54 protein-coding genes (2 of these 54 cut by a window edge) are annotated in these 55820 nt (G+C 63.3%); 33 read left to right on the forward strand and 21 right to left on the reverse strand.

Annotation, left to right across the window (positions count from 1 at the left end; genetic code table 11):
• The 3 genes in view from ACT6VE_RS11395 to ACT6VE_RS11405 are tightly spaced (each overlapping or abutting the next) and all read left to right on the forward strand, a layout consistent with a single transcriptional unit that may run on beyond the window.
• Nucleotides 1-961: the 3' portion of a Ppx/GppA phosphatase family protein gene (locus tag ACT6VE_RS11395; protein ID WP_444798723.1), read on the forward strand. It extends 557 nt beyond the left edge of the window; the window shows 961 of its 1518 coding nt (coding positions 558-1518); the start codon falls outside the window, past its left edge; it ends in the stop codon at nucleotides 959-961.
• Entirely contained in the window at nucleotides 958-1689 is a 732-nt protein-coding gene (locus ACT6VE_RS11400) for an RlmE family RNA methyltransferase (protein ID WP_444798724.1), read from the forward strand. Before ACT6VE_RS11395 ends, ACT6VE_RS11400 begins: the two co-directional genes overlap by 4 nt.
• Nucleotides 1689-2072 (forward strand): VOC family protein, encoded by a 384-nt coding sequence (locus ACT6VE_RS11405; protein WP_444798725.1) that lies wholly within the window; start codon nucleotides 1689-1691, stop codon nucleotides 2070-2072. Before ACT6VE_RS11400 ends, ACT6VE_RS11405 begins: the two co-directional genes overlap by 1 nt.
• Nucleotides 2073-2679: 607 nt before the next feature.
• Here ACT6VE_RS11405 and ACT6VE_RS11410 read toward each other — a convergent pair.
• A complete protein-coding gene (locus ACT6VE_RS11410) occupies nucleotides 2680-4089 on the reverse strand; it encodes a DHA2 family efflux MFS transporter permease subunit (RefSeq protein ID WP_444798726.1) in 1410 nt (469 codons plus the stop codon).
• A gap of 216 nt (nucleotides 4090-4305) precedes the next feature.
• Here ACT6VE_RS11410 and ACT6VE_RS11415 point away from each other — a divergent pair, with 216 nt between their 5' ends.
• The 6 genes from ACT6VE_RS11415 to ACT6VE_RS11440 all read left to right on the forward strand — a co-directional run bounded on the left by ACT6VE_RS11415 (nucleotide 4306) and on the right by ACT6VE_RS11440 (nucleotide 9492).
• The gene (locus ACT6VE_RS11415) at nucleotides 4306-5301 is read left to right on the forward strand and encodes an MBL fold metallo-hydrolase (RefSeq protein WP_444798727.1); all 996 of its coding nucleotides are present in this window, start codon (nucleotides 4306-4308) and stop codon (nucleotides 5299-5301) included.
• A 181-nt stretch (nucleotides 5302-5482) separates the two neighbouring features.
• On the forward strand, nucleotides 5483-6979 hold the full coding sequence (guaB, locus tag ACT6VE_RS11420) for an IMP dehydrogenase (protein ID WP_444798728.1): 1497 nt from the start codon (nucleotides 5483-5485) through the stop codon (nucleotides 6977-6979).
• 146 nt (nucleotides 6980-7125) lie between these two features.
• Nucleotides 7126-7485, forward strand: coding sequence for a hypothetical protein (locus ACT6VE_RS11425; protein WP_444798729.1), 360 nt, complete (start codon nucleotides 7126-7128; stop codon nucleotides 7483-7485).
• Nucleotides 7486-7580: 95 nt separating this feature from the next.
• Nucleotides 7581-8000, forward strand: coding sequence for an MAPEG family protein (locus ACT6VE_RS11430; RefSeq protein WP_069059720.1), 420 nt, complete (start codon nucleotides 7581-7583; stop codon nucleotides 7998-8000).
• Between the two features lie 82 nt (nucleotides 8001-8082).
• A complete protein-coding gene (locus tag ACT6VE_RS11435; protein ID WP_444798730.1) occupies nucleotides 8083-8958 on the forward strand; it encodes a dienelactone hydrolase family protein in 876 nt (291 codons plus the stop codon).
• Nucleotides 8959-9135: 177 nt separating this feature from the next.
• Complete coding sequence (locus ACT6VE_RS11440) at nucleotides 9136-9492, forward strand: hypothetical protein (protein WP_444798731.1); 357 nt, start codon at nucleotides 9136-9138, stop codon at nucleotides 9490-9492.
• A 60-nt stretch (nucleotides 9493-9552) separates the two neighbouring features.
• Here ACT6VE_RS11440 and ACT6VE_RS11445 read toward each other — a convergent pair whose 3' ends face one another.
• Together ACT6VE_RS11445 and ACT6VE_RS11450 are read right to left on the reverse strand one after the other, a co-directional pair.
• Nucleotides 9553-10125 carry a GNAT family N-acetyltransferase gene (locus ACT6VE_RS11445; protein WP_444798732.1) on the reverse strand — a complete coding sequence of 191 codons (573 nt, stop codon included), beginning with the start codon at nucleotides 10123-10125 and terminating at the stop codon, nucleotides 9553-9555.
• A complete protein-coding gene (locus ACT6VE_RS11450; RefSeq protein ID WP_444798733.1) occupies nucleotides 10119-11072 on the reverse strand; it encodes a LysR substrate-binding domain-containing protein in 954 nt (317 codons plus the stop codon). The genes ACT6VE_RS11445 and ACT6VE_RS11450 overlap by 7 nt, the downstream gene beginning before the upstream one ends.
• Before the next feature lie 274 nt (nucleotides 11073-11346).
• Between ACT6VE_RS11450 and ACT6VE_RS11455 the strand changes: the two genes are divergently transcribed.
• Both ACT6VE_RS11455 and ACT6VE_RS11460 read left to right on the forward strand, forming a co-directional pair.
• Entirely contained in the window at nucleotides 11347-11643 is a 297-nt protein-coding gene (locus ACT6VE_RS11455; protein ID WP_444798734.1) for a DUF1127 domain-containing protein, read from the forward strand.
• Nucleotides 11644-11963: 320 nt separating this feature from the next.
• Nucleotides 11964-14213, forward strand: coding sequence for a methyl-accepting chemotaxis protein (locus tag ACT6VE_RS11460; RefSeq protein WP_444798735.1), 2250 nt, complete (start codon nucleotides 11964-11966; stop codon nucleotides 14211-14213).
• 3 nt (nucleotides 14214-14216) lie between these two features.
• On the opposite strand, the gene ACT6VE_RS11465 is transcribed toward ACT6VE_RS11460, so the two are convergent.
• The 7 genes from ACT6VE_RS11465 to ACT6VE_RS11495 form a co-directional block, all read right to left on the reverse strand.
• Nucleotides 14217-14876 carry a hypothetical protein gene (locus ACT6VE_RS11465; protein WP_444798736.1) on the reverse strand — a complete coding sequence of 220 codons (660 nt, stop codon included), beginning with the start codon at nucleotides 14874-14876 and terminating at the stop codon, nucleotides 14217-14219.
• Between the two features lie 46 nt (nucleotides 14877-14922).
• Complete coding sequence (locus tag ACT6VE_RS11470; RefSeq protein ID WP_444798737.1) at nucleotides 14923-15765, reverse strand: DUF937 domain-containing protein; 843 nt, start codon at nucleotides 15763-15765, stop codon at nucleotides 14923-14925.
• Between the two features lie 87 nt (nucleotides 15766-15852).
• Nucleotides 15853-17226, reverse strand: a complete 1374-nt coding sequence (locus ACT6VE_RS11475) for a glutamate--cysteine ligase (RefSeq protein WP_444798738.1) — start codon at nucleotides 17224-17226, stop codon at nucleotides 15853-15855.
• Nucleotides 17227-17413: 187 nt separating this feature from the next.
• Nucleotides 17414-18151 carry a 16S rRNA (uracil(1498)-N(3))-methyltransferase gene (locus tag ACT6VE_RS11480; RefSeq protein ID WP_444798739.1) on the reverse strand — a complete coding sequence of 246 codons (738 nt, stop codon included), beginning with the start codon at nucleotides 18149-18151 and terminating at the stop codon, nucleotides 17414-17416.
• Between the two features lie 10 nt (nucleotides 18152-18161).
• Complete coding sequence (locus ACT6VE_RS11485; RefSeq protein WP_444798740.1) at nucleotides 18162-19664, reverse strand: inorganic phosphate transporter; 1503 nt, start codon at nucleotides 19662-19664, stop codon at nucleotides 18162-18164.
• Nucleotides 19665-19840: 176 nt separating this feature from the next.
• Nucleotides 19841-20353, reverse strand: coding sequence for an NUDIX hydrolase (locus ACT6VE_RS11490; protein ID WP_444798986.1), 513 nt, complete (start codon nucleotides 20351-20353; stop codon nucleotides 19841-19843).
• Nucleotides 20354-20434: 81 nt separating this feature from the next.
• A complete protein-coding gene (locus ACT6VE_RS11495; protein WP_444798741.1) occupies nucleotides 20435-21229 on the reverse strand; it encodes a FadR/GntR family transcriptional regulator in 795 nt (264 codons plus the stop codon).
• A gap of 142 nt (nucleotides 21230-21371) precedes the next feature.
• Between ACT6VE_RS11495 and ACT6VE_RS11500 the strand changes: the two genes are divergently transcribed.
• Nucleotides 21372-22649: a DUF3422 family protein gene (locus ACT6VE_RS11500; protein WP_444798742.1), complete on the forward strand. Its 1278-nt coding sequence runs from the start codon at nucleotides 21372-21374 to the stop codon at nucleotides 22647-22649.
• Nucleotides 22650-22683: 34 nt separating this feature from the next.
• On the opposite strand, the gene ACT6VE_RS11505 is transcribed toward ACT6VE_RS11500, so the two are convergent.
• Nucleotides 22684-23196 carry a hypothetical protein gene (locus ACT6VE_RS11505; protein ID WP_444798743.1) on the reverse strand — a complete coding sequence of 171 codons (513 nt, stop codon included), beginning with the start codon at nucleotides 23194-23196 and terminating at the stop codon, nucleotides 22684-22686.
• Between the two features lie 60 nt (nucleotides 23197-23256).
• Nucleotides 23257-24153, reverse strand: coding sequence for a LysR family transcriptional regulator (locus ACT6VE_RS11510; RefSeq protein WP_444798744.1), 897 nt, complete (start codon nucleotides 24151-24153; stop codon nucleotides 23257-23259).
• A gap of 149 nt (nucleotides 24154-24302) precedes the next feature.
• Between ACT6VE_RS11510 and ACT6VE_RS11515 the strand changes: the two genes are divergently transcribed.
• From ACT6VE_RS11515 to ACT6VE_RS11530, 4 genes are all read left to right on the forward strand, one after another.
• The gene (locus tag ACT6VE_RS11515; protein WP_444798745.1) at nucleotides 24303-25739 is read left to right on the forward strand and encodes an FAD-linked oxidase C-terminal domain-containing protein; all 1437 of its coding nucleotides are present in this window, start codon (nucleotides 24303-24305) and stop codon (nucleotides 25737-25739) included.
• Nucleotides 25736-26935 (forward strand): FAD-binding protein, encoded by a 1200-nt coding sequence (locus ACT6VE_RS11520; protein ID WP_444798746.1) that lies wholly within the window; start codon nucleotides 25736-25738, stop codon nucleotides 26933-26935. Before ACT6VE_RS11515 ends, ACT6VE_RS11520 begins: the two co-directional genes overlap by 4 nt.
• 15 nt (nucleotides 26936-26950) lie before the next feature.
• Nucleotides 26951-28249 carry a glycolate oxidase subunit GlcF gene (gene glcF, locus ACT6VE_RS11525; protein WP_444798747.1) on the forward strand — a complete coding sequence of 433 codons (1299 nt, stop codon included), beginning with the start codon at nucleotides 26951-26953 and terminating at the stop codon, nucleotides 28247-28249.
• Nucleotides 28250-28325: 76 nt separating this feature from the next.
• On the forward strand, nucleotides 28326-28766 hold the full coding sequence (locus ACT6VE_RS11530) for a hypothetical protein (RefSeq protein ID WP_444798748.1): 441 nt from the start codon (nucleotides 28326-28328) through the stop codon (nucleotides 28764-28766).
• A gap of 53 nt (nucleotides 28767-28819) precedes the next feature.
• Here ACT6VE_RS11530 and ACT6VE_RS11535 read toward each other — a convergent pair whose 3' ends face one another.
• Both ACT6VE_RS11535 and ACT6VE_RS11540 read right to left on the reverse strand, forming a co-directional pair.
• Complete coding sequence (locus tag ACT6VE_RS11535; protein ID WP_444798749.1) at nucleotides 28820-29530, reverse strand: L,D-transpeptidase; 711 nt, start codon at nucleotides 29528-29530, stop codon at nucleotides 28820-28822.
• Nucleotides 29531-29728: 198 nt separating this feature from the next.
• Entirely contained in the window at nucleotides 29729-30469 is a 741-nt protein-coding gene (locus tag ACT6VE_RS11540) for a L,D-transpeptidase (protein ID WP_444798750.1), read from the reverse strand.
• Nucleotides 30470-30686: 217 nt separating this feature from the next.
• Between ACT6VE_RS11540 and ACT6VE_RS11545 the strand changes: the two genes are divergently transcribed.
• Together ACT6VE_RS11545 and ACT6VE_RS11550 are read left to right on the forward strand one after the other, a co-directional pair.
• Nucleotides 30687-31313 carry a DNA-3-methyladenine glycosylase I gene (locus ACT6VE_RS11545; RefSeq protein WP_444798751.1) on the forward strand — a complete coding sequence of 209 codons (627 nt, stop codon included), beginning with the start codon at nucleotides 30687-30689 and terminating at the stop codon, nucleotides 31311-31313.
• Between the two features lie 157 nt (nucleotides 31314-31470).
• On the forward strand, nucleotides 31471-31686 hold the full coding sequence (locus ACT6VE_RS11550) for a hypothetical protein (protein WP_444798752.1): 216 nt from the start codon (nucleotides 31471-31473) through the stop codon (nucleotides 31684-31686).
• 104 nt (nucleotides 31687-31790) lie between these two features.
• Here ACT6VE_RS11550 and copM read toward each other — a convergent pair whose 3' ends face one another.
• The 3 genes from copM to ACT6VE_RS11565 form a co-directional block, all read right to left on the reverse strand.
• The gene (gene copM / locus ACT6VE_RS11555; RefSeq protein ID WP_444798753.1) at nucleotides 31791-32171 is read right to left on the reverse strand and encodes a CopM family metallochaperone; all 381 of its coding nucleotides are present in this window, start codon (nucleotides 32169-32171) and stop codon (nucleotides 31791-31793) included.
• 68 nt (nucleotides 32172-32239) lie between these two features.
• Entirely contained in the window at nucleotides 32240-32563 is a 324-nt protein-coding gene (locus ACT6VE_RS11560) for a hypothetical protein (protein WP_444798754.1), read from the reverse strand.
• A 39-nt stretch (nucleotides 32564-32602) separates the two neighbouring features.
• Nucleotides 32603-33043, reverse strand: coding sequence for a hypothetical protein (locus ACT6VE_RS11565; RefSeq protein ID WP_444798755.1), 441 nt, complete (start codon nucleotides 33041-33043; stop codon nucleotides 32603-32605).
• Between the two features lie 258 nt (nucleotides 33044-33301).
• Between ACT6VE_RS11565 and ACT6VE_RS11570 the strand changes: the two genes are divergently transcribed.
• The 7 genes from ACT6VE_RS11570 (at nucleotide 33302) to ACT6VE_RS11600 (ending at nucleotide 42615) form a co-directional block, all read left to right on the forward strand.
• Nucleotides 33302-33937, forward strand: a complete 636-nt coding sequence (locus tag ACT6VE_RS11570) for a helix-turn-helix domain-containing protein (RefSeq protein WP_444798756.1) — start codon at nucleotides 33302-33304, stop codon at nucleotides 33935-33937.
• An 82-nt stretch (nucleotides 33938-34019) separates the two neighbouring features.
• The gene (gene hisS, locus ACT6VE_RS11575; protein WP_444798757.1) at nucleotides 34020-35534 is read left to right on the forward strand and encodes a histidine--tRNA ligase; all 1515 of its coding nucleotides are present in this window, start codon (nucleotides 34020-34022) and stop codon (nucleotides 35532-35534) included.
• Between the two features lies 1 nt (nucleotide 35535).
• A complete protein-coding gene (locus ACT6VE_RS11580) occupies nucleotides 35536-36663 on the forward strand; it encodes an ATP phosphoribosyltransferase regulatory subunit (RefSeq protein WP_444798758.1) in 1128 nt (375 codons plus the stop codon).
• Nucleotides 36660-37355 (forward strand): ATP phosphoribosyltransferase, encoded by a 696-nt coding sequence (gene hisG / locus ACT6VE_RS11585; RefSeq protein WP_444798759.1) that lies wholly within the window; start codon nucleotides 36660-36662, stop codon nucleotides 37353-37355. Before ACT6VE_RS11580 ends, hisG begins: the two co-directional genes overlap by 4 nt.
• Before the next feature lie 252 nt (nucleotides 37356-37607).
• Nucleotides 37608-38315 (forward strand): glutathione binding-like protein, encoded by a 708-nt coding sequence (locus ACT6VE_RS11590; protein ID WP_444798760.1) that lies wholly within the window; start codon nucleotides 37608-37610, stop codon nucleotides 38313-38315.
• Nucleotides 38316-38409: 94 nt separating this feature from the next.
• The gene (locus ACT6VE_RS11595; protein ID WP_444798761.1) at nucleotides 38410-39627 is read left to right on the forward strand and encodes an NAD(P)/FAD-dependent oxidoreductase; all 1218 of its coding nucleotides are present in this window, start codon (nucleotides 38410-38412) and stop codon (nucleotides 39625-39627) included.
• Nucleotides 39628-39813: 186 nt separating this feature from the next.
• Entirely contained in the window at nucleotides 39814-42615 is a 2802-nt protein-coding gene (locus ACT6VE_RS11600; RefSeq protein ID WP_444798762.1) for a bifunctional diguanylate cyclase/phosphodiesterase, read from the forward strand.
• Nucleotides 42616-42621: 6 nt separating this feature from the next.
• Here ACT6VE_RS11600 and ACT6VE_RS11605 read toward each other — a convergent pair whose 3' ends face one another.
• The 3 genes from ACT6VE_RS11605 to groES form a co-directional block, all read right to left on the reverse strand.
• The gene (locus ACT6VE_RS11605; RefSeq protein ID WP_444798763.1) at nucleotides 42622-43068 is read right to left on the reverse strand and encodes a hypothetical protein; all 447 of its coding nucleotides are present in this window, start codon (nucleotides 43066-43068) and stop codon (nucleotides 42622-42624) included.
• Between the two features lie 487 nt (nucleotides 43069-43555).
• On the reverse strand, nucleotides 43556-45196 hold the full coding sequence (gene groL, locus ACT6VE_RS11610) for a chaperonin GroEL (protein ID WP_444798764.1): 1641 nt from the start codon (nucleotides 45194-45196) through the stop codon (nucleotides 43556-43558).
• A gap of 56 nt (nucleotides 45197-45252) precedes the next feature.
• A complete protein-coding gene (gene groES / locus ACT6VE_RS11615; RefSeq protein ID WP_069059687.1) occupies nucleotides 45253-45549 on the reverse strand; it encodes a co-chaperone GroES in 297 nt (98 codons plus the stop codon).
• Between the two features lie 319 nt (nucleotides 45550-45868).
• On the opposite strand from groES, the gene ACT6VE_RS11620 reads away from it, so the two are divergent.
• From ACT6VE_RS11620 to ACT6VE_RS11640, 5 genes are all read left to right on the forward strand, one after another.
• Nucleotides 45869-46717, forward strand: a complete 849-nt coding sequence (locus ACT6VE_RS11620) for a TIGR01459 family HAD-type hydrolase (protein WP_444798765.1) — start codon at nucleotides 45869-45871, stop codon at nucleotides 46715-46717.
• A gap of 19 nt (nucleotides 46718-46736) precedes the next feature.
• The gene (locus tag ACT6VE_RS11625) at nucleotides 46737-47717 is read left to right on the forward strand and encodes a bifunctional riboflavin kinase/FAD synthetase (protein ID WP_444798766.1); all 981 of its coding nucleotides are present in this window, start codon (nucleotides 46737-46739) and stop codon (nucleotides 47715-47717) included.
• A gap of 253 nt (nucleotides 47718-47970) precedes the next feature.
• Nucleotides 47971-50859, forward strand: a complete 2889-nt coding sequence (ileS, locus tag ACT6VE_RS11630) for an isoleucine--tRNA ligase (RefSeq protein ID WP_444798767.1) — start codon at nucleotides 47971-47973, stop codon at nucleotides 50857-50859.
• Nucleotides 50860-51032: 173 nt separating this feature from the next.
• Entirely contained in the window at nucleotides 51033-51647 is a 615-nt protein-coding gene (locus tag ACT6VE_RS11635; RefSeq protein ID WP_444798768.1) for a hypothetical protein, read from the forward strand.
• Nucleotides 51648-51651: 4 nt separating this feature from the next.
• Nucleotides 51652-52137, forward strand: a complete 486-nt coding sequence (locus tag ACT6VE_RS11640; protein ID WP_444798769.1) for a GNAT family N-acetyltransferase — start codon at nucleotides 51652-51654, stop codon at nucleotides 52135-52137.
• A 15-nt stretch (nucleotides 52138-52152) separates the two neighbouring features.
• Here ACT6VE_RS11640 and ACT6VE_RS11645 read toward each other — a convergent pair whose 3' ends face one another.
• Complete coding sequence (locus ACT6VE_RS11645; RefSeq protein WP_444798770.1) at nucleotides 52153-52596, reverse strand: nucleoside deaminase; 444 nt, start codon at nucleotides 52594-52596, stop codon at nucleotides 52153-52155.
• 69 nt (nucleotides 52597-52665) lie between these two features.
• On the opposite strand from ACT6VE_RS11645, the gene ACT6VE_RS11650 reads away from it, so the two are divergent.
• The 3 genes in view from ACT6VE_RS11650 to ACT6VE_RS11660 are tightly spaced (at most 27 nt apart) and all read left to right on the forward strand, a layout consistent with a single transcriptional unit that may run on beyond the window.
• A complete protein-coding gene (locus ACT6VE_RS11650) occupies nucleotides 52666-54738 on the forward strand; it encodes a pseudouridine synthase (RefSeq protein ID WP_444798771.1) in 2073 nt (690 codons plus the stop codon).
• Nucleotides 54739-54744: 6 nt separating this feature from the next.
• A complete protein-coding gene (gene rsmD / locus ACT6VE_RS11655) occupies nucleotides 54745-55305 on the forward strand; it encodes a 16S rRNA (guanine(966)-N(2))-methyltransferase RsmD (protein WP_444798772.1) in 561 nt (186 codons plus the stop codon).
• A gap of 27 nt (nucleotides 55306-55332) precedes the next feature.
• On the forward strand, nucleotides 55333-55820 hold the 5' portion of the coding sequence (locus ACT6VE_RS11660) for a patatin-like phospholipase family protein (protein ID WP_444798773.1). The gene runs 382 nt beyond the window's last position; only the first 488 of its 870 coding nucleotides appear in the window; its start codon is at nucleotides 55333-55335; its stop codon lies off the right edge, out of view.

The following is a 55820-nucleotide window of genomic DNA, read 5'->3' on the forward strand; positions in this document are numbered from 1 at the left end:
TCGCGTCGTCGATGCCTTTTCGCGCATCGTGCGCTTGGGCGAGGGGCTCGCAGCCAGTGGGCGGCTGTCCGAAGAGGCGATGGATCGCTCCGTCGAAGCGCTGAAGATCTGCGCTGCCAAACTCAGGAACCGCAACATCCGCCGCGCGCGCCTCATCGCCACGGAAGCCTGCCGAGCAGCGACGAACGGCGAAGCCTTCCTTGAGCGTGTGCAGGAAGAGACGGGGCTCGACCTCGAAATCATCAACCGCGAGACCGAGGCGCGCCTCGCCGTTTCCGGTTGCTCCTCGCTCGTCGGGCGGGAGGCCAGGTCGGTCGTGCTGTTCGATATCGGCGGCGGTTCTTCGGAAATCGCGGTCATCCGCATCGGCGACAACCGCTCCAGCCGGCTTGCCAACCACATCACGCACTGGACGTCGCTGCCGGTCGGCGTCGTTACGCTGTCCGAACGCCATGGCGGGCGCGATGTGACGCCGGAAGGCTTTTCCAACATGGTCTCCGAAGTCGAAGGCATGCTGGCGGGCTTCGATTGCCCGGGCGAGGGAATCCACGCACCGGAGGATTTCCACCTCATCGGCACCTCCGGCACCGTCACGACGCTTGCCGGCGTGCATCTCGACCTGCCGCGCTACGATCGCCGCCGGGTGGATGGCGTCTGGCTGTCGGACGACGAGGTTTCGGCCATGCAGGCGCGGCTTCTCTCCTGGGATTTTTCCGCCCGTGCGGCCAATCCCTGCATCGGGCCGGACCGCGCGGATCTCGTATTGGCCGGTTGCGCCATTCTGGAGGCGATCCGCAAACGCTGGCCGTCGCGCCGCATGCGCGTCGCCGACCGCGGCTTGCGCGAAGGCCTGCTCACCGACATGATGGCTGATGACGGCGTCTGGCGCCGCGGCCGCCACCGTCGCAACCACCGCGGTGGCCCCCGCAATCCGGCAAAGCCCGAAGGACAGGCATCATGAGCAAGCCCCCCGTCGCCGGCAACCGCACTGGCCGCAAACTCGGCCAGAAGGTCAAGAAGGGCAAGCTGAAGGCGTCCTCACGCCGCTGGCTCGAGCGCCACATCAACGATCCCTACGTGCAGCGCGCCAAGCTCGAGGGCTATCGCGCACGCGCGGCCTTCAAGCTGCTGGAGATCGACGAGAAGCATAACATTCTCGCCGGTGCGCGCCGCATCATCGACCTGGGTGCTGCCCCCGGAAGCTGGTCGCAGATCGCCGCCAAGGTGACCGATTCGACCGATGCCGACCCGCGCGTTGCGGCCATCGACTTCCTGGAGATGGACCCCCTGGCGGGTGTGCGCGTCCTCCAGATGGACTTTCTGGATGACGATGCCCCGGCAAAACTCATCGAAGCTGTCGGCGGCACGCCTGATCTCGTAATGTCCGACATGGCTGCGCCGACCACCGGTCACCGCCAGACGGACCACATACGCACCATGCATCTGTGCGAGGTTGCCGCGCATTTCGCCGTGGAGGTGCTGGCCGAGGGCGGGCATTTCCTGGCAAAGACCTTCCAGGGCGGCACGGAGCGCGAGCTTCTCAACATGCTCAAGCAGAATTTCAAGCAGGTCATCCACGTGAAGCCCGGTGCCTCGCGCGCCGAATCGGTGGAAATGTTCCTGCTTGCCAAGGGTTTTAAAGGCCGCAAGGCGAGGGACGAGGCGGCGGATACTGAAGAGGACGCCTGATGCTTCTCTACACCACCGTAGGAACCAACGACCTCGCCCGCGCCGGCCGCTTCTACGATGCCGTCCTGCCATTCCTCGGCTATATCAGGCAGAAGGAAGCGCCGGGCGAGATCGGCTATGGTGCGGATGACGATATGCGCTGCCGCTTCTGGGTGGTCGAGCCGTTCAACCGCGAGCCCGCGACCTTCGGTAATGGCGTGACGATCGCCCTCGTTGCCCCGACCCGCGCCGCCGTCGACGCCTTCCATGCCGCAGCCCTTGCTGCCGGTGGCACGGACGAAGGCGCGCCGGGCCTGCGCCCGTTTCACGCCAGTTTCTATGCAGCGTTCATTCGTGACCACGACGGCAACAAGCTGGCGGCGGTGTGCGAGAAGGCGGAGTAGGGCAGGGCGCTAGAAGCCCGGCACTTCACAGGAGGATACGGCGCTTCACTTCGTTGCCGAGGCAGGTACGCCGAGGTTCAAGCCCCTATCTCTGCTAAATCCCCCATAGTTGATAACCGGGCGGCAATGCCGCCCGGATCGATGTTGTCGAGGTTTTAATCCGCCCCCGCGAAGGAGGCGACATTGATCTTCACGCGGCATCTTGCCCGTTAGGATGTTTCAATCCATGCCTCCGCGAAGGAGGCGACCCCTGGGCTGGCAGGTGCCTGTGCGGATTATGGGGTTTCAATCCACGCCTCCGCGAAGGAGGCGACTCGGCGTATTCCAGAGGGGTTTCGGCCAACTGGCGTTTCAATCCACGCCTCCGCGAAGGAGGCGACAGGGGTAGGTCTAACGGATTGGTTGGGCCGGTGAAAGATGCTGACTGGTGCGATCTTGATCGAAAAATGGCTTCAGCATGACGAAGGGAGTGGTCCCTCAGGATGATTCTTGTGCGGCTTCAATCAGTTGTCCTGGGTGCGAACCTGCCGGGGAATTGCGGCACGCTGTAGGTTCGCGCCGGTTTGCTCCAAGCCTATAGAGGCATGTCGGCGACGGTGGCGCGGGGCTATTTCACCGCGGCCGTTTCCTCTTCCGGTGCCGCCAAGCGGTGGCCGGAGACGGCGGCGCCGGCGTTCTTTGCCATGGTGATGAACGGAATGACGGCGGTGATGGTGATGGCCGAAATCACCATGAAGGCGATCTGGAAATCGCGCAGTTCGAGCGGCGATCCGCTGAGTGACGTCTCGATTTCGAGGATCATGCCGGCAACAGCCACCCCCATGGCGAGGCTCATCTGCTGAAGCACGGCGGTCATCGAGGTCGCCTTGCTGGCGTCCTCGTCGGAAATGTCGGCGAAGGAAAGCGCGTTCACGCTGGTGAAGAAGAACGACCGTGCAAAGCCCGCGATGAGCAGCACGACCGCCATGAACCAGAAGGGGGTGGCCGGCGTGAAGAAGCCGTTCACGAAGGTCAGCACGGTGCCGCAGATGGCGGCGACGATCAGCGTCGTGCGGAAGCCGGCGAAGGTGAGCACGCGCTTGGCGATGAATTTTGTGGTGATGGCGCCGATGGCGCCGGTGAAGGTGACGAGGCCGGACTGGAAGGGCGACAGGCCGAAGCCGACCTGCAGCATCAGCGGCATCAGAAAGGGCACCGCGCCCACCGAGATGCGAAACAGCGTGCCGCCGATGGAAGCGGCGCGGAAGGCGCTGTCACGGAAGAGTTTCAGGTCGAGCAGCGGCGTCGGGTGGCGGCGCGCATGGCGCACATAGAGCACGCCGCAGGTCAGCCCGATGACGGTCGCGGCGATGCCGATGATCGGCGGCAGGGCGGGAAGGCTGATCACCGACAGGCCGAACATCGTGCCGGAGGCGGCGACAGCGCTCAGGAAGAAGCCGGTCCAGTCGAGCGGCGGTGGCGCGGCGGCGCGGATTTCCGGCAGGTAGATGCCGGACAGGATGTAGCCGATGATGCCGACGGGCACGTTGATCAGAAAGATCCAGTGCCAGGAGAAATAGGTGGTGATGAAGCCGCCGAGCGGCGGGCCGGCAAGCGGGCCGACGAGCGCCGGGATGGTCAGCAGCGCCATGGCGGAGACGAGTTCGGAGCGCGACGTGCTGCGCACCAGCACAAGGCGGGCGACGGGCGTCATCATCGCCCCGCCCATGCCCTGCAGGAAGCGTGAGACGACGAAGGCGACGAGGCTGTCGGCCACGGCACAGAGGATGGAGCCGCCGACGAAGACGAGGATGGCGAGGCGGAAGATGCGTTTTGCCCCGAAGCGGTCCGCCATCCAGCCGCTGAGCGGAATGAAGGTTGCGAGCGACACCATGTAGGAGGTGAGCGCCAGCTTCAGCGTGATCGGCCCGACGCCGAGATCGGCGGCGATCGCCGGCAGCGACGTGGAGATGACGGTTGAATCCATCTGCTCCATGAAGAGCGCGACGGCGAGGATGAGGGGAACGATACGGTTCATCAGGCAATCGGGGTCGGAGGCCCTCGCGCGGGCCCGCCCGTCTTCTGCGCCCCTCGTTGCGATCTGTCAAATCGTGAGGATTTGCCTCAAGCATCACAAGCCCGTGATGCGACGTGCCCGGATCGTGACAGCGCCCTAGATGGGACGCGTGTCATCTTCATGCCGACGCCGGCCTCTAGAACGGCGGTGCAGCTTTTCACGAAAAGGGATAGATCCATGGGAGACCATTCGACAATCTCGCGCAGATCCTTGTTTCTGGCCGCGGGTGTGAGCACATTGGCCGCGCCGCTGGTTTTGAACCGCGCGGCCGTTTTCGCCCAATCCGAGAGTGACGCCACCGACATGCGCGTAAGCCCCCTCGATACCCGCAGCTTCAAGCTCGGCAGTTTTCGCATCCTGACGGTGCGCGACGGCATGCGCCCTTCCGGCGCTCCGAACGAGACCTATGGCCTCAATCAATCGGCCGACGCGGTTGGCGCGCTGCTTACCGAGAATTTTCTGCCTGCCGATACCTTGGTCAACAGCTTCACGCCGACGCTGGTCGATACGGGCTCTGAGGTCGTGCTGTTCGATACGGGGATGGGCGAGGGCGGTCGCGATGCGGGCATGGGGCGTCTCGTCGAAGGGCTGAAATATGCCGGCTACACCCCAGACCAGATTTCCGTCGTCGTCCTTACCCACATGCACGGCGACCATATCGGCGGGCTGATGGAGGGCGGCAAGCCGGCCTTCCCCAATGCGCGCTACGTCACCGGCCGCACGGAATATGATTTCTGGGTCAATCCCGAGCGCATGGGCACGCCGGCCGAGCAGGGCCATCAGGGCGTGCTGGCCAAGGTGCAGCCGCTCGCCGAAAAGCTGACCTTCATCGAGAACGAAGGTCAGGTCGTGCCCGGCATCACCGGCCTCGATGCCTTCGGCCATTCGCCCGGCCACATGATCTTCCGCGTCGAATCGGAAGGCAAGGCGATCATCCTTACGGCGGATACGGCAAACCACTATGTGCTGTCGCTCCAGCGGCCGGACTGGGAGGTGCGTTTCGACATGGACAAGGCGCAGGCGGCGGTCACGCGCAAGAAGGTCTTCGACATGATCGCGACCGACAGGCTCGCCTTCATCGGCTACCACATGCCGTTCCCCGCCGCCGGTTTCGTCGAAAAAGGCGGCGAGGGCTACCGCTTCGTGCCGGTGAGCTACCAGTTCGATATTTGACGCACCGGCCCGTGCGTGAGCAAAGCCCGGAACCGCTTCCGGGCTTTTTGCTATTTCCAATCCGTCATGAACGTGTTACCAGCCCTCGCCAACTTCCAAGAATTTCTTGCAAGCGACCGAGGTGGACATCTCCCAATGTTCCCCTTGGTGCGTAAGCTTTACCTTAAAAGGAACTTGGCCTATGGCGCGCATCATTCAAACCGCAACCGGTCTCGAAGCCCTGACTTTCGACGACGTTCTCCTGCAGCCCGGTCACTCCGAGGTCATGCCGGGCCAGACGAACATCGCGACCCGCATCGCACACGATTTCGAACTCAATCTGCCGATCATTTCCTCCGCCATGGATACCGTGACGGAAAGCCGTCTCGCCATCGCCATGGCGCAAGCCGGCGGCCTCGGCGTCATCCACCGCAACCTGACGCCGGCCGAACAGGCTGAAGAAGTCCGCCAGGTGAAGAAATTCGAAAGCGGTATGGTCGTCAATCCGGTGACGATCAGCCCGGACGCCACGCTTGCCGACGCACTGTCGCTGATGAAGATGCACGGTATTTCCGGCATTCCGGTCGTGGAAAACGGCGGCAACGCCAAGGCTGGCCGTCTCGTCGGCATCCTGACGAACCGCGACGTGCGCTTCGCTTCCGATCCGACGCAGAAGATCTACGAACTGATGACCCGTGAGAACCTGATCACGGTGAAGGAAAGCGTCGATCAGCAGGAAGCCAAGCGCCTGCTGCACACGCACCGCATCGAGAAGCTGCTGGTCGTCGATGGCGACGGCCGTTGCGTCGGCCTCATCACGGTCAAGGACATGGAGAAGTCGCAGCTGAACCCCAACGCCTCCAAGGATGCGCAGGGCCGGCTTCGCGCCGCCGCCGCGATTTCCGTTGGCGACGATGGTTTCGAGCGGGCCGAACGGCTCATCGATGCGGGGATCGACCTGATTGTCGTCGATACCGCGCACGGCCATTCGCAGCGCGTCCTCGACGCCGTTGCCCGCGTGAAAAAACTGTCGAACTCGGTGCGCATCATGGCCGGCAACGTCGCGACGTCGGACGGCACCAAGGCGCTGATCGATGTTGGCGCCGATGCCGTCAAGGTCGGTATCGGCCCGGGCTCGATCTGCACCACCCGCATCGTCGCCGGCGTCGGCGTGCCGCAGCTCGCTGCCATCATGGCATCCGTCGAAGCCGCGCAGGCTGCCGACATTCCGGTCATCGCCGACGGCGGCATCAAGTTCTCCGGCGACCTGGCCAAGGCCATCGCCGCCGGCGCCTCGGCCGTCATGGTCGGCTCGTTGCTCGCCGGTACGGATGAAAGCCCGGGCGAAGTCTTCCTCTACCAGGGCCGCTCCTTCAAGGCCTATCGCGGCATGGGCTCCGTCGGCGCCATGGCACGTGGTTCCGCCGACCGCTACTTCCAGGCGGAAGTGCGCGACACGCTGAAGCTGGTGCCGGAAGGCATCGAGGGCCAGGTTCCTTACAAGGGCCCGGTCTCGGGCGTGCTGCACCAGCTCGCCGGCGGCCTCAAGGCTTCCATGGGCTATGTCGGCGGCAAGGATCTCAAGGAATACCAGGAACGCGCGACCTTCGTGCGCATCTCCGGTGCCGGCCTGCGCGAAAGCCACGCCCATGACGTCACGATCACCCGCGAAAGCCCGAACTATCCGGGCGCCATCTGATCTTCGCCATTCGCTGACATGCCTGAAAATGCCCGGCTATGCCGGGCATTTTCGTCTTCTGGACCGCTCGATTCCTGTTCCGTTTTTCTACGTATGCGCTAGGATCGCGACACCGGCAATCTCGCCGGTTTCATCTGGGGGACATCATGAAAAAGATACTGGCTGGCGCCCTTCTGAGCCTGGGGCTGGTCGTGCCTGCGCAAGCGCAGACGGTCAACGCCGGTACCTACACCGTCGAAGGCACGAACCTTGATGGTTCGGCCTATACTGGCACGGCGACGATCGCTCTGACGAGCGAGACCACCTGCTCGATCGAGTGGAGCACCAACGGCACAACCTCGAACGGCATCTGCATGCTCTACGAAGACGCCTTCGCGGCCGGCTACGTGCTGCAGGACGCCGTTGGCCTCATCGTTTACAAGGTGAAGGGTGATGGCGTGCTGGAAGGCGCCTGGACGATCAGCGGCAAGGACGGTTCGGGCACCGAAAACCTGACGGCGCAGTGACAGCATTGCCTTCGGCTTGTCGTGACGACCTTTCGGGTTGAGGCTTCCGCCGGAAACCCCTAAACCGGTTCGAAACGACAAGCCGAAGGATTACCATGTCTCCCACGGAAGCCACGATCTGGCCGATGATCGCGCATGTCGCGCTCGTCTTCTGCCTCTATTTGCTGCTCTCGTTCCGCCGCGTCGGCGCGGTCAAAAACGGAAGCGCACGCGTCGAGCAATTCCGCGAAAACCGTGAGGAGCCGACCGAAAGCCTCGTGGTCAAGAACTGCCTCGCCAACCAGTTCGAACTGCCGGTGCTGTTCTACGCCGTGAGCATTCTGCTTTACCTCGTCGATGCCGACAATCCGGTCACCGTCGCCGGTGGCTGGCTTTTCGTCGCGTTGCGCTATGCGCATGCCTATGTGCATGTCACCAGCAACCGCATCCGCTATCGCCGCCCACTGTTCATCGCGGGGCTTGCGGTGGTCGGCCTGCTGTGGATCTGGCTCGGCGTCTGGCTCGCTTTCACCTGAGCACACAGTAACGCAGTTGTGTTCCGCGCTCGCAATCGGGCGGCCTATCTTATGCTCCGGCTAGAAACCCGGAGGATCCGCCATGGACAAGCCGCAGATCACGCAGGCGATGATCAACGCCTATGACGACTATACCCATCTGACGCTCGACCGCCGCCGCTTCATGGAACGCCTGACGGCGCTCGCGGGCTCGGGTGCGGCCGCCGCTGCCATTGCCCCGCTCTTGGCGGCGAATTCGGCGAGCGCCGAGATGATCGCCTCGAATGACGCCCGTGTCGTTGTCAGGGATGTCGTATACGGCGGCAGTTCCGGCGAGATGAAGGGCTATCTGGTGCGCCCGAAGGACGCGGCCGGCCCGCTCGGCAGCGTCATCGTCATCCACGAGAACCGTGGCCTCAACCCGCATATCCGCGATGTGGCGCGCCGTATGGCGCTCGAAGGCTTTATCGCGCTCGCACCCGATTTCCTGTCACCCTCGGGCGGCACGCCGGACAATGAGGACCAGGCGCGCGACATGATCGGCAAGCTCGACCCCGCGGTGACGGTGGCGAACGCGGAGGCTAGCCTGAAGTTCCTGACCGAGCTCGACGGCGCGAGCGGCAAGGTCGGCGCGATCGGCTTCTGCTGGGGCGGCGGCCTCGTCAATCGCTTCGCCACCAAATCGCCGGAGCTGAAGGCCGGTGTCGCCTATTATGGCGCGCAGCCGCCGGCGGAAGACGTGCCGGCGATCAAGGCGGCGATGATGATGCATTATGGCGGGCTCGACGAGCGTATCAATGCCGGCATCGATGCCTATCGCAAGGCGCTGGAAGCGGGCGGCAAGACCTTCGAGATCCACGTCTATGACGGCGTCAACCACGCCTTCAACAACGATACGTCGGCCGCCCGCTACGACAAGGCCGCGGCCGACCTCGCCTGGCAGCGCACGGTGGATTTTTTGAGGAAGAATCTCACTTAGGGAGTGTAGGCCTCGAATAAAGCAAATAACTGAGCCGTTTGAGAAAACGGGGTCAGGCTCCGGGTGAGCTCGGCCCCGTTTCTTTAGGGGCAACAAAACCATTGCGAGCATGCGGCCAAGCAAAATATTGCGGCATCAGGCGAGCGATTTTATCACTATTCAAACAGGATCATTTCCGTGAAGTCTATCGCCATCAAATCGATCGCCGCTTTTGCTGCCGCGACGCTGCTTCTCTCCGCCCCGGCCGTTTCCGCCGCCGGCACGAAATTCGATATCAAGAACGATTCCGGATACATCATCGACGGCTTCTACACCGGCGAGGGCGGCGAATGGAGCGCCAACTGGATGAACTTCAAGCTTGATGGCGGCGAGACCGCCAACATGGAGTTCAACTACCAGGGCGGCTGCGATATCGAGTTTTACGTCACCTGGGAGGCCGAAGACGGCTCCAGCATCAAGGGCGACGAGACGACGATCAATATCTGCGAAGCCAACACCATCTATTTCGACGGCAAGCAGGCGACATACGACTGATCGCACGCGTTTTATGAAGAGAAGGCCCCGGCGTGGCAGCACGCCGGGGCTTTTCGTTTTCTAGCCGTCGATCGCCAGGCGCATGGCGCAACGGGTGTCGCGTGCAAGCCCGTGTTCGGCTTCGAGATCAAGCACCTCCGCGAGACGTGGCGACAGTTCGGCCTCGTCCAGCGTGCGAAAACCGAGCCGTTCGTAATAGGGGCAGTTCCACGGGATGGTGCGGAACGTGGTGAGCGTCACGGCGTCTAGGCCGTGCGCTGCGGCGTGATCGATGGCGTGCTGGATCAGTGTGCGCCCGATGCCCAAGCCCTGGTGCAGGTGATCGACGGAAATTTCCCAGATGTGCAGCTCGTGCCCGACGACCTCTGCGCTCAGGAAGCCGACGGGATCATCGTCCTCGGCAACCGCCGCCCAGTTCGTTCCCTGCGCGAGGAGTTCGTGGTGCCGTTCGGCGCTTTGCACGTCGCCGACGGCAAGCCAGGAGAGTGCCTCGATCAGCCGGAAGGACTGCGCGGCCGAGCGCTCGATCTGGCGAAGCGTCTCGACCTCGTCTTCGCGGGCAAGGCGAATCCTCACAGTGGACGGCCCGGCCTTGCGCGCGGGAATGCCGTCGAGGGGAAGCTGCGTTACCATCCGGGCAGAATATTGCTCTGCCGCAGCCGCTGGATGCGCGGGAAGACCTTTACTTCAGCGTCGGTCAGGTCATCGCTCGCCGTCAGTGGCGTGATGTTGTCGAGGCAGGCCGTGATATGGCTGGTAATGGCATTGGAGAGCGAGGGCGACAGGCCCGGCCGCCGCATGATGCCGATCTGCACCGGGGCGAGCGGCGGAAAACCGTCGGCCTGCGACAGCACCTTCATGCCGGGGCGCAGTGCCGATTCCGGCAATACAGAAACCGCCATGCCCGCCATCACGGCGGCGGCAACGACGGTCGACGACCAGCTGGTGAACAGCACCTGATAATCGCGCCCCACGGAATCGAGTGCCGCACAGGCAATCTGCCGCCACTGGCAGTCGCGCCGGCCGACCGCGAGGGGCACCGGCGCATTTTCCGGCAGGGGATGGTTGGCCGACATCACCCAGCAGAGCGGTTCCGTCCGCACGACATCGGACTGGCGCTGGCGTGGATTATGGGTGACGAGCGCGATGTCGAGTTCGCCCTTGCCCATCTTTTCCGCGAGGTCCACCGAGGGTTCGCAGACGATATAGAGCTCGACATTCGGATGCGTCTTGGCAAACCGCATGATGATTTCCGGCATGTAGCGGTCGGCATAGTCGTCCGGCGTGCCGATGCGCAGCATGCCCTCGAGGCGGTTGTCGTCAAAGGCGGCGATGGCCTCGTTGTTGAGGCGCATCATGCGGCGGGCATAATTGAGCAGGCGCTCGCCCTCGGCGGTCAGCCGGTTGCCGCGGCCGTCCTTCATGAAGAGCTGCTTGCCGATGCGTTCCTCGAGGCGGCGCATCTGCATGGAAACGGCCGACTGGGTCTTGAAGACCCGCTCGGCGGCCCGCGTGAAGCTTCCGGTATCGGCAATCGCAACGAAGGTCTGAAGCTGGTCTATGTCTAACGGAGCGGACATAACGGCACCCATAAGATTGTTTGATTGATACTATTAGAAACATTCGTTGGACTGATCAATTAGATTCTGCGAAAAAGCAATTGTTGAACGATTGATCCGTCCGCCGGTCGATCGTTCGACTGGATCTGCCGCTTCGCCTCGACCTCCCGGCACGGCTCTTCCCAAGACTTGACCTGTAAACCGCCACCCGTCCCTGCGGGTGGCGAACGATCACGGGTGCCGTGCGAAACCCCATCAAGGACGATGGATCGCCGCGCCGGAAAGGAGAAATGCCATGCGCATGATCGACCGTAGACTGGAAATCGATATCCTCGCAACGCGCCGTCCGGCCCCGAGCCTCTTCGACCGTGTCCGCAACGCCACCTACAGATTTGCGCGCGTTTGGCAGAATCGCCGCCTGATCAATCGGTTGAGCGAACTCGACGATCATCAGCTCCTCGACATGGGGCTGTGCCGGAGCGACGTTCGGGAGGTCATGACCTCCTCGTTCTTCTCCGATGCCGGCCTGCACCTGACGATTGCGGCACGCGAACGCGCCCGCCGTCACCTGCGCGGCGGCCGCGCGGATTGATTTTTGATGGTGCCGGCCTACCTCCCTGGTCGACACCAGACTTCCCCGCAGGGTGAGAGCCAATAACCCTGCTGCTTGCCCGACGTGCGACTCCCAAGGTCCGCGTCGGGCTTTTTCAATAAAAATCCCACGACATAAGCTTTACCTTAGGTAAACCACCCTCAGCTACCGTTCCTGGGCAGCCGCGGATTTTTCCGCGGGCATGACGCTGTCTGCTCTCCGGATGAGCCGGAATTGCTCTCATTGTGTGTCGCAAGTCCGAACGCAAAACCGTGTTCCGCACGTTTGCCGGAGTTGCCTGAGCCATCGGACGGATTGTCATGCGGATTTCCCGGAAACTGCCCCTTGCTGCCGCCGTACTCACGCTTCTTTCCATCGGTGCCGCCAGCGCCGTGTCGCTGATCGTCAGCGCCGATACCGTCACCGAACAGGTGATGCAGAAGCTGGAGGCGACCGCCGACGGACGGCGCAACGAGGCCCGCACCTATCTGGAGGGCATGAAGCTCGATCTGCTCAGCCTTTCCACCGCCATGCCGACGACACAGGCCTTCTACGGCTTTGCCGGCGCCTGGGGCGCTCTCGGCAAAGAACCGGCGAAAGAACTGCACAAGCGCTACATCACGAACAACCCGAACCCGCCGGCGACACGTTTCCTGCTCGACACCGCGAAGAAGGACAATTTCGACCGCGCCCACAAGCAGTACCACGTGACTTTCCGCAAGCACCTCGAATCGCAGGGTTACGCCGACCTCTACATGATCGACCCCAAGGGCAACGTGCTCTACTCCGTCGCCAAGGCCGAGGACTTCGGCACCAATCTGCTTGCTGGCCCCTACAAGGACAGCGGCCTGACGGCGGCTTTCAAGGATGCGCTGGCACTCAATGAGCCCGGCGGAATCGTCTTTTCCGATTTCTCCGCCTATGCCGCGCTTGGTGGCACGCCGGCAGCCTTCGTTGCTGCCCCCATCACCATGAACGGCCGCACGCTCGGCATCATGGCGATCCGCGTGCCGAACGCCAAGATCGACGCCATTTTCGGCAACAGCAAGGGCCTCGGCGAGACCGGCGAGACGGTGCTGGTGCGCGCCGATGGCACGGTTCTCACCGATTCCGCCCGCACGCCGGAGCCGGATGCACTGAAGACGCAGCTCGATATCACGGACCTTCCGGTCGGCAGTGAGACCCACGGCACGATCGCGGATGCCGCAGGCGCGGAACTTTATGCCGCGGCATCCCCGCTCTCCTTTGGCGGCACGGACTGGTCGGTCATCGCGAAAATCACCAAGGCCGAGGCGACGGCCGGCCTGATGCGCGGCACGCTGATCGTGCTCGGCCTCACAGCGGCGATCATCGGCCTGGCAATCCTCGCCGCAACCATCTTCTCCCGCGCGCTGACCCGGCCCATCCACCAGCTCGTCAAGGCGATGACGGAGCTTGCTGCCGGCAACACCGAAATCGTCCTGCCGAAGGAAAACCGCGCCGACGAGATCGGCGACATGGTGCGCTCCGTCGCCGTCTTCCGCGCCGCAGCCCTTGATAAGGATGCGCTGGAGCGCTCCAGCGCGGAAAGCCGCGAATTCACGGCGCGCGAGCAGCAGGCGCAGGAACAAGCGAAGGCCGAGCAGCAGCGGCAGGTGCAGCAGGCGGTCGAAACGCTCGGCGCGGCCCTCGAACGGCTGTCCGCCGGTGACCTGTCGACGGTCATCGACCATGAATTTTCGGATGGGCTTGACGAGTTGCGCGTGGATTTCAACACCTCCGTGCGTCGTCTCGCGGAAACCATCGCCGCCGTGTCGTCCAACGCCCGTTCGATCGACGGCAAGGTCGCCCATGTCGATGCCGCCGCTCGAGATATTGCGGAGCGCACGGAGAGCCAGGTCGCGGCGCTGGAGCGCACCACAGAGGCCGTCGGCCAGATGATGGAAGCGATCCGCAGTTCCACGGCTCGTGCCGGCGAGGCGTCGCGCATGGCAACGGAGGCCAAGAGCAGCACGGACCTGTCGAGCGCCGTCGTCTCGGACGCAGTCTCCGCCATGGAGCGCATCGAAGGGGCTTCCCGCGAAATCTCCAGCATCATCAACGTCATCGACCAGATCGCCTTCCAGACGAACCTGCTGGCGCTGAATGCCGGCGTGGAAGCGGCCCGGGCAGGGGATGCCGGCAAGGGCTTTGCGGTCGTGGCACAGGAAGTGCGCGAACTGGCGCAGCGCTCCGCCAATGCCGCCAAGGACATCAAGGCGCTGATCACCAAGTCGGGTATCGAGGTCGCGAAGGGCGTGGATCTCGTGCAGCAGACGGGCGCGGCCCTTTCCGGCATTGCCGAGCAGGTCACCCGCATCAACGACCATATCCACTCGATCGCCGCGGCCGCCAACCAGCAGTCGTCAAGCCTCGGCGATATCAGCCGTTCGATGAACGCGATGGAGCAGGTCACGGCACAGAACCGTCAGGCGGTTTCGCAGACGGCCGCCGGCATGTCCGGCCTTGCCGGCGATACACGCTCGCTTGCGGCAATCGTCGAGCGCTTCAATGTGCCGAGGGAAGTGGCGCGGGATCGGGCCGCAGCCTGATGGTCAAAGCTGTTCGTTCACCTGTGGCGCTGTTCGCGCTACCAAGTGTTTATTAATTAGCAAAGGGAAGCGTTTTCCGGAAACAATGAATGTAAGGGACGCCCAATCGAAATCAGCATCTACAGCGTGAATGGCAGCATGGAAGGTTGGTGACAATACAACGATGTTAGCTTCGACATCCAATCCGCCGCGCATTAACCAGCGGATGTGGTGTGCCTCCGTGAGATCGCCAGCTATTCCGTCCATTACAAGCTCACCCGAAATCTGACACCGGCCTCCATAAAGTTTCTTGAGAGCAAGGATTGGGCGCGAATTTCTCAAAGTGAGCTCTCTCACATATTCTCGCCGCTCAGGAGGTTCGGCATCAACCAAAATGCTTGCCCCCTCAATATCAGGCACAATTTGGAGTTGTTCGCTAGCTTTTGCCAACGCCCAAAAGCCTTTTCCCTTCCCACGAGTTGAACGGAATAGATCTGGCCGCCCTTCTTTCCAATTGTCCGAGTGCGACGAAAAGCGCTCCACTTCTTTGCGAACAGTCGCTTCGTTGTTCCGCGATAGTTCCCGCCCCCTGATGCGACCTAATTCGCTATAAAGGTCGCTATAGTGCATCTCGCCGCCAGCCGCCGTGAAGACTTGTTTAATATCCTCAAGCCATGTCGCCATTAATGCTCCCTTGGCTTTAATGCGGTTCTACCAGCATAACGCAATGTCAGCCCTTCTTGTCGCCGTCCGGTTCCGTGCTGCTACGCATCGTCTCGAAGATCGACTCGATGTTGCGCTGGTAGTCCTTCTGCATTTCGAGGCCGGTGTCGAACATCGTGTTGACGAGGCCTTTCAGCGAATCCGCCGGTGTGGCTTCCGGTTCGCTGGGCTTCCCGCTTGCCGCAGGTTGGCCACCCATGTTCGCCATCATGTCCTGGAAGGCTTTGGCAAAAGGATTGTCGGTGAAGGGGTTTGCCGGCGCGTCCTTCTTCTGGCCCGTGCCGAAGAACTCCTGCGCAGCCTGGGTGAAGGGATTGTCGAAGGGATTTGCCGGTTCCGGCTTCTTGGCAAGGCCTGTGGCCTGCGCCCATTGCTGCATCATGTCGGCGAAGGGATTGGCCTGTGCCGCACCGGCTCCCGGGAAGAACGGTGCAAACGACTGCTTGAACAGGCCGCCCATCAGCGCGCTCGCCATGGCGGGCAGCATCTGCTTGTAGACTTCCTGGCCGATGCCGGTCATCTGCGCTGCCTGCGCGGCGATGGCGCGGGAAACGTCCTTGTTGCCGAAGAGATGGCCGAGAATGCCGTTGCCATCCGCCAGACCCTGCGGCGTGAAGGCCTTGCTCATGTCCTCGAAATATTTGGCGTGCCCGCCGGTGGTTAGCGCCTGCATGAAGGCCGCCATGTCGTAGGGATTGGCCGCGTTGCGCTTGAAACCCTCGGAAAAGGCCGGCATCAGCGCGGCGACGGCCTTCGTCGCCTGTTCCTGCGCCAGCCCGAACTGCCGTGCCATGGTCTCCACGGCATTGCCGTTCTGCGCCTGCATCATCATGTCGTAGAGCGAAAGCATCGTGAACCCTTCCCCGTGCAGGCACATGCATGTGCCTGCACTATAACGGGAATTTTGCCCACGCAAACCGCTTTTTCGAGGATGGGCTCAGTACTGGTAGTCGGTGAAGACCGGCTCGACCGAACCGTTCCAACGGCCGTTGTAGAGCGCCAGCATGTCTTCCGCGAGCGTCGCCTTCTTCGCCAGCACCTCGTCGAGCGGTGCTAGGAAGATGGTCTCGTCGACGCCGTCGCCATTGAGGCGGGCGCGGGCCTTGAGACCCTGCCGGGAAATCGAGACCACTTCGCGCGCCACGTCGAGCAGCGGCTTGCTGCGGAAGTCGGCCTTGAGGCCCTGTGCCGGCACGGCATCGCGCAGTCCCGAGACTTCTTCGACCGTCCAGTCGCGCGTCAGGGCTTCGGCGGCGTCCAACGCGCCGTCGTCATAGAGCAGGCCGACCCAGAAGGCGGGCAGCGCACAGATGCGCCGCCACGGACCGCCGTCGGCACCGCGCATTTCGAGGAAGCGCTTCAACCGCACGTCGGGGAACAGCGTGGAAAGGTGGTTCGTCCAGTCGCCGATATTCGGCTCCCAGTCGGCAACCTCGCCCTTCAGCGCGCCGGCCATGAACTGGCGGAAGGTGACATGTGTGCAGTCATGGTACTTGCCGTCGCGCACGATGAAATACATCGGCACGTCGAGCGCCCATTCGACATAGTCGATAAAGCCGAAATCCGGCTTGAAGGCGAAGGGGATGAGGCCGGCGCGGTTGTTGTCCGTGTCGCGCCAGATGTCGCCGCGCCAGGACAGCAGGCCGTTCGGCTTGCCCTCGGTGAAGGGCGACGAGGCGAACAGCGCGGTCGCCATCGACTGCAGCTTCAGCGATACCTGCATCTTGCGACGCATGTCGACTTCGGATGAGAAGTCGAGATTCACCTGGATCGTGCAGGTGCGATACATCATGTCGAGACCCTGGCTGCCGACCTTCGGCATGTAGCGGGTCATGATGTCGTAGCGGCTTTTGGGCATGCGCGGCGTTTCGGCAAACGACCACTTCGGGCTACCGCCCATGCCGAGGAAGCGGATGCCGAGCGGTTCGGCGATCTCGCGCAGCGTCGCGAGGTGCTGGTTCGATTCCTTGCAGGTCTGGTGCAAGTTTTCGAGCGGCGCGCCGGAAAGCTCGAACTGGCCACCCGGCTCCAGCGAGATCGCGCCCATGCCGGACGGTTCGGCAAGCCCGATGATATGGCCGGCATCCACGATCGGCTCCCAGCCGGTCTTGGCCTGCATGCCGTTCAACAGCGCCGAGATGCTCGCGTCGCCAAAATAGGGGACGGGACTGTTGTCGGCCGTAAAGAAGACGAATTTTTCATGCTCGGTGCCAATGCGGAACCTCTCCTTCGGCTTGTTGCCTTCGGCGAGGTATTCCGCCATGTCCGCGACGGTGCGGATCGGCGTCTGGTCGGTGGTATCACGGGCCATGGGCGTCTTCTTCTGAACGGATGGCGCCCGGCGGAACCGCAGGGCCTTGGGAAGGGTGCTTGGACCGGAATTAAATGCGGTGCAAGCGAATTCCTTTCAAGGCAGATTCAAAAAAACCCATTCGACTTTTCGGGAAAATTCGCCTTTTTGCTTTCCCGCAATTCCAGCGGGCAGGCGGGGCGGTCGCTCACACCCAGTCGCCGATCGCCGCCTGGATGACGGCCATCGCTGCAACCGCTGCCGTATCGGCGCGCAGGATGCGGGGGCCGAGCGGGATCGGCGTCACGAAATCGAGGCCGCGCAACAGCGTGCGCTCGTCATCCGAAAAGCCGCCTTCCGGGCCGACGAGTAGGGCGAGCTTGCGCTCCTCGATCTTTTGCAGCACCGGCAGCGGGTTCTGGCTGCCATGGCCCTCGTCGCAAAAAATGATGCGTCGCTCGCGCGGCCAGTCGGAGATGAGGTCTTCCAGCTTGCGGGGGGCTACAACCTGCGGGATTGCGAGAATGCCGCACTGTTCGGCTGCCTCGACGGCATTGGCCTGCAGACGCTCGATGCTGGTGATCTTGCCCTGCACATGCTGGGTCATGACCGGCTGGAGCACGCCGGCGCCCATCTCGACGGCCTTCTGCACGAGATAATCGAGCCGGCCGATCTTCAGCGGTGCAAAGAGATAGTGGAGATCGCAGGGTGCCGGCTGCGGTCGTGTCTGTTCGACCGGCGTCAGCAGGAGGCGCTTGCGGGTCGGCAGCGAAAGCTCGGCGCGCCATTCGCCGTCGCGCCCGTTGAACAGCAACACGGCGTCGCCGTCTGCCATGCGCAGCACATTGGTGAGATAGTGCAAGTGCTCCTTCGCGGCCTCGAAAGCCTGCCCGGCGACCAGGGCGTCGTCGACGAAAAGGCGCTGCATCCGGTAATTGGCACGCATGGTCGACCTCTCAGGTGAAGAGCGCGTTGAGGACGAGGAAGATGATGGCCGCGAGGATCGCCGAGACGGGCAGCGTCACGATCCAGGCCGACACGATCGTCATGAAATGCGAGCGGCGCACGAGATAACGCCGGCGCGTCTCGTCGGGATTGGCCGATTCTTCTTCCGGTGCGACGCGGTTGCCGCGGCTGCGGATGTAGTCGATGCGGCGCTGCGAATTGCGGGTGTACCACTCGCGAAACAGCCCGACGCCGAACACCGCGCCGACGGCGATATGGGTGGACGAAACCGGAATGGCAAAGGCCGATGCCGTCAGCACGGCGATGGCGGAGGAGAGCGCCACGCAGAAGGCGCGCATCGGGTTGAGCTTGGTGATCTCGTTGCCGACGATGCGGATGAGGCGCGGGCCGAACAGCAGCAGGCCAAGCGAAATGCCGAAGGCGCCGATGACCATCACCCAGAGCGGAATGGTGGCTTCGCCGCCGGTGCCGCCGGAACGCAGCGCCGACACCACGCCGTAGAGCGGACCAACGGCGTTCGACACGTCGTTGGCGCCGTGTGCAAAGGAAAGCAGGGCGGCCGAACAGATCAGTGGAATGCGAAACAGCGTGCGCAGCGACTGGTTGCGGTTGTCGAGGCCTTCCGCGTGCCGGCGGATGATCGGCCGCGTCACAAAGTAGACGACGATGCCGAAGGCGAGGCCAACGAGCAGCGCGCGGCCGATCGGTATGTCGTAAAAGCCATTGGTGCCGCCATTGGCGATGAAGGCGGCGAAGGCGCCGGCCATCAGGGCGACGAGCACGGGAACCCAGGTCTTTGCCGCGGCGATCTTGTCGTCGCGGTAGATGATGGTTTCCTTGAGGAAATAGAGGAAAGCCGCCGCGATCACGCCGCCCAGGATCGGCGAGACGGTCCAGCTGACGACGATGACGGCGATCGCGTCCCATTGCACGCTGTGGAAGCCGCTTGCGGCAGCGGCCGCACCGATCACGCCGCCGATGATGGCGTGGGTGGTGGAGATCGGCGCATTGGCAAGTGTGGCGATGTTGATCCAGAGCGCTGCCGAAACCAGCGCCGCCATCATCGCCCAGGCGAAGACTTCGGGGCTCGGAAAGATGGCGCGATCGACGATGCCCGACGCGACCGTCGCGGCAACGCCCTGGCCGGCGAGGAGCGCGCCGGCAATTTCGAAGACGGCGGCAATGCCAAGGGCGACGCCCATGCTCATGGCGCGCGCGCCGACGGCAGCGCCGACATTGTTCGTCACGTCGTTAGCGCCGATGTTCATGGCCATGTAGGCGGCGAGTGCGGCGGTGACGGCAATCACCAGAACGCTGGACGTGCCCATGGAAAAACTATCGGCAACGGCCATGGTGATCAGCAGGAAGACCAACGAAATGCCGACACCCGTCCAGGACCGCAGCACGAAATGTGTGGCCTGTTCGGTGAAGGTCAGTTTTTCAAGGTCCTTGTCCAGCGTCGGCTTGCGAAGCTGGACCTGAGAATTCGCCATTCATGCTGCTCCGTTATTGCCAAAAGGCAATACAGCGCCGCGTGTCGCTTGTGAGGCACAAAGGTCACTGTAAATTTTGAATCCACTGAATAATTGATCCGCGGGGCGATTTCGACCCGCGGATCAATTATTCAGTGGTGCCTCAGGGCGTCGGCGGCCATCGGACGACGGCTATATCAGATGCTGGTCGTGCCGTTTTTGGGCTCCAGTGCCAACGCGCCGAGCATTTTCTGCTCGAAGGCAAGGAGAAGCGTTTTCAGCCCCGGCTCCTGCACGCGGGCCGCCGCCTCGGTGCAATCGACCCATTCGGCGCGCCGTTCGTCCTTTTCCGGAAAATTCTTGCATATGTCATCGACGGCAAGCGGGAAAACGCGCACCAGGCAATCGACTTTCAGCCCTTCCGGCAGGCCCTTCATGTAATGGTAGCTGCCGATCGGCTCCTCGCCGATCTTGCCCTTCACCCCGGCCTCTTCCCAGGCTTCGCGCGCGGCGGCGGCGGATGCGCTCTTGCCATCCATCGGCCAGCCTTTTGGGATAACCCACCGACCCGTGTCGCGGCTGGTGATCAGGAGGACTTCGACCGCCGGACGCTTCTTCCTCACGCGATAGCAAAGCGCACCATATTGCTCCCGCGCCGGGCGCTGGAACATGAGGTGGACGTCGCTGGCAATGCGGTTGAGAAGGTTCAAGGTTTTTTTCATTCCTCTTGTCGGGATTCGCTCACTGAGTCGTTATCGTACATCATGCTTGCGTGAGATTTGCGGCGCAAGTCAGGCTTGTGGCACGATACCGCGTTTTTGCATGCGCAGCTGTGCAATACGTTGCCATTCGCCGCTGCGTTCCGCTTCGCGGATTGCGACGGCGATATAGTCCATATGCGCCTGAGCGGCATTTCGTGCCGCATTTCCGTCACCCGCCATGATCGCTGCATAGATCGCCTCGTGCTGGGCAAGCAGATGCCCACGTGCTTCTTCCGAGGTGAAAACGAGGTGGCGGTGGAAAAAGATCCCCTGCGCCAGCAGACGGTAACACGCGCGCAGCGTGTGCAGGAGCACGATATTGTGCGCGGCCTCGCCGACGGCATTGTGCAGGTCGACATCCGCCTCGAGTTCGGCATCGAAGGACCCGCCCTTATGCGCCGCGCGCATCGCCTCCATGATGCGCGTCAGCATCTGCCGGTCATAGTCGGTGGCGCGCCGGGCGGCGAGGTCGGCGGTGATGCCCTCCAGCTCGCGGCGGTACTCGATATAGTCCTCCGTCGCGCGCTGATGGCGGGCGATGAGATCGACGACGGCGGGCGAAAAGACCTGGCCGATGATGTCGGCCACATAGGTGCCATCACCATGCTGGCTGATCAGCAGCCCGCGGTTTTCCAGCTCTTTCAGCGCCTCGCGCAGGATGGGGCGAGAGACGTCGAGGCGTTTGGAAAGCTCGCGCTCGCCGGGCAGGCGATCCCCGTCGCGCAGGATGCCTTCGAGCAGCAACAGTTCGATCTGCCGCACGACCTCATCGGAGGTCCGGCTGTGGCTGATGCGGGCGAAAAGGTCGAAGCTGGTGTCGGTCACGGCGGCGATAGTATCAACCGGTGCGGAAACTGGTCAACAAACTTGTCCACTTTATACTTTCTGCCTGCGTCAATGCGTCCTATCTCCCGGGCCCTGACATTTGTTAAGAAAGAGCTGTTGCACATGGGGGAACGGTGCAGACATGGCAAAAGGCAGCTTCGCTTTTCCGCAGGCGACTTCGCGTGCGCAGGCGCTCGGGGAAATTCACGCAAGACCATATGCGCTGGTGCCGTCGCCACGCGTCATCTTCCAGCTCGCCTTCCTGACGGAGGGTGGTTCGGCGGTGGATCATGCCGTGATGGCCGAAGTGTCGCGCTCGCGCGGCATCTCGCCGCCCGGCCGCGATTCCAGCCACCACGCGCTGAGCTGGGGGCAGGGCACGCTGCGCTGGGAACGGCACACGGAATTCTCGACCTATTTCTGGGACGGGCCGGTGCCGGAAAAGTTCGGCGGCGAAGTTCCGGTTCATCCGTTCGGTGACAGTTTTTCGCCGCCCGGCACGTTGATCTCCGGCATTCGCCTGGAAATCCGGCCCGATTCGCCGGAAACCCGCGAGGCGATCGCCAGCTTCGATCCGACGAGCCTCTGTTACAGCGAGATCAAGAACGGCCAGGCGATGATCCTGACCGACTTTCGCCAGAACGGCGACGGGCTCACCCAGATCCTCGTCATCGACCGTGGCATGAACGAGGCTGGGCGCGGTGCCGTCGTGCAGCGCCTGCTCGATATCGAGACCTATCGCACGCTCGCCATGATGGGCCTGCCGCTCGCCCAGTCGCTCTCGCCGGAAATCCGCCGCATCGAGGACGGGCTGACGGGCATTACCAACACCATGAAGCAGCATGCCCGCGACAGGGCGGATGAACTGCTATCGGAAATCACCCGCCTTGCCGCCGAACTGGAGGCCAATGCCGCGCTCAGCCTCTACCGTTTCGGCGCCAGCCGCGCCTATTACGGCATCGTGCAGGAGCGTATCCGCACGCTCGCGGAAACGGCGGTTCCCGGGTACGAAACGCTCGGCTTCTTCCTGGAGCGCCGGCTAGCGCCCGCCATGCGCACCTGTCAGTCCATCGAGGAGCGCCAGGCAAACCTTTCACGAAAACTCGCCCGCGCCACGGCCCTGCTCAGAAGCTGGATCGACGTGGAACTGGAGCAGCTCAACTCGTCGCTGCTCAACTCGATGGACCGTCGCGCGAAATTGCAGCTGCGCCTGCAGCAGACCGTCGAAGGCCTGTCCGTCGCGGCGATCTCCTACTATGTCGTCGGCCTCTTCGGCTATGTGGCGAAGGCAGCGCATGGTCTCGGCCTGCCGATCAAGCCGGAAACGTTGACCGGCATCGCCGTGCCCTTCGTCATCGCCGGCATGTGGCTGCTCGTCCGCGCGATCCGCCATCGGCACGCCGAAGAGGACAAGCACTAAAGCAATTCCAGATCCGGGATTGCGTCAAAGCATATTAGGTGGACAGGTCGCACTGATAGCGCGGCGCGCCATCGATGATGGCGAAGCCGGTGTCCCAGCCGAAGCCGGAATCGTCCTGCGCCGACAGCTTCTTCTTCGCGGCGATGCCGCGCGCCTTAAACGTGGCCTCGGCGGCCTTCAGCGCTTCCGGCTGGAAGAGCACGGCGTGGTAGTTGAAGCCGCTTTCGAGTTCGGTGATATAGACCTCGATCTCCTTCACGGGCACGCCGCGCCAGGTGCCGTCCACCACCGGCAGCGTCACCTTGAGATACTCGTTTTCGGGCTTGACGCTGGGTGGACCGAACAGGGCTTCGTAGCCAGCCGGGATGGAGAGTGTCCCCTCCTTGCGCGCGAAGGCGTAGCTCGATTGCAGCAGGGATGCGAGCGCGTCGCTGTAGGCGCAGGCATCATCGAAACCCTCAAGCAGGGGATCGAGCGGCCGGGCCGCGGCGGCCGCCGGAAGTGCCAGGCCCATGAAGGCCGCCATCAGTATCAACTTGCCGATCATCCGCCATCCTCCTCAAGAGAACGGCAGCCTAGCGCAAGGTCGTCACGTCGCCAATTGCCCTCAACGCTCCCAATAGGGCAGGGGGCCGTAGAGATCGGCGAGGTAGTCGATGAACAGACGCACCTTGACCGGCAGGAACTGGCGGCTCGGATAGACTGCCGAAAGCACCACGTTGCGCGAGCCCTCGTATTGCGGCAGCACCTGCACGAGGTCGCCGTTCTTCAGCGCCGGGCCGACATCCCAGGTGGAGCGCAGCGCGATCCCCATGCCGGAAAACACCGCCTCGCGCACCACCTCGCTTGAATTGGTGTAGAGCGAACCGTGCGGGCGATAGGTGACATTGCCCTCCGGTCCTTCCAGCCGCCAGACGTCCTGCGTATGCGGCGGCAGGCAGACATGATTTGCAAGGTCCTCCAGCGAGGCCGGCGCGCCATGACGGGTGATGTAATCAGGCGAGGCACAGAGTACGCGCCGCACCGAGGCCAGTCGGCGCGCCACAAGCGAGGAATCCGACAGTTCGCCGATGCGGATCGCCAGGTCGAAGCCGTCGCCGACGATGTCGGAAAAGTCGTCGGTCAGCATCAAGTTGACGACGAGTTCGGAATGGGCATCCATGAAGCCCTTGAGATTGGGGGCGATATGCATGCGGCCGAAGGATGTCGGCGCGGAAATGCGCAGCGTGCCGCGCACCGCGCCCGACCGTCCGGACACGAAGGCTTCCGCCTCCTCGATGCCCGAGAGAATGCCGACGATGCGCTCGTAGAATCCCTGTCCGGCTTCGGTCAGCGAGATTTGCCGCGTCGTGCGCTGGAAAAGCCGGGTGCCGAGCCGTTCCTCCAGTCTTTTCACGCGCTTGGAGACGACGGCTGGGGACAATCCGAGTGCCCGCCCCGCTGCCGACATACTTCCCATGGAAATGACGCGGGAAAAGATTTCGAGATCGCCGAGATTGGTCATTCAGTCGCGCCCATTGTTGCCGAAGCGGATAAAATGCTTAGCATTTGCGCCTGTCGATAGGAAGTGGTAAAGAAAACAGACCACTTTGCACAATTCCGGCAAAGGCTGAAGCGGCGGTGCGCAGGACGAAGGGCAGGGGGTAGAAAAACATGGATCAGATCGGGTTCCTGGAGCCACGGCAGGCAGTCCTCTCCCGCCGCCGGGAAATCGTCGCAGACCTGCTCGATCTCCTGCCGGAAGGCTGCCTCGTGCACCAGCCGCGCGAACTCGTTCCCTTCGAGACCGACGCTTTCGTCTCCTACCGTCGCCTGCCGCTCGCCGTCGCCCTGCCGGAGACCACGCAGCAGGTTGCCGCCGTCCTGAAATATTGCAACCGCTACGGCGTGCCGGTCGTCCCGCGCGGTGCCGGCACCTCGCTCTCCGGCGGAGCGATCCCGCAGGAGGATGCCGTCGTCATCGGCCTCTCCAAGATGTCGCGCATCCTGGAGGTGGATTATGCCAACCGCACCGCCACCGTGCAGGCCGGCGTCACCAATCTCAACATTTCCGAGGCTGTCTCCGCCGACGGCTATTTTTACGCGCCTGATCCGAGTTCCCAGCTCGCCTGTACGATCGGCGGCAATATCGGCATGAATTCCGGCGGTGCGCACTGTCTGAAATACGGGGTGACGACCAACAACCTGCTCGGCGTCAAGCTGGTGCTGATCGACGGCACGATCGTCGATCTCGGCGGCAAGGGGCTCGATGCCGGTGGGCTCGACCTGTTGGGTGTCGTCTGCGGCGGCGAGGGCCAGCTCGGCATCGTCACCGAAGCGACCGTGCGCCTCATCGCCAAGCCGGAAGGCGCGCGCCCCGTGCTGTTTGGCTTCGACAGCTCGGAAGAGGCGGGTGCCTGCGTTACCGATGTCATCGGCGCGGGCATTATTCCGGTCGCCATCGAATTCATGGACAAGCCGGCGATCGGCATCTGCGAAGCCTTTGCCGGTGCCGGCTATCCGATGGATGTAGAGGCGCTGCTGATCGTTGAGGTCGAGGGCTCCGAGGCGGAGATGGACGCGATGCTGGCGCGCATCATCGAGATCGCGGGACAGCACGGCGTGAAAGTCGTCAAGGAAAGTCAGTCCGCCACGGAGGCGGCGCTGATCTGGAAGGGCCGCAAATCCGCCTTCGGCGCCACGGGCCGCATCGCCGACTATATCTGCATGGATGGCACCGTGCCGCTCGGCCAGCTGTCGTATGTGCTGCGCGGCACCGCCGAGATCGTCGCGAAATATGGACTGCGCGTCGCCAATGTTTTCCACGCTGGCGACGGAAACATGCATCCGCTTATCCTCTTTAACGCCAACGACCCGGAGGATGCGGCGCGTGCCGAAGCGGCCGGCAACGACATCCTGAAACTCTGCGTCGATGCCGGCGGCTGCCTCACCGGCGAACATGGCGTCGGCATCGAGAAGCGCGACCTGATGCGCCATCAATATACGGATATCGATCTCGCCCAGCAGATGGCGGTGCGCGCCGCCTTCGATCCGCAATGGCTGCTCAATCCGTCGAAAGTCTTCCCGCTCGAAGGGCGCCCCGCCGCATGACGCCGATCCACGAACCGCTGTCCGAAGAGGCCGCCGCCCGCCTCGTCCAGGTCGCTGCCCTGTCGAAGTCGTCCTTCGTCATCCGCGGCGGCGGCACCCGCAGCCTGCATGTCACCCCCGAAGGCACCGACGTGCTGTCGGCACGGGGCCTCAACGGCATCGTCGCGTACAATCCGGCCGAGATGACCATGACGGCCCGTGCCGGCACGCCGCTTGAAACGGTGGAGGCGGCACTTGCCGAAAAGCGCCAGATGCTCGCCTTCGAGCCGAACGACCTGCGTGGAGCGCTCGGCACATCTGGCATCCCGACCATCGGCGGTGTTTTCGCCACCAACGCTTCCGGCCCGCGCCGCTTCGTGGCGGGTGCGGCGCGTGACAGCCTGCTCGGCGTTCGCTTCGTCAACGGCAAGGGCGAGGTGGTGAAGGCGGGCGGCCGGGTGATGAAGAACGTCACCGGCCTCGATCTCGCAAAGCTGCTCGCCGGTTCGCACGGTTCGCTTGCGCTGCTGACGGAAGTCACCTTCCGCCTGCTGCCGGTGCCGGAAACCGCGGCCACCATCGTCATCTCGAACCTCAACGACGCGGAAGCCGCAGCCGCCATGGCGACCGCCTTGTCCATGTCCGTCGAAGTCTCCGGCGCCGCCCACCTGCCGGAAAGCGTGCGCGGCCGCTTCGCCGGCGGCGCACTGCCCGAAGGTCCCGCCACCGTGCTGCGCCTGGAGGGTCTTGCCGCTTCGGTTGCTGTGCGCGCGGAAAAACTGGGTGCCGCCATGGCCCGTTTCGGCGCCGTCTCACAGCTCGATGCCGAAACCACGCGCCGCCTCTGGCGCGAAATCCGCGATGCAGCACCCTATGCCGATGGCACGCCTCGCCCGCTCTGGCGCGTCTCCGTCGCCCCCATCGCAGGCCAGCAGCTCGTCGCCGCCCTCCGCCTGGAAACCGGGGTCGACGCCTTCTACGACTGGCAGGGCGGCCTTGTCTGGCTGCGCATGGAATCCGACCCGGAGGCCGCGCTGCTGCGCCGCTACGTCAAGGCGGTCGGCGGCGGGCATGCGACATTGCTGCGCGTACGGCCGGAGGTGCTGGCGGCGACGGAAACGGTCCAGCCGCAGAGCGATGCTGTTGCAGCTCTCTCGGCGCGGGTGAAAGCAAGTTTCGATCCGGCGGGGCTGTTCAAGTCCACCATGGTCGGCTGAGAAGGAAGGCCACGGATGCAGACCAATTTCACCGCCGAGCAGCTTGCCGATCCGCATGTCGCGACCTCCGAAAAGATTTTGCGCAAATGCGTGCATTGCGGCTTCTGCACCGCCACCTGTCCCACCTATGTGACGCTCGGAAACGAGCTGGACAGCCCCCGCGGGCGCATCTACCTCATCAAGGACATGCTGGAGAACGGCCGGCCGGCGGATGCCGAGGTCGTCACCCATATCGACCGCTGCCTCTCCTGCCTCGCCTGCACGACGACCTGTCCCTCCGGCGTCGACTACATGCATCTCATCGATCATGCGCGCATGCATATCGAAGAGACGTACAGGCGCCCCTTCTGGAACCGGCTGACCCGCAACGTGCTCGCCGCTGTGCTGCCCTATCCCGGCCGTTTTCGTCTGGCGCTGAAGGTCGCTGCCCTCGGCCGCCCCTTCGCCGGCCTCCTCAAGCGCTTCAAGCCGCTCGAACCCTTCGGCGCCATGCTGGATCTCGCACCGCGCAGGCTGCCAAAAACTTCGGGCAGCGCAAAACCCGGTACGCATCCTGCCGCCGGCCCGCGTCGCGGCCGGGTGGCGATCCTCTCCGGCTGTGCCCAGCCGGTGCTGAAGCCGGAAATCAACGCGGCGACGATCCGCCTGCTCACCCGTCTCGGGGTCGAGGTCGTGGCGCCGGCGGGTGAAGTCTGCTGTGGCTCGCTCGTCCACCATATGGGCCGCGAGGCACAGGCGCTGGAGGCGGCACGGCGCAATGTCGATGTCTGGCTCGGCGAGGTCGAGCGGGGCGGGCTCGATGCGATCATCATCACCGCGTCGGGCTGCGGCACGACGATCAAGGACTACGGCTTCATGCTGCGCCTCGATCCGGCCTATGCGGAAAAGGCGGCGCGCGTCTCTGCCCTTGCCAAGGACGTGACGGAGTACCTCGCGACGCTGGACCTGCCGCAGCAGGAGGCGCGCGGGCTGACGGTCGCCTATCATTCCGCCTGCTCCATGCAGCACGGCCAGAAGATCACCATGGCGCCGAAGATGCTGTTGAAGAAGGCAGGCTTTGTGGTGCGTGATCCGGCGGAGGGGCATCTCTGCTGCGGGTCGGCCGGCACCTACAACATCCTTCAGCCGGAGATTTCCGGCAAGCTGAAGGCGCGCAAGATCAAGAACATCGAGGCGACCAAGCCGGACCTCATCGCCACCGGCAATATCGGCTGCATCACGCAGATCGCGACGGGCACGCAAATCCCGATCCTGCATACGGTGGAACTGCTCGACTGGGCCTATGGCGGAGCGAAGCCCGCCGTGCTTTCCTGATCCTGTCACGCGCGGAACAGCCGCTTTCCTCAGAGACTGCTAGAGGAGCGGCATTCCAACCCGTCCGGAGATCGCCATGCGCCGCGTCCTGCTTTCTATTGCTGCCCTTGCCACCCTGTCCGCGCCAGCCTTCGCCACCGGCGGCTTCAGCTGTGCGGTGGATGACAAGAATGTCGCCTTCGAAGCGGAGGCAGGCTTCAGCTACAGCCTCGGCGGCATCCTGAATTTTCGGGGTCAGCTCGACCTTCCGACGGATCTCGCACAGAAGGGGCTCGACAAGGTGACGCTCGACCAATCGTCGCTCACGCATCACTGGATGCATGACGGCGAACTGCGTCTGCTCGTCCACGCGGAATCCGGCGATGGCCAGCCCTTCGCCGCGCTCGACTTTGTCATGATGACGACGGTGGACGAAGAGGGGCTGAACTATGACGGCACATATTCACTGAAAGTCGAAGGCGCCGACCTCGATGAACCGGTGAGGCGAACCGGCAAGGTTTCCTGCTCGGTCGGTTGAAACAAAGATGCCGGCGCGAAGCCGGCATCTTGTACGGAGTTCGGCAGGATGGTTCAGCCGCCGAAGCCGAAGAGGTTGCCGAAGAAATCGACGCCGCGATCGTTGTAGCTGACCGCACCCTGGCGATTGCCGGGGCCGACCACGACGACCTTGGTGCCGACGTCGGCGCGGGCGTAGAGGTGTTCCACGTCCTTGTTCATCATGCGGATACAGCCGGACGACATGTTCTGGCCGATCGTCCAGGGCTGGTTCGTGCCGTGGATGCGGAAGATCGTGTCGCGGCCGCCCTTGAAGAGATAGAGCGCGCGCGCGCCGAGCGGATTGTCCTCGCCGCCGGCTTGGGTGACCGGTAGGATGCGGCCCTTCTTGGCCTCGCGGTGGCGCATTTCGGCCGGCGGCGTCCAGCTCGGCCATTCCGCCTTGCGGCCGACCTTCACCACGCCCGACCAGCCGAAGCCGTCGCGGCCGACGCCGATGCCGTAGCGCGTCGCCTTGTTGTTACCCTCAACAAAGTAGAGGAACTTGTTGTTGGTATCGACGATGACGGTGCCGGGCGCCTGGTCGGTGACGAAACGCACCTTGGTGCGCCTGAACTTCGCCGCAACCTGCTTCTTGCTTTGTTGCTGGGCGACGAGCGTCACGTTGGAGGTCGTCTCGACCTGGCCGCCCTGATGGGTAGCGGGGAAGGCGTTCGCCGACGTGACCGGCATGATCGCCGTGGCGGCAAAGGCCGTCGCCAGCAAGATCGATGCGTATTTCCGCATGGTGTATTCCCTCTCAATCCTCAATTTCCAGAGGCTAGCCGAGTTCTGCGCGATTTCAAGCCAGCCCATGGGCAGTAAGACGCGTGTGATGCCGGATTTCTTCGGCTTCTTGCCGCAAGTGTTGCCTGAAAAGCAAAAAACTCCGGCCGCGAGGCGACCGGAGTTCTTCATTCAGCTTTATTCTTAAGGCGCGCGCCTTCAGATCACGATGACCTTCGTGCCGACATTCACGCGCTCGTAGAGGTCGACGACGTCCTCGTTGCGCATGCGGATGCAGCCGGAGGAGACGGCATAGCCGATCGTCCAGGGCGCGTTCGTGCCGTGGATGCGGTAGAGCGTCGAGCCGAGATACATGGCGCGCGAGCCGAGCGGATTTTCCGGGCCGCCTTCCATGGAGGCGGGCAGGTAGTGACCCTTGGCGGCCTCGCGGGCGACCATTTCCCTCGGCGGCGTCCAGGTCGGCCATTCGGCCTTGCGGGTGATCTTGTGGGCGCCGGCCCATTCGAAGCCCGGCTTGCCGACGCCGACGCCGTAGCGACGTGCCTTGCCATCGCCCATCACCAGGTAGAGGAAGCGGTTGTTGGTGTCGATGATGATCGTGCCGGCCTTGTGCTCGCTCTCGTAGGAAACGACCTGCGGCAGATACATTGGGTCGAGTTTCGAGCGAACCGGGTTTTGTGCGCGCGTCGTCACCGAAGCCTGCTCGATGCGGGCCGTGCCGTCGCGGCGGATGACGCGGCGCTGCTGCACCTTCTGGCGCTGGATGATGCGGCGTTGGTTGACGGCGGGCTGCACGCCCTCGCCGGTGAGCTGCATCACCCAGGGGGCGGTGAGGTCGGGGCTTACGATGATGGGCGGCCGGGTCATGTAACGCTCGTCCGCATAGGCTGCGGTCGAGGTGCACAGGAGGGTCGCTGCAAGAAGGGTTCGTATCAACATCGGACGTACTCGCTACTGATCGTCGCCGGGCTGCGCCGAAAAACAAAAGAGACGGCGCCGGTTCGGGAGAATGCTTGCACCCTACGATGAAGCGAAAGGTAAACGGCCGTTCATTCGATATGCACGATGCCGATAAAGCTTTGAGTAGGGTTATTGCCCGCTTTCCAAAAGTGGTTGACGAGTGGTAAAGCGGAACAAACGGGAAACGGAGACTGGAATGGCAAAAGGGCTCTTGGAAGGCGACGATGGTCTTGTGCGCTGCGCATGGCATGGCAATCTGGACGACTACCGCCGCTACCATGACGAGGAATGGGGCCAGCCGGTCACCAGCGACCAGCGCCTCTTCGAGAAGATCTGCCTAGAGGGCTTTCAGTCGGGTCTCTCCTGGCTCACCATCCTGCGCAAACGGACAAGTTTTCGCGCGGCCTTCGCCGGCTTCGACTTCGACAAGGTTGCCGCCTTCGGCGACGATGATATCGCCCGTTGCCTTGCCGACACCGGCATCGTGCGCCACCGCGGCAAGATCGTCTCGACAATCAACAATGCAGTCCGCGCGCAGGCGTTGCGCGAAGAGTTCGGCACGCTCGCCCGCTACTTCTGGAGCTTCGAGCCGACGCCAGAGGAGCGGCCGGTCAGGGTGGATTGGGAGACGATCGTCGCCAATCCGACGACGCCCACCTCCGTGAGGCTGTCGAAAGACCTCAAGAAACGCGGCTGGACCTTTGTCGGCCCCACCACAGTGTATGCTTTCATGCAGGCCATGGGCCTCGTTAACGACCATGTGGAGGGCTGTTTCTGCCGTGAGGAAGTCGAAGACAAGAGAAAGCGGCTCACGCGGCCCTGAATGCGGTATAGCCGTCACAAATACATGTTTGAAATTGCAACGAATCATGTAGCTTAGACTTCAGCGGCAAATTCATACATCAAGAGTTCTGGGGTCGACGCGCATATGCGCAGTCGTGGTGTGCCGCTTATGCTGAATGATTTGGCATGGGGGACATATGGGGCCGAACGTATCTGTTACTGACGATTCTCGTCTTGAAGGCTGGGCCTGCAGCAAGGCTCAGGAAATCATGCTCCGGGAAGGTTTTAGCCTGATCCGGTCCGCCCGCAGTGGCAGCAATATCGAACTTCGCGAAACGAGCCTGTTGATGGCGCGTGCCATCGCGGCTTCGCTGGTCGAAGCCTCGGCGGCCCGGCAAGCCGCAGGCGAATAAAGCAATTCCGGTAAGACTGCCGAGCGGTCTTGCGTGCGGCGGATTGCGTGGAAACGAAACGATGAACGGAAAGGCCCGCCGGTTTGCCGGCGGGCCTTCCTGTTTTACTTGGCGTTCCTGGCCAGCCACGCTTCCATCATCTTGATCTCGCCTTCCTGCGCGGAGATGACCTCCTGCGCAAGTTTGCGCATGGCTTCATCCTTGCCATATTCCAGTTCGACCTTCGCCATGTCGATGGCGCCCTGGTGATGGGCGATCATGCCGCGCACGAAGTCCACGTCGGCATTGCCGGTGAAGTCGATCTCCATGCCCTTGTGCATCTTCGCATTGGCGTCGATGAAGGCCTTGGTGGAGGCGCTCTGGTCGCTGGCCGGGGCGTCCATCGTCATGCCCTGATGGCCGGAATGGTCGGCCTCCTGGGCGATTGCGGGCAGGGCGAAGGCGAGCGCGAAGGCTGCGCCGAGAAACATGTTCTTTGCGTTCATTGTGTTTTCCAGTTCTGAAGTGAATTGAGGACCGGGCGCAAAACGCCCGGCATTCCGTCAAATTCCGTTCAGGACCGGGGAGGGGGATCGAGCGGAGGCAGGGCTAGGCCGATCAGTTGCGGCACGGCGGCCGAGGCATGGCTTGAAACATCGAGCGCCTGGCGTACCGGGTCGAGCCCGATGGCTTCGATAGCGAAACAGGCGGAACAGGCGACTGGATGCGCGGCCGACTTGGATTTGTCGCCGTGCTCGCTGCCGTCCTTCTCCGTGGCCATCTGGTGCATGGCATGCATGCCGGCCGGCTGCGCAATGCTGAGCGTCGCCGCGATCGCCGGAACCCAGCCGGAAAGAACGGCGCCCAGAATGGCGAAGACGAGGAGGATCTGTCTCATGCGGGGGGAGATAGGCGCTCCCTGCACAAAAGAAAAGGGTCAGTTCAACGGACCGCGGCTTGCCGATGCCGTCTCGCGACAGAGGCGGGCGATGGCAAAGGTGGCGTGAATGGCGCCGCTTGTGCCGTCTTCCGTGTAGGACCGGCCGAAGCAGAAGACGGGCCGGTAGAGGCCGGGGCCGGGCCGGATCGTCGTGGCGAAGTTGAAGGTGGTGGCAATCGTCGCCGCCTCTTCCAGCGCCAGCAGCACCTTCTTCCAGTCGGTCGGCTCATAACGCTCGATCAGGTCCATGATGCCGCACCGGATGCTCGCGATATCGTGCAGGGCGGCCGCCTGGGGACCGAGCCGCACAAGGCCGGTCGCAAGTTCAGCGCTCCATTCCTCGCAGATGAAGGCGTTTTCCAGTTCGCGAGGGTCTATGCCCATGAACTCGGCCACGGAGGCGGCAGGCGTGGGAATCATGATCGGTTTCAATGCCATTCGGTCGGTCCGCAGAGCTGTCAGCCGATATTGGAGGAATATGCGGCCGGCGACGGCCAGGCCCCCCGGCCCCATCTGGCCGTCGCCGGTTCGGAAAACGCGCGCAAAGGCCCCGCAAGGCCGCTTGCCAAACGGCAAGGATGGTCGTTTACCTATCCTTAAGGGTAGCCGACATCGAGCGACGCCGAAAGCGGAGCAGCTGGTCGTTTACTCGACTGAAAGATGCGCAATTGTCATTTTTTCTTCCAGGGGTTGAATTTGCCTGGCTTCGTCATCACCATCGGTCACGATCTTGTCGATCAGCTGCGCGCCTATCGCCTCAAGGTCGGGCTGACGCAGGACGACATCGCGTGGAAGCTGGGCTTCTCCTCCACCACCGTCTCGCGCTGGGAGCGCGGTATCGCGGTGCCCGATCTGCGGGCGACCGGCGCCATCGTCGATTTCCTGCGCCGCGCCGATGCGCAGACCGAGCGCCGCCTTTTGGCCTCGATCCTCGCCTCGCGGGAAAGCCGCAATCTCTGGGAAGGCCCTGATATCCGCTATCTCGGCGGCTCCCAGCAGGAATATCGCGAAAGCCCGGAAATGCGCGCCGTCGTCGGCACCGGCATCCGGCGCTATATTACCGGTTCCTATCGGGATTGTCTGGAAGACCAAGGGCTCGTCGCCAGCCTCTATGCGCGTGAAGTCGCCGCCGTCGATATCTACGGGGGCACGGCGCTGTCCATGACGTCAATACCGGAGGGCTATGTGCAGATGAAGCGGCTCTCCTTCCAGTCGGAGATGCGCGGCATCATCCGCGGCGATACGCATTCGACGCTTATTCCCGTGGCGCAGGCGCCGCACGCCTCCGCCGTCATCGTGCACAGTTGGGATCAGCTGTCGCGCCGGCCCTGATGCGCGGCTTTTGCGCCTTGCCGCTGCCCGCCCAATCCGCTAGGGAAACCGCAACGGAAATACAGGAATTTCGGGTATCGCGATGAGCGAAAAGCAGAAAAAACCGCAGAAGCTGAGAGCCCGCCTGCCGCGCGGCTTTGTCGATCGTGATGCCGCGGATATCCGCGCCGTCAACGAGATGACCGCGAAGATCCGCGCTGTCTACGAGCACTATGGCTTCGACCCGGTGGAAACCCCGCTCTTCGAATATACCGATGCGCTCGGGAAATTCCTGCCGGACGCCGACCGTCCGAACGAAGGCGTCTTCTCGCTGCAGGACGACGACGACCAGTGGATGAGCCTGCGCTACGACCTGACCGCGCCGCTCGCCCGCCATGTCGCGGAAAACTTCAACGAAATCCAGCTGCCCTACCGCACCTATCGCGCCGGCTACGTCTTCCGCAACGAGAAGCCCGGCCCGGGCCGTTTCCGCCAGTTCATGCAGTTCGACGCCGATACGGTCGGTGCCGCCGGCGTCCAGGCGGATGCCGAAATGTGCATGATGATGGCCGACACGATGGAAGCCCTCGGCATTGCGCGCGGCGACTACGTCATCCGCGTCAACAACCGCAAGGTTCTCGACGGGGTCATGGAGGCCATCGGCCTCGGCGGCGAGGACAAGGCGGGTGCCCGCCTCAACGTGCTGCGCGCCATCGACAAGCTCGACAAGTTCGGCCCCGAGGGGGTGAAGCTCCTGCTTGGTGCAGGCCGCAAGGATGAATCCGGCGACTTCACCAAGGGCGCGGGACTGGATGCCGAGCAGATCGAAAAGGTCCTCTTCTTCGTCGGCATCAAGGACTATGCCGAAAGCGCCGCCGACCTCGCAAAGCTGCTCGAAGGCAGCGCGCGTGGCGGTGAAGGTGTCGAGGAATTGAACCAGATCGGCCATCTCGTCACGTCGGCCGGCTACGATTCCGACCGCATCAAGATCGACCCTTCCGTCGTGCGTGGTCTCGAATATTACACCGGCCCGGTCTTCGAAGCGGAGTTGCAATTCGCCGTCACCAACGAGAAAGGCGAAAAGGTCGTCTTCGGTTCGGTCGGCGGCGGCGGTCGTTATGATGGTCTCGTTTCGCGCTTCATGGGCCAGCCGGTGCCGGCCACCGGTTTCTCCATCGGCGTTTCGCGCCTGATGACGGCGCTGAAGAACCTCGGCAAGCTTGGGCAGGACGAGGTGATCGCACCGGTGCTGGTCACCGTCATGGACGGCGACGTCGAGAGCATGGGCCGCTACCAGCGCTTCACGCAGCAACTGCGCAACGCCGGTATCCGCGCCGAAATGTACCAGGGCAACTGGAAGAAGTTCGGCAACCAGCTGAAATATGCCGACCGCCGCAACGCGCCCATCGCCATCATCCAGGGCGGCGACGAGCGGGCCGAAGGCGTCGTGCAGATCAAGGACCTGATCGAAGGCAAGCGGCTTGCCGGCGAGATCGAGGACAACACCACCTGGCGCGCGGCGCGCGTCGCGCAGATCTCCGTGCCGGAAGCCGATCTCGTGGAGAAAGTTCGCGAAATCCTCGCGGCGCAGGCCGAAGACCGGGCACGGGCTGGCTGATATGCCTCTCGTCAACCTCCCCGCCTTCGCGCCCGAACTGATTGCCGATCTGGAAAAGCTCGGCACGGAGCGCGTCGATACGCCGGTCATCCAGCCGGCCGAACCCTTTCTCGACATGGCGGGCGAGGATCTGCGCCGGCGCATCTTCATGACGGAGAGCGAGACCGGCAAGAGCCTGTGCCTGCGCCCCGAATTCACCATCCCCGTATGCCTGCGCCACATCGAAACGGCGACCGGCACGCCGAAGCGCTACGCCTATCTCGGCGAGGTCTTTCGCCAGCGCCGCGAGGGCTCGAACGAATTCTACCAGGCCGGCATCGAGGATCTGGGCGAACCGGATGTCGCGCAAGCCGATGCGCGCGCCGTCCGTGATGCCTTTACTGTGCTCGCCAATCGCCTGCCGGGCATAGGCCTGTCGATTGTTCTCGGCGACCAGTCGGTCTTCGAAGCCGTGGTTGCCGCCTGCGGCCTGCCGGCCGGCTGGCAGAAGCGGCTGGTCCACGCCTTCGGCAACCAGGCACAGCTGCAGAAGCTGATGGCCGACCTCTCCAATCCCGTGCCGTCCGGCGTCTTCGGCCCCGAGGTCGAGCGCCTTGCCATTCTCGGCAAGCTCGACGATGAGGCGCAGCTCATCGCCCATATCGACGAGACCATGGAAGCGACCGGCTATTCCACCAATGCCAGCCGCAGCCCGGCCGACATCGCCAAACGCCTGCGCGAAAAAATGGAACTCGCCAACACGCGGCTCGACAGCCGGACGCTGGCGCTGCTCAAGGAATTTTTGGCGCTGGAACTCAGCCTTGCCGAAGCATCGAAGGCGCTCGCCGCCTTTGCGGACAAGGCGGGTCTTTCGCTCGGCGAGGCTCTGGAGCGTTTCGAGAGCCGCGTTGCTGCGCTTCGCAAGGTTGGCGTCGATCCCGAAACCATCACGTACCGCGCCGCCTTCGGCCGTCCGCTCGATTATTATACCGGCCTGGTCTTCGAGATCGAAGGCGAGGGCCTTGTGCTTGCCGGTGGCGGTCGTTTCGACCGGCTGCTGACGCTGCTTGGCGCCAAGGAGCGTATTCCGGCCGTCGGCTTTTCACTCTGGCTTGATCGCATTGCAAGCGTGAAGGGAGCGGCCGCATGACCATCACCATCGGCCTTCCGTCCAAGGGGCGCATGAAGGAGGATTCCTCCGCCGTACTCGCCCGCGCCGGATTCACCGTCACCGCCGTCGGCAACGACCGCTCCTATCGCGGCCGGGTCGAAGGCCGAGACGACATCGAGATCGCCTTCCTGTCCGCGTCCGAAATCTCCCGCGAGATCGCCAATGGCACCGTCGATTTCGGCGTGACGGGCGAAGACCTGGTGCGCGAGGGGCTGGCGGAGGCCGATGCCCGCGTCGAATTCTGCGCCCGCCTCGGCTTCGGCCATGCGGATGTCGTCGTCGCCGTGCCGGAAATCTGGCTCGACGTCGATACGATGGCCGACCTCGGCGACGTCGCCGCCGATTTCCGCGCCCGCCACGGCCGCCGTCTCACCATCGCCACGAAATACTGGCGGCTGACCCAAAAATTCTTCTCAGGCAACCACGGCATCCAGCTCTACCGCATCGTCGAAAGCCTCGGCGCCACGGAAGGCGCGCCGGCCTCGGGTTCGGCCGACATCATCGTCGACATCACCTCGACGGGTTCGACGCTGGTGGCGAACCACCTGAAGATCCTCTCCGACGGCGTGATCCTGAAATCCGAAGCCTGCCTCGTGCGCGCCCGCAAGCCCGAGCACGAGGGCAATGCGGCGGTGGCGGAGATCATCGCGCGGGTGCGCCAGGCGCTTTGATTGGGGAGGCGCGGCCCCCTCATCCGGCTGCCGCCACCTTCTCCCCGCTGGGGAGAAGGGATAGATCGGTAGGTTGCGGGCCGGCTCTTACATTCCTTCTGGGGAAAACGGTACAGGATCTCCCCTTCTCCCCAGCGGGGAGAAGGTGGCCGGCAGGCCGGATGAGGGGGCTGTTCCGGAAAATTCCTGCGCTACCCTGACATCCTCCGACAAGCTGTCCTATCTATGAACTCCCATCGCAAGGAGTGCTCCATGGCAGATCTGTCGTCCTTCCCCATCACCAAGAAATGGCCAGCCAAGAATCCCGATATCATCCAGCTCTATTCGTTGCCGACGCCGAATGGCGTGAAGGTATCGATCGCGCTGGAGGAGCTCGGCCTTGCCTATGAGCCCCATCGGATCGAGTTCGGGCCGGAGGGCGTCAAATCACCGGATTTCATCTCGCTGAACCCGAACGGGCGCATTCCGGCAATCATCGATCCGAACGGCCCGGACGGCAAGCCGATCGGCCTCTTTGAATCGGGCGCGATCCTCGTCTATCTCGCCGAGAAGACCGGCAAGCTGATCCCGGCCGATGCCGCCGGGCGCTATGAGACGCTCGCCTGGGTGATGTTCCAGATGAGCGGCGTCGGCCCGATGTTCGGCCAGTTCGGGCATTTCCACAAATTCGCCGCCGACAAGGTTGCCAACAATTCCTATCCCGCCGAGCGCTACCGCGATGAATCGAAGCGCCTGCTTTCGGTGCTGGAGGACCGCCTGAAGGACCGCCAGTTTATCATGGGTGACGAATACACCATTGCCGACATCACGACCTTCCCGTGGATCCGTGGCGCGGATGTCTTCTATGGCGGCCGCGCGGCTCTCGACTATGCAAGCTTCCCCGCCGTCATGGCATGGCTGGAGCGCTGCCTCGCCCGTCCGGCAGCCCAGAAGGGTCTCGAGATTCCGGCAAAGCTCTGACGCAAACGAAAAATCCGGCGGCGCGGCAATGAGTTGACGCCGCCCGCCGGCGCGCGGTACGTCTGGGTAAAACAAAGACGGGACGGAAAATATCGTGACGGGAAGACTGGTTGTAGTGGGCGGCGGTCAGGCCGCATTTGCCCTCGTTGCAAAGCTGCGTGCGCTCAAGGACGAGCGGCCGATCACCATCATCGCCGCCGAGGCGAGCCATCCCTATCAACGCCCGCCGCTCTCCAAGAAATACCTGCTCGGCGAGGCCGATCTCAGCCGCCTGATGTTCCGAGCGGAAAACTGGTATCCCGACAACCATGTCGATATCCGCCTGTCCACCGAGGTCACGTCCATCGACCGTGCGGCAAAGACGGTAACGCTGAGCGACGGCACGACGCTGCATTACGGCCATCTGGCGCTCGCCACTGGTGCCACGCCGCGCCGCCTGCCGGCCGGGATCGGCGGTGATCTCGATGGCGTCTTCACGGTACGCGACTACCGCGATGCCGACCGCCTCGGCCTTGAAATGCAGGAGGGCCGCCGGGCACTCGTCATCGGTGGCGGTTACATCGGTCTTGAAGCCGCCGCCGTCGCGCGGGGCAGGGGGCTCGACGTCACCGTTATCGAGATGGCCGACCGCATCCTCGCCCGCGTGGCCTCTCCGGCAACGGCGACCATCCTCAAGGCGATCCACACGGCGCGCGGCGTCGACGTGCGCGAAAAGACCGGCCTGGTGCGCCTTCTCGGCGAGAACGGCCGCGTCACCGGGGCGGAACTGACAGACGGGTTCGTATTGCCGGTGGACGTGGTGATCGCCGGCATCGGCGTGACGGCGAATGATGCGCTCGCTCTAGACGCCGGCCTGGAGGTTGCGAACGGCATTGTCGTCGACGTCCACGCCCGCACGTCCGACCCCGCAATCTTCGCAATAGGCGACTGCGCCGTGCTGCCTTTCGAGGGCAATCGCGTGCGGCTGGAATCCGTCCAGAACGCCGTCGACCAGGCGGAGGCCGCAGCCGCCGTCATCGCCGGAGGCGATGCGCCCTATCAGCCAAAACCGTGGTTCTGGTCCGACCAGTACGACGTCAAGCTCCAGATCGCCGGCTTCTGCATGGGCTTCGACGAGACGTTCGTCCGTGTCGGTCAGCGCGAGGGAAGCGTATCCGTCTGGTATTTCCGCGAAGGGCGCCTGATCGCGGTGGACGCAGTCAACGACGCCAAGGCCTATGTGGTTGGCAAGAAGCTGATCGAGATGGGCCGCACGCCGGAGCGCGCCGCCCTCGAAGACCCGGCGACGGACCTCAAGGCGCTCACGCTGTGAAGCGCTCCCGTAGCGTGAGTTGTACGACGTGACTGGTATGCAATGAGCCAGTTGCATTGTTTTGACATTCGTTAAGTATGATAAAAGGCGGAGCCGGTTCGTGCTCCCCAATGCTTTCTGAATTCACTCATTTTTTAGGGTTCTCGCGCTGAGTGGGGTCATCTTGATCCCGCCCGGTGACCCTTCATGTATCGCATTCTGACCTGCCTGACCGTCGAGCACGATCTTCGTCTCGTGCTGCTTGCGGCCTTTATCTGCTTCCTGTCCTGCTATGTGGCGGTGACGCTGGCGCAAAGGGCCCGGGTCGCGGAGGGCACGGCGCGCAATCTCTGGCTCGGTGCGGCCGGCATATCGAGCGGTTTTGGTATCTGGGCGACGCATTTCATTGCCATGCTGGCCTATAATCCGGGCGTTGCCATGGGGTTCGACATGGAGCCGACGCTCCTGTCCCTGGCGGTGGCCATCGTCGTCACGACGATGGGGCTTTCCCTTGCAGCCTATGTTTCCGGCCGTAGTGCCACGATTGCGGGCGGCCTGCTGCTGGGCGCCGGCATCACCTCCATGCACTATATCGGCATGTCCGCGCTGGAACTGCCGGGCCATATCGTCTGGGATTATTCCTATGTGGCCGCCTCGGTGATATTTGCCGCGATCTTTGGTGCCTTGGCGCTCATCTTCTGCATGCGCCCGCAAGCCGGCGTTCGGGACCGTGCAATAGCAACCTTGTTCATGGCGGTTGGCGTCGTTTCGTTGCATTTCACAGGCATGGCGGCCGTGACGATCGAGCCGGGCCTGATGCCGGTGAGCGACGATACGATGTTGTCGGTGGGCCTGATGGTGCCGCTGATTGCGGTCGTTGCTTTCTCGCTGCTGTTTGCCGGCTTGACCGCTGCCGTCTTTGCCCGGCAGGCGGAGCTTGCCGCCAGCGAAAGCATGCGCCAGTTTGCCATGCTCGTGCAGGGCGTGAAGGATTACGCGATCTACATGCTTGATCCGGAAGGCCGCGTCGCCAACTGGAACGAGGGCGCCGAGCGCAGCAAGGGCTATACGGCCCGCGAGATCGTCGGCCAGCATTTTTCCCGCTTCTACAGTGAGGCGGATTGCGCTGCCGGCCTGCCCGAGCAGGCATTGCGGGCCGCACGGGAGGAAGGCAAATGCGAGAGCGAGGGCTGGCGCTACAAGAAGGATGGCGGCCGGTTCTGGGCGCATGTCGTCATCGATCCCATTTATGACGCCGGCGGCGTGCTCGTCGGTTATGCCAAGATCACCAAGGACGTGACGAAGGAGAAGGCCGCTGCCGACCGGCTCGCCGCGGTGACGAAGAACCTTGATCTTGCGCTGGAAAACATGTCGCAGGGTCTTTGCCTGTTCGACAAGGACGAGCGCCTGCTCATTGCCAACAAGCGTTACAGCGAGATTTTCGGTTTCCCGGAAGGTTACATCCAGCCCGGCATGACGCTGCGCGAGATCGTTGAGCAGGGCGTTGCCACCTTGTTTGCCGATCCTGATGTCCGGTACGCCAAGGGGCGTGACGTCTATGCGCGCCGCCGCGCTGCCATCCAGGCCAATGACGGCGGCGCAATGGTTGAAAAGCTGCCGAACGGCACGTCGGTGCAGCTACGCTACCGCACGCTGCCGGATGGCGCATGGGTTGCCACCTATGAAGACGTGTCCGATCGCCTGCGCTCGGAAGAGCAGATTTCCTTCCTCGCCCGCCATGACAGCCTGACGGGCCTTCCGAACCGCGCAAACTTCAACAACCGCCTTGAAGCCGACCTCGAGTCGGCGCCGCGTTCCGGCGGCAAGGTTGCGGTCATCGGCATCGATCTCGACAAGTTCAAGGAAATCAACGACACGCGCGGCCATGCGGCGGGCGACGAGGTTCTGGTCACGCTGTCGAAGCGCATGGAGGCTTGCCTTGAGGCGGACGAAACGATCGCCCGTTTCGGCGGCGATGAATTCGCTGCTGCCAAGCGCTTCGGGGATATGTCCGAGCTGACCGATTTCATCCAGCGCCTCGAAACCTGCCTGAACGAAGAGATTCGCATTGACGGCTACGACATCAAGCCGGGTGCCAGCCTCGGCGTGGCGATCTATCCGCATGACGCCGACACTGTCGAAGTACTGCTCAACAATGCCGACCTTGCCATGTACCGCGCCAAGGATGCACTGACCCAGACGGTGTGTTTCTACGAGGTCTCCATGGACGAGGCTGCCCGCAGCCGCCGCCTCATCGCCAACGATCTGTGGCAGGCCGTGGAGCGCAAGGAACTGCAGCTGCACTATCAGGTGCAGAAGGCGGTCAATACCGGCGAGACACTTGGCTACGAAGTGCTGCTGCGCTGGCATCATCCGGTGCGCGGCACGATCCCGCCCTCGGACTTCATCCCGATTGCGGAAGAGTGCGGCGCCATCCTGCCGATCGGCGAATGGGTGCTGCGGCAAGCCTGCCGCGAGGCGGCGACCTGGGGCAACGAGCACAAGATCGCCGTCAACCTGTCGCCGGTGCAGCTCGGTAATGCCGATGTCGCGGACCTCGTACACCGGGTCCTGCTGGAAACCGGCCTCGACCCACGCCGGCTGGAGCTGGAGATCACCGAATCGACCATCATCGGCGACAAGGAGCGCGCATTGCAGACGTTGCGCCGTATCAAGGCTTTTGGCGTCACCATCGCCATCGACGATTTCGGCACGGGCTATTCGTCGCTGGAAACGCTGCGCGCCTTCCCCTTCGACAAGATCAAGCTCGACCGCAGCTTCATGAGCGAAGTCGAGGCGAGCCCGGAGGCCAAGGCCATCATCCGCGCCATCCTGGCGCTCGGCCAGTCGTTGCGTGTGCCTGTGCTTGCCGAAGGTGTGGAAACGAGCAGCCAGCTCGCCATCCTTCTGGACGAAGGCTGCGACGAGGCACAGGGCTATTTCCTCGGGCGACCGGTGCCCATAGAGCGGATCCGGTTCGACGTGGAGACGAGCGAAGAAGCCGCTTGAGGCGGGCTACTGCCGCTTGAAACGACGGCCGGCGAGGTCGATCTGGAAGCGGGGGAAGATGAAGACGCCGATGATCGTGCCGGCGTATTTCTCCTCGAGGCCCGTCGATTCACCGACACAGAACACCGGCTGGCGCGGTGCGCCGTCGAGATGGATCGTCGTGGAGAAACAGAAGGACGAGGATGAGGCGGCCGCCTGCTCGAAAAGTTCCAGCACGCGCTGGCGGTCGAGCGGCTCGTAGCAGCGGATAAGATTCAGCAGGCCGCAGGCTCGCTGCGGCAGGCCATGCACCAGCGCGGCCTTGTCACCGAGTGTGAACAGGCCGTTGGAAAGGTCGCCGGTCCAGCGCTCTGTCACGCAGTACTGGGTCAACAGTTCGTTGTCCGTCTCGTCGAATTCCATCGAGCCCGGCAGAAAGGGCGACGAGAGATCAGTCTTGATTATCTTGAACACCCACGACCTCAGGCAGTTGCTCGAAATTGACCAGACATGTCCCGTCCCCTTGAGGCACACGACATGCTAAAAGACAGCGCCGGCTGACAACCCTCGAAGTCGGCCGAACTGCTTTCCTATATACTGAATTGCACCCGGATCCTGGCGTAGTACTGGATCGGGTTTACGCGTAAAGACCGCCGCTGACCTTGTTCAGTCCCCGGCGGTTGCTATCCAATGTTTCGGGAAATCCGGCTGCGCGACAAGCCGACAATACAGCGTCGAGTTTTAGCGCCTGAACCCCCGGTGAATCTGAAAAGTTCACTTGGGGCGACTTTATAGTTGGTTTTTTAATGCCAGCAACGGCTTTTTGATAATTATTGCACGAATGGAAAAATTCTTTTCGCGGTAACGATGCAGCCCCGTTCCGACGGAAAGCAGAAAGGGCGGCCCGAAGACCGCCCTTTCCGAACTGAACCGGATGGCTCAGATATAAGACCCGAAGGTCTTACATCATGTCCATGCCGCCCATGCCGCCCATGCCGCCAGGCATGCCGCCAGCGGATTCCTTCTTCGGCAGTTCGGCGATCATGGCTTCCGTCGTGATCAGCAGCGAAGCAACCGAAGCAGCGTTCTGCAGAGCCGTGCGGACAACCTTGACCGGGTCGACGATGCCAAGCGCAATCAGGTCGCCGTATTCGCCGGTCTGGGCGTTGTAGCCGTAGTTGTCTTCGTTCTTGTCGAGGATCTTGCCGACAACGATCGAAGCTTCGTCACCAGCGTTCTCGGCGATCTGGCGAACCAGCGACTGGAGCGCCTTGCGAACGATGTTGACGCCGGCTTCCTGGTCGTCGTTTTCACCCTTGACGGTGATCTTCGTGGAGGAACGCAGCAGGGCAACGCCGCCGCCCGGTACGATACCTTCCTGAACAGCAGCGCGCGTCGCGTTGAGGGCGTCGTCGATGCGGTCCTTCTTTTCCTTCACTTCGACTTCCGTCGAACCGCCGACGCGGATGACGGCAACGCCGCCAGCGAGCTTGGCAAGACGTTCCTGCAGCTTCTCGCGGTCGTAGTCGGAGGTGGTTTCTTCGATCTGGGCCTTGATCTGCGCGACGCGGCCTTCGATTTCAGCCTTCTGGCCGGCACCGTCGACGATCGTCGTGTTTTCCTTGGAGATCGAAACCTTCTTCGAACGGCCGAGCATGTCGAGCGTTACGTTTTCGAGCTTGATGCCGAGGTCTTCGGAGATAACCGTGCCGCCCGTCAGGATGGCGATGTCTTCGAGCATGGCCTTGCGGCGGTCGCCGAAGCCAGGAGCTTTGACGGCAGCGATCTTGAGGCCGCCACGCAGCTTGTTGACGACGAGCGTTGCGAGGGCTTCGCCTTCGACGTCTTCAGCGATGATGACCAGCGGCTTGCCGGTCTGGACGACGGCTTCGAGAACCGGCAGCATCGCCTGGAGGTTCGAGAGCTTCTTCTCGTGCAGGAGAATGAAAGCGTCTTCGAGGTCGGCGATCATCTTTTCCGGGTTGGTCACGAAGTAGGGCGACAGGTAGCCGCGGTCGAACTGCATGCCTTCGACGACTTCGAGTTCGGTTTCGGCGGTCTTGGCTTCTTCAACCGTGATGACGCCTTCGTTGCCAACCTTCTGCATGGCTTCAGCAATGTCGAGACCGACCTGCTTGTCGCCGTTTGCGGAGATCGTGCCAACCTGGGCGACTTCTTCCGACGTGTTGATCTTCTTGGCCTTGGCCTGGAGATCCTTGACGACTTCAGCAACGGCGAGATCGATGCCGCGCTTCAGGTCCATCGGGTTCATGCCGGCGGCAACAGCCTTGTGGCCTTCGCGAACGATGGCCTGGGCAAGAACGGTTGCAGTCGTCGTGCCGTCGCCGGCGATGTCGTTGGTCTTGGAAGCAACTTCGCGAACGAGCTGGGCGCCCATGTTCTCGAACTTGTCGTCCAGTTCGATTTCCTTGGCGACGGAAACGCCGTCCTTGGTGATGCGCGGTGCGCCGAACGACTTGTCGATGATGACGTTACGACCCTTCGGGCCGAGCGTTACCTTGACTGCGTCTGCGAGAATGTCGACGCCGCGCAGCATCTTTTCGCGCGCGCTGCGGCCGAACTTGATTTCTTTGGCTGCCATTGTGTTAGCTCCTGAAAGAGGTATCAGCGAATTTCGGAAAGGGATTTATCGGCAGATCAGCCGATGACGCCCATGATGTCGGCTTCCTTCATGATCAGAAGGTCTTCGCCGTCGAGCTTGACTTCGGTGCCCGACCACTTGCCGAACAGAACGCGGTCGCCAGCCTTGACGTCCAGCGGGACGACCTTGCCGGACTCGTCACGAGCGCCGGAACCGACGGCGACGATTTCGCCTTCCTGCGGCTTTTCCTTGGCGGTATCCGGAATGATGATGCCGCCCTTGGTCTTGGCTTCAGATTCAACGCGACGAACGACGACGCGATCGTGAAGCGGGCGGAAGGTGGTGCTTGCCATTGTCTTATCCCTCGATCGAATGACATTGCGGATCCCGAACTGGATCCGATGGATGAGTGTTAGCACTCACCGTTTAGGAGTGCTAGCGGGCTGGAAATAGGCGGCGGGGTGTTTCGAGTCAAGAAGAGCGACTGGAAATTATTTTGCCGCGAATGGTTACCGCTGCCGCCAGATGGGAGCGACATCGCATGCCATCAAGTCAGTCTCGTGAATTTTCGGCAGTTTCCCCGTCGATACGGCAAAATTGTGTGGAGAGGCTTGTTTTCTTGGCCTCGCTTTGCAATGTCAGCCGGGCTCGACCTCGACACGGGAATCCCTGATGGCTCAACGCATCCAATCCTTCCGCGATATCGCCACGCACTATGACGTGGTGCTCTGCGACGTCTGGGGCGTCCTGCACAATGGCGTCGAAGCCTTTTCCTATGCCTCCGAGGCGCTTGCGGAGGCCCGCGCCGCCGGCCTCACCGTCGTGCTCATCACCAATTCGCCGCGTCCGCATCCGGGCGTGAAGGTGCAAATCCGCGGCCTCGGCGTCACCGACGCTTCCTATGACCGCATCGTCACGTCAGGCGATGTCACCCGCGCGTTGATCGCGAAGGGCCCGAAGAAGATCTATTTCATCGGCGCGGAAAAGGACTTGGCCCTGCTCGATGGCCTCGGCGTCGAGCCGGTCGGTCTGGAGGAGGCGGGCATCGTCGTCTGCGCGGGCCTTCGCGAGGACGAGAAGGACACAGTCGAGGATTACCGTGCGGAGCTGACGGCACTCGCCGCGCGAGACCTGCCCTTCATCTGCGCCAACCCGGATCTCGTCGTCGAGCGCGGCCACCGGCTCATTCCCTGCGCCGGCGCGCTCGCCAAGCTTTATGAAGAGCTTGGCCGTGCCAGCCAGATCGCCGGCAAGCCGCATCGGCCGATCTACGAAAAGTCGATTGCCGAGGCCGAGGATGTGCGCGGCGCCTTCGACCTGTCGCGTGTCATCGCCATCGGCGACGGCATGCCGACGGATGTACGCGGCGCTGAAGCCTTCGGTCTCGATGTGCTCTATATTTCCGGCGGCATCCATGCGCAGGAATATGTTGAAGCCGGCCGCACGGACGAGGCAAGATTGGAACGCTTTCTCGCTCAGGAAAATGCCCACCCGAAGTGGTGGATGCCCCGGCTGCAGTGACGGGACGGAGACGGTCGTCATGACGGTATTTCACAGAAACGAGACGAAACAGCCGCTGCCGGAGCATCTGCGCGGCGGCGTCATCGCCATCGGCAATTTCGACGGCGTGCACCGTGGCCACCAGGCGGTGCTGCAACGGGCGCTCGATCTCGCCACCGAGCGCGGCGTTCCCGCCCTCGTTTTGACATTCGAGCCGCATCCGCGCACCGTCTTCCGCCCGGAACGCCCCGTCTTCCGCCTGACGCCGGCGCCGCTGAAGGCCCGCATCCTGGAAGGCATGGGTTTTTCCGCCGTCATCGAATACCCGTTCGATCGCGGATTTTCCGAAATATCGGCGCATGATTTCATCCGCGCCATCCTCCTGGACTGGCTGCACGCCTCCGAGGTCGTCACCGGCTTCGATTTCCATTTCGGCAAGGGCAGGGAAGGCGGCCCGGCCTTCCTGATGGCCGCCGGCCAGAACAATGGTTTCGGCGTCACGCTGGTCGATGCCTTCCGCGACGAGAATGCCTCGGTGATCTCGTCGAGCTTCGTCCGCTCGCTGCTCGGCGAAGGCGCCGTCGTCGAGGCGTCCGGCCAGCTCGGTTATCACTACACGGTCGAGGCCGAGGTAATCGGCGGCAAGCAGCTCGGTCGCACATTGGGTTATCCGACTGCCAACATGCAGCTTCCGCCGGAAGTGGAATTGCGCAACGGCATCTACGCCGTGCGCTTCCGTCGCCCGGATGGAAGCCTGCACGACGGCGTCGCCAGCTATGGCCGCCGCCCCACCGTCACTGCCAATGGCGCACCGCTGCTTGAAACCTTCCTCTTCGATTTTTCCGGCGATCTCTACGGCGAAGTCTCCGCCGTCTCCTTCTTCGGGCACCTGCGCGACGAGCTGAAATTCGACGGCCTGGACGCGCTCGTCGTGCAGATGAAACGCGATGAGGAGGAGGCGCGGGCGCTGCTTTCCGGCGTACGATCGCTTGGGACCATCGACCAGCGGCTCTGTTTCTGACGGGAACGACGGCTTTCGGCGTGCCCCGTCTTTTCAAAGCGATCAAAACGCCGTAATACCGCGCGCATGATGCTCAACCGGCTGACCATCGATCTGCGAATTAGTGGCCCGGCTTTCCGCGCGCTCTGAGCGAGAGCCGGAAGGTCCGGGATTTCGGACGTTTTCGAAAGCGTCCCCGCCGTCAGTGCCACAGTATTGACTGATACTTTCCCCGCATGCGCGAAAACCGCGCGACGAGACGATAGCCATATCCATGACCGATACGCCCGAAAAAGTCGATTATTCCGCCACCCTCTACCTGCCGCAGACGGAGTTTCCGATGCGCGCCGGCCTGCCGACGAAGGAGCCGGAAACGGTGGCCCGCTGGCAGAAGATGGGTCTTTACAAGCAGCTGCGCGCCTCCGCCGCTGGCCGCGAAAAGTTCGTGCTGCATGACGGCCCGCCCTATGCCAACGGCAACATCCATATCGGCCACGCGCTGAACAAGATCCTCAAGGACGTCATCACCCGCTCGTTCCAGATGCGCGGCTATGACTCCAATTACGTGCCCGGCTGGGACTGCCACGGCCTTCCGATCGAATGGAAGATCGAGGAAAAATACCGCGAGAAGGGCAAGAACAAGGACGAGGTTCCGGTCAACGAATTCCGCCAGGAATGCCGCGACTTCGCCGCCGGCTGGATCAAGATCCAGTCGGACGAGTTCAAGCGCCTCGGCATCGAGGGCGACTTCGACAATCCCTACACGACGATGGCCTTCCATGCGGAGTCGCGCATCGCCGGCGAACTTTTGAAGATCGCCAAGAGCGGCCAGCTCTATCGCGGCTCGAAGCCGGTCATGTGGTCGGTTGTCGAGCGCACGGCGCTGGCCGAAGCCGAAGTCGAATATGCCGACGTCGAGAGCGACGCGATCTGGGTAAAGTTCCCGGTGATCGAGGGGCCGGCCGATCTGCTGGGCAATGCCGTCGTCATCTGGACGACCACGCCCTGGACGATCCCGGGCAACCGCGGCATCGCCTTCTCGTCGCGTTATCCCTACGGTCTCTATGAGGTGGAAAGCGCGCAGAACGATTTCGGCCCGCAGCCGGGCGAGAAACTGATCTTCGCCACCCGTCTTGCCGATGAATCGGCGGCCAAGGCAAAGCTTACATTCAAGCTTGTCCGCGACGTCACTCCGGAAGAACTGGCGGCAGCCGTCTGCGCCCATCCGCTGGCCTCTCTTGGCTACGACTTCAAGGTCCCGCTGCTCGACGGCGACCACGTCACCGACGATGCCGGCACCGGCTTCGTCCACACGGCCCCCGGCCACGGCCGCGAGGACTTTGATGCCTGGACGGCTGCGGCTCGCGCCCTTGAGGCACGCGGCATCTCGTCCAAGATCCCGTTCACCGTCGATGACGCCGGTTTCTACACCGCCGACGCCCCCGGCTTCGACGGCGCCCGCGTCATGGATGATAACGGCAAGAAGGGCGATGCCAACGAGCGCGTCATCAAGGCGCTGATCGCCGCCAACAATCTGTTTGCCCGCGGCCGGATCAAGCACTCCTACCCGCATTCCTGGCGCTCCAAGAAGCCGGTGATCTTCCGCAACACGCCGCAGTGGTTCGTCTACATGGACAAGGAACTCGGCGACGGCACGACGCTGCGCTCGCGTTCGCTCACCGCCATCGACGAGACCCGCTTCGTGCCTGCCGCCGGCCAGAACCGTCTGCGCGCCATGATCGAAGGCCGCCCGGACTGGGTGCTGTCGCGCCAGCGTGCCTGGGGTGTCCCGATCGCCGTCTTCGCCGACGAGAACGGCGACGTGCTGATCGACGAGGCCGTCAATGCCCGCATCCTCGAAGCTTTCGAGCAGGAAGGTGCTGACGCCTGGTTCGCCGAAGGCGCGCGCGCGCGCTTCCTCGGCAACCGCGCCGGCGAGCCGTGGATCCAGGTCATGGACATCCTCGATGTCTGGTTCGACTCGGGTTGCACGCACACCTTCACGCTGGAAGACCGTCCGGACCTGAAATGGCCGGCCGACGTCTATCTGGAGGGCTCCGACCAGCATCGCGGCTGGTTCCACTCGTCGCTGCTCGAAAGCTGCGCAACGCGTGGCCGTGCGCCCTACAACGCCGTCGTCACCCATGGCTTCACCATGGACGAGAAGGGCGAGAAGCAGTCGAAGTCCAAGGGCAACGTCGTCTCGCCGCAGGACGTGATGAAGGAATCGGGCGCCGATATCCTGCGTCTCTGGGTCATGACCACCGACTACTGGGAAGACCAGCGCCTCGGCAAGACGATCATCCAGACCAACATCGACGCCTACCGCAAGCTGCGCAACACGGTGCGCTGGATGCTGGGCACGCTGGCGCACGACACGGGCGAAGAGATCGCCTATGCCGACATGCCGGAGCTGGAAAAGCTGATGCTGCACCGGCTGTCGAAACTCGATGCCGTCGTTCGCGAAGGCTACGACGCCTTCGACTTCAAGAAGATCACCCGCGCGCTCATCGATTTTTCGAACGTTGAGCTTTCGGCCTTCTACTTCGACGTCCGCAAGGATGCGCTCTACTGCGACGCCCCGTCCTCGCTGAAGCGCCGCGCCTCGCTTGCCGTCATCCGCAAGCTGTTCGACTGCCTCGTCACCTGGCTGGCACCCATGCTGCCCTTCACCATGGAGGAGGCCTGGCTGTCGCGGAAGCCGGATGCCGTCTCTGTCCATCTCGAGCAGTTCCCGGATGTGCCGGCCGAATGGCGCAACGATGCGCTGGAAGCCAAGTGGGAGAAGATCCGCAGCGTGCGTTCGGTTGTCACCGGCGCGCTGGAAATCGAGCGCCGCGAGAAGCGTATCGGTGCCTCGCTGGAGGCGGCTCCGGTTGTCTCCATCGCCGACCCGGACCTGCTGGCAGCGCTCGAAGGTCAGGATTTTGCGGAAATCTGCATCACCTCGGCCATATCGGTTGTTTCGGGCGAAGGCCCGGCTGACGCCTTCCGCCTGCCGGAGGTCGCCAGGGTTGCGGTCGAGCCGAAGCTTGCCGAAGGCACCAAGTGCGCGCGCTCCTGGCGCATCACCACGGATGTCGGCGCGGATGCCGACTATCCGGATGTCTCGGCACGTGACGCTGCGGCGCTGCGTGAGATCGGTTTCCGCCGCACCGCCTGATGGGTGTTCCTGTCGACGGCCGGGGCTTTCCGGCCGTCGATCTCCCGGATGAATTGCACTTCCATGCTTCATCCGGTATTGCTGCCTGAAAATGGTCGGATTTTTCCGCCATGGCACGGCAATCTATTGCCGTGCTTGAGCTTTGGGGCGCCGGCTCTGCTGGAAGGGTATTCATGGGAATGACGCGAAATATTCGGGTGCGTACAGGCCTGATCGGTCTTTTGGGCGGAAGCTTCCTTTTGACCGGCTGCATGGGACCGACCTACGGCACGGGCAAGAGCGTCGGTGAGCAGCTGGTGGAAGATGTCGGCAATGCCGTCATGGTTCAGCCCGACAATGAGGAAGCGAAAAAGATCCGCTACCAGCCGCGCGGCGGCCTCGTCGTGCCGAAGGATCAAACCGCACTCACCACGCCGCAGGATTCTGTTTCCGGCAAGAACAATCCGGGATGGCTGGAAAGCCCCGAAGACATGCGCCAACGCCTGCGGGCGGAAGCGGATGAAAACAGCGGCGACGTGAACTACCGGTCTCCGCTCGCCAATCAGGGCACGACGAACCGCAAGCTCTCCGCATCCGAGCAGACGGCGGCCTATCGCGAGGCACGCCGGCTGGAGATGGGCGCCTACTCCGACAAGCGCCGCTACCTGAGCGATCCGCCGTTGGACTACCGCCGCCTTCCCGAGGAGGCGCAGGCCGATCTCGGCGAGCCGGAAAAGACCAAGGAGCGTCGCCGCAAGAAGGAAGCCAAAGCGGCCAAGCAGGGCGGGTCTAGCTGGTGGCCGTTCTAAGGCCATGAAGGCATATCGCATTCGGCCGGCGTCGGTTGACGACGCCGCAATCATCCTGCGTTTCATCCGCGAACTTGCCGACTATGAAAAGGCGCTGCACGAAGTTGCGGCGACGGAGGAGAGCATTGCTGCCTCCCTTTTCGGTGAAAGTTCGGTGAGCCAGGCCGCCATATGCGAGACCGAGGACGGTGAACCCGCTGGCTCCGCCGTGTGGTTCAAGACCTATTCCACCTGGCAGGCCAGGAACGGGCTCTATCTCGAAGACCTCTATGTGACGCCCGACCATCGTGGCGCCGGCGTCGGCAAGATGCTGCTGCGCCATCTCGCGCGCACTGCGCTCGATGAGGGTTGCGCCCGGTTCGAGTGGAGTGTGCTTGACTGGAACGCACCGGCGATCCGCGTCTATGATGCGATTGGCGCCGAGCCAAAGCCGGAATGGGTCCGCTATCGGCTGGACGGTGAAAAACTTCGTCAGTTCGCCGCTGGATAATTCCTCAAGTTCCGATCAGCGCCGCTCGGCAAAAAAGTCCTTCAGGATTTCCGCCGCCTCCAGGCCGTTGATGCCGGAATAGACATCCGGTGCATGATGGCAGGTCGGCTGCGCGAAGAAGCGTACGCCATTGTCCACCGCGCCGCCCTTCGGGTCCTCTGCACCGTAGTACAGCCGGCGGATGCGAGCGAAGGAAATGGCGGCGGCGCAGAGCGTGCAGGGCTCCAGCGTCACGTAGAGATCGGCGCCGGTGAGGCGTTCCTGGCCGAGCTTGCGGGCGGCCGCGCGGATGACGGCAACCTCGGCATGGGCGGTCACGTCGGTCTCCGCCCGCGTCCTGTTGCCGGATTGCGCGATGACCGCGCCGTCGAGCACCAGCACGGCCCCGACGGGCACTTCGCCCCGCTCACCGGCCGCGCGCGCCTCGCAAAGCGCGATCTCCATGAAGCGATTTGTCATCGCGCAACGAATTCCTCTTAACCCGGGGCGTGTGACCTGATAGGACACGCCAAAACGCAGGCAACACAAATGACATTCAAAGACAAGCCAAAACGGCCGGGTGACAAGCCCGAGGGCCGTGATCGTAAGCCGCGTGGCGCCGCATCGGCCGCTCCGGGCAAGAAATCCTTTTCGGCTGAAAAGCCCGCGGGCCGGAAACCCGAGGGCAAATCGTTCGCCGGAAAGTCGGCCCCGCGGGACGGCAAGCCCCCCCGTGACGGCAAGCCCGCCCGTGATGCACGGCCTGCCAAGGCAGCGCCGACCGCCTCGGCCAGTACGGATCTTGCGCCCGAGCGCATTTCCAAGCTGCTCGCCCGCGCGGGCGTCGCCTCGCGTCGTGATATCGAGCGCATGATCATGGAAGGCCGCGTCAGCGTGAACGGCAAGGTGCTGGAGACGCCGGTCGTCAACGCGACCTTCGCCGACCACATCGAGGTCGACGGCCAGCCGATCCGCGGCATCGAGCGCACGCGCCTCTGGCTCTACAACAAGCCGGCGGGTCTCGTGACGACGAACGCCGACCCGGAAGGCCGCCCGACCGTCTTCGACAATCTGCCTGAAGACCTGCCGCGCGTCATGTCCATCGGCCGCCTCGATATCAACACCGAAGGCCTGCTGCTGCTGACCAACGATGGCGGGCTTGCCCGCATGCTGGAACTGCCGACGACCGGCTGGCTGCGCCGCTACCGCGTGCGTGCCCATGGCAAGATCGAGCAGGCCGATCTCGACAAGCTGAAGGACGGCATCGCCGTCGAAGGCGTGCTCTATGGCGCGATCGACGCGACGCTCGACAAGGTGCAGGGCACCAACGTCTGGATCACCGTCAGCCTTCGTGAAGGCAAGAACCGCGAAATCAAGAACGTGCTCGGCGCGCTCGGCCTTGACGTGAACCGCCTGATCCGCGTTTCCTACGGCCCGTTCCAGCTCGGCGAACTGCCGGAAGGCCAGGCCCAGGAAATCCGTGGCCGCACGCTGCGCGACCAGCTCGGCCCCCGCCTGATCGAGGAAGCCAAGGCGAATTTCGATGCGCCGCTGTTCGATCATACGCCGGAAGAGGACGAGAAGCCGGCGAAAAAGGGCCGCGACGCCGCACCCGGCTGGGGCGAACGTCCCGCCGAACGCCGCGAAAAGCCGGAAGACCGGCGCGAAAAGGCCCGCGCACGGCTCGATACCAAGCGCGACGACCGTTTTGGCGACAAGCCGCGCGGCGGCCCGCGCGATCGGGACCGCGAAGAAAACACGTTCGACAGCAAGCCGAAGCGCGAGCCCGCCAACCGTGCCCGCAAGTCCAATGTCTGGATGGCGCCCGGCGCCCGTCCCGTTGCCGAAAAGAAGACGGAAACGTCTGAAGGCGTGAAGCGCGAACCGCGCGAACGTCCGGAAGGTGCGCCGAAGACCAAGCGCTACGGCCGCACGGCCGAAGGCGCGCCGACGCGTTCGACAAAGAAGTTCGATCCCGACCGCAAGGGACCGGCGCGTGGCCGTCCTGGCGACGACCGGGCAGACAAGCCCCGTGTCCTGAAGACGCGCGACGAAGACGGCGAATGGATCCGCGCCAGTGAGCCGGAAAAGAGCGACCGTGACGACGGTGGTCGCGGCGGCTTCGGCCGTGCGCGCTCCGGTGCCGGCGACGATCGTGCGCCCCGCGGTTTCGGTGACCGTCCGCCGCGTGGCGATCGCAAGCCCCGCGCGGAAGGCGAACGTTCCTTCGGGGACCGCAAGCCGCGTGCCGAGGGTGAACGCTCATTCGGCGCCCGCCCGGCTCATGGTGACCGCAAGCCACGCGCGGACGGCGAACGTTCCTTCGGGGACCGCAAGCCTCGGGCCGAGGGTGAACGCTCGTTCGGCGCCCGTCCGGCCCACGGTGATCGCAAGCCGCGCGCTGAGGGCGAGCGTTCTTTCGGTGATCGCAAACCCAGGGCAGAGGGCGAACGTACGTTCTCCGATCGCCCGCCGCGTCGTGATGGCGGAAAACCGTTCGGTGGAAAGCCTTCCGGTGGCAAGCCCTTCGGCGGCAAGCCGGGTGGTCGCCCGTCCGGTGGAAAGCCTGCCGGCAAGCCCGGTGGCCGGCCTTCGAGCGGCCCGCGCGGCAAGGGGAAGTAATCAGCAGTGCGGATCGTCGGCGGAGAGTTTCGCGGCCGTTCGCTTGCAACGCCGAAGTCGGATGATATTCGTCCGACTTCGGACCGCACGCGCGAAAGCCTGTTCAACATCCTGTCCCACGCCTACCACCAGGCGCTCGACGGCACGCGCGTGCTCGATCTCTTCGCGGGAACGGGCGCCGTCGGCCTGGAAGCGCTGTCGCGCGGCGCCCGCGCGGCACTCTTCGTCGAGCAGAGCGTCGAGGGCAGGGGGCTCCTGCATTCCAACATCGAAACGCTCGGCGTGATCGGCCGCGCCAAGATTTTCCGGCGCGATGCCACAGCACTCGGCGGCGTCGGCACGGTGGAACCGTTCGATTTCCTGTTCGCCGATCCGCCCTACGCCAAGGGCCTCGGTGAACGCGCGCTTGATGCAGCTGCCCGCGGCGGCTGGCTCGTCGACGGCGCCCTTGCGATCCTCGAGGAGCGCGCCGATATTCAGCCTGCCGCCGTCGATGGTTTCGATCTTCTCGAGGTCCGCACCTTCGGCGACACGCGCATGCATTTCTATCGCTACCGGGCCGGCTGATTTTTCGGCCGTCGCAGGAGACGCCGGATGACCGAAGCCCTCGTTTCCCTTGAAACCGCGCGTGCAAGCGGCCCGACCGTCGCCATCGCGCTTGGCGGTGGCGGCGCGCGCGGCCTCGCCCATATCCATGTTATCGAGGTTCTGGACGAACTCGGCATCCGCCCGGTGCTGATTTCGGGTGCCTCCATCGGCGCGATCATGGGCGCCGCCATGGCGGCCGGCATGACGGGTCAGGAAATTCGCGAGCATACGCTTGCCACGATCGGCCACCCGAGCCGCATCATGAACCGGCTGTGGAGCCTGCGCCCCACGCGTTTCTCCGAGGTCGTCGCCGGCGGTTTTCGCGTCGGGCAATTCAACCTCGAGCGAGTGTTGAAGGCTTTCCTGCCGGATCGCCTGCCGGAAACCTTCGAAGACCTGCAAATCCCGCTGAAGGTCATCGCGTCGGATTATTACGGCCAGTGCGAATTTGTTTGCGAGAGCGGCGCACTCTTCCCGGCAATCGCCGCCTCGGC

It is taken from the genome of Shinella sp., assembly GCF_052438155.1.
Classification (GTDB): Bacteria; Pseudomonadota; Alphaproteobacteria; order Rhizobiales; family Rhizobiaceae; genus Shinella.

Excerpts from the sequence above, each read along its gene's own strand:
- ACT6VE_RS11540 (WP_444798750.1), bottom strand. The coding sequence starts at position 30,469 with ATGTTGATACGAACCCTTCTTGCAGCGACCCTCCTGTGCACCTCGACC.
- ACT6VE_RS11485 (WP_444798740.1), bottom strand. The coding sequence starts at position 19,664 with ATGGCGAATTCTCAGGTCCAGCTTCGCAAGCCGACGCTGGACAAGGAC.
- ACT6VE_RS11510 (WP_444798744.1), bottom strand. The coding sequence starts at position 24,153 with ATGACCAATCTCGGCGATCTCGAAATCTTTTCCCGCGTCATTTCCATG.
- ACT6VE_RS11430 (WP_069059720.1), top strand. The coding sequence starts at position 7,581 with ATGTCTCCCACGGAAGCCACGATCTGGCCGATGATCGCGCATGTCGCG.
- ACT6VE_RS11560 (WP_444798754.1), bottom strand. The coding sequence starts at position 32,563 with ATGAGACAGATCCTCCTCGTCTTCGCCATTCTGGGCGCCGTTCTTTCC.
- ACT6VE_RS11625 (WP_444798766.1), top strand. The coding sequence starts at position 46,737 with ATGACGGTATTTCACAGAAACGAGACGAAACAGCCGCTGCCGGAGCAT.
- ACT6VE_RS11580 (WP_444798758.1), top strand. The coding sequence starts at position 35,536 with ATGCCTCTCGTCAACCTCCCCGCCTTCGCGCCCGAACTGATTGCCGAT.
- ACT6VE_RS11645 (WP_444798770.1), bottom strand. The coding sequence starts at position 52,596 with ATGACAAATCGCTTCATGGAGATCGCGCTTTGCGAGGCGCGCGCGGCC.
- ACT6VE_RS11650 (WP_444798771.1), top strand. The coding sequence starts at position 52,666 with ATGACATTCAAAGACAAGCCAAAACGGCCGGGTGACAAGCCCGAGGGC.
- groL (WP_444798764.1), bottom strand. The coding sequence starts at position 45,196 with ATGGCAGCCAAAGAAATCAAGTTCGGCCGCAGCGCGCGCGAAAAGATG.
- ACT6VE_RS11505 (WP_444798743.1), bottom strand. The coding sequence starts at position 23,196 with ATGATCGGCAAGTTGATACTGATGGCGGCCTTCATGGGCCTGGCACTT.
- hisG (WP_444798759.1), top strand. The coding sequence starts at position 36,660 with ATGACCATCACCATCGGCCTTCCGTCCAAGGGGCGCATGAAGGAGGAT.
- ACT6VE_RS11550 (WP_444798752.1), top strand. The coding sequence starts at position 31,471 with ATGGGGCCGAACGTATCTGTTACTGACGATTCTCGTCTTGAAGGCTGG.
- ACT6VE_RS11465 (WP_444798736.1), bottom strand. The coding sequence starts at position 14,876 with ATGGCGACATGGCTTGAGGATATTAAACAAGTCTTCACGGCGGCTGGC.
- ACT6VE_RS11470 (WP_444798737.1), bottom strand. The coding sequence starts at position 15,765 with ATGCTTTCGCTCTACGACATGATGATGCAGGCGCAGAACGGCAATGCC.
- ACT6VE_RS11545 (WP_444798751.1), top strand. The coding sequence starts at position 30,687 with ATGGCAAAAGGGCTCTTGGAAGGCGACGATGGTCTTGTGCGCTGCGCA.
- ACT6VE_RS11565 (WP_444798755.1), bottom strand. The coding sequence starts at position 33,043 with ATGGCATTGAAACCGATCATGATTCCCACGCCTGCCGCCTCCGTGGCC.
- ACT6VE_RS11635 (WP_444798768.1), top strand. The coding sequence starts at position 51,033 with ATGGGAATGACGCGAAATATTCGGGTGCGTACAGGCCTGATCGGTCTT.
- ACT6VE_RS11515 (WP_444798745.1), top strand. The coding sequence starts at position 24,303 with ATGGATCAGATCGGGTTCCTGGAGCCACGGCAGGCAGTCCTCTCCCGC.
- ACT6VE_RS11480 (WP_444798739.1), bottom strand. The coding sequence starts at position 18,151 with ATGCGTGCCAATTACCGGATGCAGCGCCTTTTCGTCGACGACGCCCTG.
- ACT6VE_RS11460 (WP_444798735.1), top strand. The coding sequence starts at position 11,964 with ATGCGGATTTCCCGGAAACTGCCCCTTGCTGCCGCCGTACTCACGCTT.
- glcF (WP_444798747.1), top strand. The coding sequence starts at position 26,951 with ATGCAGACCAATTTCACCGCCGAGCAGCTTGCCGATCCGCATGTCGCG.
- ACT6VE_RS11445 (WP_444798732.1), bottom strand. The coding sequence starts at position 10,125 with ATGGTAACGCAGCTTCCCCTCGACGGCATTCCCGCGCGCAAGGCCGGG.
- ACT6VE_RS11450 (WP_444798733.1), bottom strand. The coding sequence starts at position 11,072 with ATGTCCGCTCCGTTAGACATAGACCAGCTTCAGACCTTCGTTGCGATT.
- ACT6VE_RS11410 (WP_444798726.1), bottom strand. The coding sequence starts at position 4,089 with ATGAACCGTATCGTTCCCCTCATCCTCGCCGTCGCGCTCTTCATGGAG.
- ACT6VE_RS11405 (WP_444798725.1), top strand. The coding sequence starts at position 1,689 with ATGCTTCTCTACACCACCGTAGGAACCAACGACCTCGCCCGCGCCGGC.
- ACT6VE_RS11455 (WP_444798734.1), top strand. The coding sequence starts at position 11,347 with ATGCGCATGATCGACCGTAGACTGGAAATCGATATCCTCGCAACGCGC.
- ACT6VE_RS11640 (WP_444798769.1), top strand. The coding sequence starts at position 51,652 with ATGAAGGCATATCGCATTCGGCCGGCGTCGGTTGACGACGCCGCAATC.
- hisS (WP_444798757.1), top strand. The coding sequence starts at position 34,020 with ATGAGCGAAAAGCAGAAAAAACCGCAGAAGCTGAGAGCCCGCCTGCCG.
- ACT6VE_RS11520 (WP_444798746.1), top strand. The coding sequence starts at position 25,736 with ATGACGCCGATCCACGAACCGCTGTCCGAAGAGGCCGCCGCCCGCCTC.
- ACT6VE_RS11400 (WP_444798724.1), top strand. The coding sequence starts at position 958 with ATGAGCAAGCCCCCCGTCGCCGGCAACCGCACTGGCCGCAAACTCGGC.
- ACT6VE_RS11415 (WP_444798727.1), top strand. The coding sequence starts at position 4,306 with ATGGGAGACCATTCGACAATCTCGCGCAGATCCTTGTTTCTGGCCGCG.
- ACT6VE_RS11425 (WP_444798729.1), top strand. The coding sequence starts at position 7,126 with ATGAAAAAGATACTGGCTGGCGCCCTTCTGAGCCTGGGGCTGGTCGTG.
- groES (WP_069059687.1), bottom strand. The coding sequence starts at position 45,549 with ATGGCAAGCACCACCTTCCGCCCGCTTCACGATCGCGTCGTCGTTCGT.
- ACT6VE_RS11435 (WP_444798730.1), top strand. The coding sequence starts at position 8,083 with ATGGACAAGCCGCAGATCACGCAGGCGATGATCAACGCCTATGACGAC.
- ACT6VE_RS11475 (WP_444798738.1), bottom strand. The coding sequence starts at position 17,226 with ATGGCCCGTGATACCACCGACCAGACGCCGATCCGCACCGTCGCGGAC.
- copM (WP_444798753.1), bottom strand. The coding sequence starts at position 32,171 with ATGAACGCAAAGAACATGTTTCTCGGCGCAGCCTTCGCGCTCGCCTTC.
- ACT6VE_RS11620 (WP_444798765.1), top strand. The coding sequence starts at position 45,869 with ATGGCTCAACGCATCCAATCCTTCCGCGATATCGCCACGCACTATGAC.
- ACT6VE_RS11500 (WP_444798742.1), top strand. The coding sequence starts at position 21,372 with ATGGCAAAAGGCAGCTTCGCTTTTCCGCAGGCGACTTCGCGTGCGCAG.
- ACT6VE_RS11600 (WP_444798762.1), top strand. The coding sequence starts at position 39,814 with ATGTATCGCATTCTGACCTGCCTGACCGTCGAGCACGATCTTCGTCTC.
- ACT6VE_RS11530 (WP_444798748.1), top strand. The coding sequence starts at position 28,326 with ATGCGCCGCGTCCTGCTTTCTATTGCTGCCCTTGCCACCCTGTCCGCG.
- ileS (WP_444798767.1), top strand. The coding sequence starts at position 47,971 with ATGACCGATACGCCCGAAAAAGTCGATTATTCCGCCACCCTCTACCTG.
- ACT6VE_RS11590 (WP_444798760.1), top strand. The coding sequence starts at position 37,608 with ATGGCAGATCTGTCGTCCTTCCCCATCACCAAGAAATGGCCAGCCAAG.
- ACT6VE_RS11535 (WP_444798749.1), bottom strand. The coding sequence starts at position 29,530 with ATGCGGAAATACGCATCGATCTTGCTGGCGACGGCCTTTGCCGCCACG.
- guaB (WP_444798728.1), top strand. The coding sequence starts at position 5,483 with ATGGCGCGCATCATTCAAACCGCAACCGGTCTCGAAGCCCTGACTTTC.